Origin of the sequence: Blautia sp. BIOML-A1, from assembly GCF_009883055.1 — a bacterium.
Lineage (GTDB): Bacteria > Bacillota > Clostridia > Lachnospirales > Lachnospiraceae > Blautia_A.
This window is the reverse complement of sequence record NZ_WWVR01000015.1, coordinates 1-57,671: the sequence shown is the minus strand read 5'-3', so window position 1 is coordinate 57,671 and position 57,671 is coordinate 1. Positions and strand designations below refer to the sequence as shown.

Below are 57,671 nucleotides of genomic sequence, written 5' to 3'. Positions count from 1 at the left end.
GCATTGTGGAAATGTCTTCTCCGTCAACAAGGACTTTCAGAGCCATTTTACCGGTAGCAACACCAAGGTCATAGTAGTTGATGGAAAGAGTAGCAACACCACATCCTTCGCAGATACCTTCCTCACCGGCAATTACCGGAACCTTCTCCGGAAGGCAGATATTGTTGATGATCTCTGTGTTGGAAGCAACTGTGTTGTCTGTAGGTACATAGATTACATCACTCTCGGAGGCTGCTGTTGTAGCTACGGAAGAGAGATCGTTGGAATCAGAGAATGCATAGTAGGTGCAGGTGTATCCCAATTTCTCAAGAGCAGCCTTAACGGTATCTACCTGATACTGTGAGTTTGCCTCAGCAGAGCAGTAGATAAGTCCTACGTTCTTGGCATCCGGGAACAGCTCATTGAGCATTGCTGCCTGATCTTCCAGTGGAGCGAGGTCAGAGGTACCGGAAATATTTCCGCCTACAGTTCCGTCAAAATCATCAATATCCAGTGCAACACCGTATTCTGTAACAGCTGTACCGAGGATCGGGATGTCTGTTGTGCCGGCAGCTGCTGCCTGAAGAGCAGGAGTTGCATTTGCAAGAATCAGGTCTACATTGTCAGAAACAAAGGCTGTAACGATAGTAGAACAGGTGTTGGAATCGCCCTGAGCATTCTGCTCGTCAAAAGTTACTTTGTCGCCAAGTTCTTCTGTGATGGCATCCTTAAATCCCTGAGTTGCTGCATCCAATGCTTCGTGCTGTACAAGCTGACAGATACCGATATTGTAAGTTTTGTCGTCTGCTTTATCATCTGCAGCAAGCACGCTGACACTGCCCATGCCAGCTGTCATTGTAGCGGAAAGAACAACTGCTAAAATCTGCTTTTTCATTTTACTTCCTCCTGAAATACATGATATCGAATTACTTTTTTAAGAGTATAACGCTTCAACGCGTAAAAGTCAAGAAGTAAAAAAGAATTCTGCAGAACATCGGGGCGATATTTAATAAGGAAATCATACATTTTTTGCAAAAAAAATTAGTTTGTCGAAAAGAAAATTTGATTTAGCCCAAATTTATTGACAATTTGAAATATCTTATTGTATATTAAAGATACTTGCAAGGAGGCGTAACAATTATGTTGTGCCTCTTTTGTTCGGTAGTTGGAAACAGCATGAGAAGAAATGGAGGAAAGAAGAATGAAAAAAGCATTGGCAATTGGTCTTGCAGCAGCAATGACAGTTTCTATGTCTGCCTCTGTATACGCAGGCGAAGAAGGCGGAGCAGGAGTTGCAAAGGAAGATCTTAAGGTTGGCATTATTTACATCGGCGATGAAAATGAAGGCTATACAGCCGCTCATATGAAAGGTATCGATGAGATGCAGGAAGAGCTTGGTCTTGATGATTCTCAGATCATTGAGAAGACTCTGATCGGTGAAGACGAGGGATGTTACGATGCAGCAGCAGACCTGGCAGACCAGGGATGTCAGATTGTATTCGCAAACAGCTTTGGCCATGAAACTTATATTCTGGAAGCAGCAGGAGAGTATCCGGAGGTTCAGTTCTGCCACGCAACAGGAACTCAGGCAGCATCCAGCGGACTTTCCAATATGCATAACTATTTCACAAATATCTATGAAGCACGTTATGTATCCGGTGTTGTGGCTGGTCTGAAACTCAATGAGATGATCGAAGACGGAACAATCAAAGAAGACGCAGCTAAGATGGGATATGTTGGTGCGTTCCCATACGCAGAGGTTATTTCTGGATATACTTCCTTCTATCTTGGCGCTAAGAGCGTATGCCCGTCCGTGACAATGGAAGTAAAATATACCAACAGCTGGGCAAGCTTTGACCTCGAAAAAGAATGTGCAGATGCTCTGATCTCTGACGGATGTGTACTGATCAGCCAGCATGCAGATACAACAGGTGCTCCTACAGCATGTGAGACAGCAGGTGTTCCTTGTGTCGGATACAATATTGATATGACTTCTGTAGCACCGGATGCAGCACTTACTTCTGCATCAATGGACTGGGGCGTATATTACAAATATGCAGTACAGTGCATCCTTGACGGTACAGCAATCGATACAGACTGGTGCAAGGGATTTGCAGACGGCGCAGACAAGATCACACCACTCAATGACAAGGTTGTAGCAGAGGGAACTGAAGAAAAGGTTAAAGAAGTAGAAGATGCTCTCATTGATGGTTCTCTCCATGTGTTTGATACTTCTACATTTACAGTAGATGGCAAAGAGCTTACTACTTATAAGAAAGATGGCAGTGATACAGAATACATTTCTGACGGATACTTCCATGAATCAGAATACGGTTCTGCACCGGCATTTGACATTGCAATTGATGGAATCACATCTATTACACAGTAATTGTAAATAATCAGGCAGAGCTGCCTGTCAGCAGCTCTGCCTTTTCTTTCATTATGTGTGCAAAGGAAGTCTGCAGTGGCAGGTTTCTTTTGCTGTATTATGGAATGATCGCAGATTCCATAATCCACAAGCATAAAGAAATTCTTATGTTTAGATAAAAGGAGGGGGAGGAAAGTGGGAGAAAATTACGCACTTGAACTCAGAGATATATCCAAAAGCTTTGGCTCTGTCAAAGCGAATGATCAGGTAAATCTCACACTGAGAAAATCAGAGATTCTGGCGATTCTTGGAGAGAACGGAAGTGGCAAGACAACTCTGATGAATATGATATATGGAATTTATTATCCGGACGAAGGTCATATTTTTGTAGATGGTAAGGAAGTAAAGATACGTTCACCAAAGGATTCCTTTAATCTTGGAATCGGTATGGTGCATCAGCATTTTAAACTGGTTGATGTTCTGACAGCAGCAGAGAATATTGTTCTTGGACTTCCGGGTAAGGCAAAGCTGAATATGAAGCAGATCACAGCCGATATTCAGAAGCTTGTCAATAAATATGGCTTTGATCTTGATCTGAACCAGAAAATTTATGAGATGTCTGTTTCTCAGAAGCAGACAGTGGAGATCATCAAAATGCTGTACCGCGGCGCACGGATCCTGATTCTGGATGAGCCTACAGCAGTTCTGACACCACAGGAGGCAGACCGTTTATTTGACATTCTGAGAAATATGAGAGATGACGGATGTTCCATTATCATCATCACTCATAAATTACAGGAGGTTCTTTCTCTTTCTGACCGTGTAGCAATACTGCGTAAGGGCAGATATATTGATACTGTAGAAACTGCATCTGCCAATGTACAGAGTCTTTCTGAGATGATGGTAGGGGCCAAGGTAGATCTCAATATCGAACGTCCGAAGCCGGAAAATGTTAAGAAACGTCTGGTGATCCAGGGTGTAAACTGTGTCGACAAAGACGGAGTCAAGACACTTGACGATGTGGATCTGACTGTAAATACAGGGGAAATTCTTGGTATTGCAGGTATTTCCGGAAGCGGTCAGAAAGAACTCCTTGAAGCGATCGCCGGTCTTCAGGGCGTACAGAGTGGATCGATCAAACTTCTTCTGGATGAAGGAAAGGATATGGAACTGTCTGAAATGGATTCTATTGCAATCAATGAGGCAGGTATCAGCCTTGCATTTGTCCCGGAGGATCGTATCGGTATGGGGCTTGTAGGCGATATGGACATGACAGACAACATGATGATCCGGAGTTACCGCAGTGGAAAGGGACCTTTCCTGGAGCGCAAGAAGCCAAGAGAACTGGCACAGAAGATCAAAGAAAAGCTTGAAGTCATGACACCAAGCATTTCTGCTCCGGTACGTCAGATGTCCGGTGGTAATGTACAGAAAGTTCTGGTAGGAAGAGAAATCGCACAGAGTCCTAAGGTGCTTCTGGTAGCATTTCCGACACGAGGTGTCGATGTAAATACCTCACATGTTATCTACGGGCTTCTGAATGAACAGAAACAAAAAGGGGTGGCAGTTGTCTGTGTTATTGAGGATCTGGACGTTGTTCTGGAACTCTGTGACAGGATTGCAGTCCTCTGCGGCGGCAAAGTCAGCGGTGTGGTTGATGGAAGATCTGCCACCAAGGAAGGAATCGGACTTCTTATGACGAAACACGAAAAAGGAGGGGCTGTAAATGAGTAAAGAACCTTTCTTACAGATATCCAAGAGAAGAAACGGAATGAAATGGCAGGAAAGACTTGGTGTCCGCTTTATCGCACTGATATTGTCACTGATCGTATGCGGAGCGGTGATCGTTGCACTTGTCAAAATGAATCCTGTTGATGTATACAGAGCAATCTGGGATGGTGCAATGGGAACAGAACGCCGTATGTGGATGACGATCCGTGATACAATGGTGCTTCTGTGCATAGCAATTGGACTTGCTCCGGCATTTAAGATGAAATTCTGGAACATCGGTGCAGAAGGTCAGATTCTGATCGGAGGTGCATGTTCTGCTGCTGTCATGATCTATGCAGGGGACAAGATGTCACCGGTACTTCTTCTTATTGTAATGCTTATTGCAAGTATACTGGGTGGTATGATCTGGGGAATGATCCCGTCAGTATTCAAGGCATACTGGAACACAAATGAAACTCTGTTCACTCTGATGCTCAATTATGTGGCAATGCAGGTTGTTACATACTGTATCGTATTCTGGGAGAATCCGAAAGGATCCAATACCGTTGGTATTATCAATCAGGCAACCCAGACAGGATGGCTTCCGCAGCTGTTCGGGCAGAAATATGGATGGAATGTTGTGATCGTGCTGATCCTTACAGTAGGAATGTTTGTCTATCTTAAATACTGCAAACAGGGATTTGAGATCGCGGTTGTCGGTGAAAGTGAGAATACTGCACGATATGCGGGAATCCATGTCAAGAGAGTTATCATCCGTACCATGGCAATCTCCGGTGCAATCTGTGGTATTGCAGGATTTGTTATTGTAAGTGGTGCGAGCCATACAATTTCCACTGCAACAGCAGGAGGACGTGGATTTACAGCAATCATTGTTGCATGGCTTTCTAAATTCAATACATTTATTATGATCGCGGTATCCTTCGGTATTGTACTGATGCAGCAGGGAGCCGTTCAGATCGCAACACAGTATGGATTGAATGAAAATGCTTCTGATGTACTTCTTGGAATTATTCTGTTTTTCCTGATCGGAGCAGAATTCTTCATTAATTACAAAGTAAAGCGTACAAAGAGATAGGAGGAAGATGCGATGAGTGTACTGATTATTTTTATCCAGAAAGCAATTGTCCAGGGCATCTGTATTCTGTATGGTGCGCTTGGTGAGATTATGACAGAGAAGACAGGAAACCTGAATCTTGGTATTCCTGGAATCATGTATATGGGTGGTATTTCCGGACTGATGGGTGCTTTTCTCTATGAGAAAGACAATCCGGATCCGAATGTCTTTATAGGAGTGCTGATTTCATTTGTCTGTGCTTTTGCCTGTGCTATGCTTGGTGGTCTGATCTACAGTATCCTGACGATCACACTTCGAGTAAACCAGAATGTTACAGGTCTTGCACTGACAATCTTTGGTACTGGATTTGGTAACTTCTTTGGAGGTTCCATCTCCAAACTTGCAGGTGGTGTAGGCCAGATTTCCGTTAAGGTTACAGGAAGCGGCTATACGGCAAAAATTCCGGGACTTTCCCAAATTCCGGTGATCGGACCGATGCTCTTTAATTATGGATTTATGACTTATCTCTGCATTATTGTTGCCGTAGTTCTTTCTTTTTTCCTGTTTAAGACAAGAATGGGACTGAACCTTCGTGCGATCGGAGAGAATCCGGGAACAGCAGATGCAGCAGGTATCAATGTCATTAAATACAAATATCTCTCCACCTGCATCGGAGCAGGTCTTGCAGGACTGGGTGGTCTGTATTTCGTAATGGAATATTCAGGCGGAACCTGGACAGACAATGGATTTGGAGACCGTGGATGGCTTGCAGTGGCACTGGTTATTTTCGCACTGTGGAAACCACTGAATGCAATCTGGGGAGCATTTCTCTTCGGAGCACTTTATATCCTGTATCTGTATATTCCGGGACTTGGAAGAAGCATGCAGGAGGTATTTAAGGCTCTGCCGTATGTTGTAACGATCATTGTGCTTGTGTTCACCAGTTTCCGAAAGAAGAAGGAGCACCAGCCGCCGGCCGCGCTGGGAGTGCCGTACTTCAGAGAAGAAAGATAACGGCTCACAGGTAATAACCCGTGAGATACCCGGTTTTATGCCATATAATTTTTATATTGCGTTGAAGGTAAATTGGTTGTATAATAGTTTTCAGATAAAAGAAAATTCTTCGGGGCAGGGTGACTGGAACTTCATAAGAAGTCAGAATTCCCTACCGGCGGTATAGTCCGCGACCCGCGTAATGCGGCTGATCTGGTGACCGATACATCGGAATTCCAGAACCGACAGTAAAGTCTGGATGAGAGAAGAACACGATTAATTCATACGTGCTCATTACCCCCGGAAGGAATCTTTCGGGGGATTTTTACGCGGAATTTTCTTTTAAAATAAAAGAACATTCAAAAGGAGAGACAAGTATGAGTGAACAGGTTTTAAGAAATGGAAATGTAATGGAACGAAGCCGTACCAGGACGATCACACAGATTGCAATGCTGGGTGCGGTTGCAGGTGTATTGATGAACTTTGAATTTCCGCTCCCATTCCTGGCACCATCCTTCTATCAGCTGGACTTCTCTGAGATTCCGGTACTGGTAGGAGCTTTTGCGATGGGACCTGTGGCGGGTGCAGTGATCGAACTGGTCAAGATCCTGGTACATCTTGTAACAAAAGGAACCATGACCGCAGGTGTTGGTGATCTGGCAAACTTTATTTTCGGATGCACCTTCGTAATACCGGCAGGCATTATTTACAGACTTCATAATGTAAAGAGCCGTAAGCATGCAGTTATGGGTATGGCAGTTGGTACAGTTCTGACAACAATAGCAGCGTGCCTGATGAATGCGTTTGTTCTGCTTCCGGCATATGGCAAGGCTTTTGGTATGCCGATCGAAGCTTTTATTGAAATGGGTGCTGCAGTCAACCATTCTGTCAACAGTCTGCTGGGATTTGTGGCACTGATCATTGTACCGTTTAACTTATTCAAATACATTCTGGTATCTGTGATCGTATTCTTTATTTACAAACGAATCCGTGTAGTTCTCAAAGGTGACTGATTCTGACTTCTCAGATAACAGAAACCAATCCAGAGAGCACACAAATATATTGCACGGTGATCTCGTGCGGGAAAGAAGGTTCTCTCAATGGGAAAAATTCATGATGTACAAAAACTTACAGACAACCGTTTTGTTAATCTTTATCATGTAGATGCAACCAGTGTACACAACACCCCAGTATCCTACTATGTGGCTTCCAGGGCGAAGGACATCCCGTCCCTCAAGCTCAGGACAGGACGCAATGATCCGGATGGCGTGATCATCTACAGTATTTACGGAGAAAAGAAAGACAGGGTCGTGCTGATTCGTCAGTATCGTTATGCACTGGGTGGATATATCTATGAATTCCCGGCAGGTCTTGTAGAGCCAAATGAAGATTTCCATGAGGGAGCTGTCCGTGAGATGTATGAGGAGACTGGACTTAAGCTGGAACCTCTGAAGGTGGATACGGCATATGAGAAACCATATTTTACTACAATTGGCATGACCGATGAATCCTGTGCGACTGTCTACGGATATGCCAGCGGTGAGATCAGTAAGGATGCACAGGAAGATACGGAAGAAATCGAGGTTGTTCTTGCAGACCGTGATGAGGTCAGAAGAATTCTTAAAGAAGAAAATGTTGCCATCATGTGTGCTTACATGTTGATGCACTTTCTCAATGATGAGGAACCATTTGCGTTTCTGAATTAGTTGTACCATTAATTGTAACTGTTCACAGGTAATATCCCGCGAGGTGTTTTGCCATGAATATGGCAAAATCCCGAGACATACGGGGCAAAATGCTATCACCGAAGGTGATTTGGAATGCATTTTGACCAAGTTACTGTGAACGGAGTGAACAGTAACCATTAATTAAATAAAATATCGGGTTGACAAATTCTCTGTGACCGTGTTATATTTTGATTGGTTGTAGTGTGTAACTCGATTTAGGAGGCATTAACTATACATAACAAGGAGTGTTTATGTGTATTAGTGCCTTTTTTTTGTACAAAAATACTGCACATACACATACTTACTCCCTGAAAATACATTTAGGGATGTGCGAAACGCACAGGAAAAGGAGTATGTGAAATGAAGGACAAGATTTTCAGTGTTCTGCAGCGAGTGGGACGAAGCTTTATGCTCCCTATCGCAATCCTTCCGGTAGCCGGTCTTCTTCTCGGAATCGGAAGTTCCTTTACCAATGCAACTACAATTGAAACCTATCATTTAACCAGCATCCTCGGTGAGGGAACCGTTCTGAATGCCCTCCTGATGATCATGAACAAAGTCGGAAGTGCAGTCTTTGATAACCTGCCTCTGATCTTTGCGGTAGGTGTTGCGATTGGTATGGCAAAAAAAGAAAAAGAAGTTTCCGCGTTATCAGCAGTTATCGCGTATTTTGTAATGAATACTGCGATCAATGCGATGCTGACGATCACAGGACAGATTCTCGACAATGGAGAGATTGCAGAGTCTGTGCTGGAGGGAACCATCACTTCTGTATGTGGTATCCAGTCTTTGCAGATGGGTGTATTTGGCGGTATCATCGTAGGACTTGGTGTGGCAGCACTTCACAATAAGTTCTACAGGATCCAGCTTCCGAATGCACTGTCATTCTTCGGCGGTACAAGATTTGTGCCGATCATTTCCACGATTGTTTATATGTTTGTGGGAATTCTTCTTTATTTTGTATGGCCGGTTGTCCAGAATGGAATTTATGCGCTTGGCGGACTGGTAACAGGTTCCGGGTATGTGGGAACTCTGATCTTTGGTCTTATTAAGAGAGCACTGATCCCATTCGGTCTGCACCATGTATTCTATATGCCTTTCTGGCAGACAGCCGTAGGCGGTACGATGGAAGTTGCCGGACAGATGGTTCAGGGCGGACAGAATATTTTCTTTGCACAGCTTGCAGACTCTGCAAATATTGCACACTTCAGTGCTGATGCAACCAGATATTTTTCAGGTGAGTTTATTTTTATGATCTTTGGTCTTCCAGGAGCAGCACTTGCCATGTATCAGTGTGCAAAACCTGAGAAGAAAAAAGCTGCTGGTGGACTTCTTCTCTCCGCAGCACTTGCATGTATGGCAACAGGTATTACGGAACCGCTGGAATTCTCCTTCTTGTTTGTGGCTCCTGCACTGTTTGCGGTACAGGTAGTTCTTGCAGGTTCAGCTTATATGATCGCACATATGCTGAATATTGCAGTAGGACTTACATTTTCAGGCGGACTGCTTGACTTCTTCCTGTTTGGTATCCTTCAGGGAAATGCCAAAACAAGCTGGATGCGAGTGATCCCGGTTGGTATTATTTACTTCTTTTTATATTATTTTATTTTCAAATTTATGATCAGGAAGTTTAATTTCAAAACTCCGGGTCGTGAGGATGATGACACAGAAACAAAGCTTTATACAAAGGCGGATGTAAATGCCCGCAGAGAGGCAGCTCAGGCAGAGACAGTAACTTCTGATGATGCCACAAGCGAGGCAATTACAAGAGGTCTTGGCGGTAAGAAAAATATCAGTGATGTGGATTGCTGTGCAACCAGACTTCGTTGTACAGTCAAAGATGCTTCCAGAGTAAATGACGGAATTCTTAAGGCAACGGGAGCATCCGGTGTGGTACACAAGGGACAGGGTGTTCAGGTTATTTACGGACCGAATGTCACTGTGATCAAGTCTAACCTTGAAGATTATCTGGAAACAGCTTCGGATACCTATGCAGAGACAGAAGACACAGAGGCTGTTCAGGATACAGCAGTTCAGACACAGGAAGCAGAAGAACAGAAGGTTGTCGAGAGAATCGTAATTTCCAGTCCGATAACAGGAGTGGCAGCAGACCTCTCGACTGCACCGGATGAAGCTTTTGCGCAGAAGATGATGGGTGATGGTGCTGTTGTAACACCGGAGGATCCGTTTGTACGTGCTCCGGAGGATGGTGAAGTCGCATTTGTCTTTGATACAAAACATGCCATTGGATTTATAACAGATTCAGGAATCAGTCTGTTGATCCATGTGGGAATCGATACTGTAAAACTGAATGGCGGGGGATTTGAAGCACTGGTAGAGAGCGGACAGACAGTTAAGAAGGGGGATCCGATGCTGAAGCTGGATCTGGAATACCTGAAGGCAAATGCACCTTCTGTCACTTCCCCGGTTCTTTGTACAGAACTGGAGGACAATCAGCGAATCCATCTGCTGCATGAGGGTCAGATCAAAGCCGGAGAGCCTTTGTTTGAGATAGAGGTCCTTCAGTAAAAAAGACCCTGGATGGGGATGAAACGGATGATATACAGGATAGCAAAATTATTAAATCATAATTCTTTTATTGGAATCGAATCAGGCGCAAAGCAGGAATGCCTGATCATGGGAAAGGGAATTGCTTTTGGCAAAAAAATAGGGCAGACGATAGAGGTTCCGCAGGATGCCAGGATTTATTCACTCAAAGAACTGACAGACCGTGGAGATGCCAGAGAAATTATCAACTCAGTTTCACCGGTATGTCTGGAACTTGCCAATGAAATCCTCAGGGAGGCTGAGGCAGAATTTGGCGATATCGATCGTTCGATTCTTTTTCCAATAGCGGATCATCTTGATTTTGCTATCCGCCGTCTTCAGAGGGGAGAGCAGATCAGCAATCCACTGACGGAGGACATCCGTATCCTGTTTTATAAAGAATACAAAGTGGCCGGCTGCATAGCACCTATGCTGAAAGAAAAATTTCAGATAGAGCTTGATGAACATGAAACAGGATATATCGCCCTCCACGTTCATTCGGCCATTGTAGATGAGAAGGTTTCACAGGCCATGGAGATCGCCCGAACCGTCAGAGAATGCATTTCTCTTGTAGAGAAAGAAACAGGAAATTCCATCGATGTGATGTCACTGGCATATAACCGTCTGATGAACCATGTACGTTACATGGTGGCAAGAGCGATTCATGGAGAGAAACTCAAGATGAATCTGAATGACTATATGTCTGTGAAATTTCCTGAGGCTTTTCATGCATCTGAGAGAATCTGCCACGAGATGGAGAAGCGTCTGGGACTTCCGATGCCGGATATTGAGATCGGTTATCTGGCAATGCATCTGGAGCGAATGCTGGACAGTGAGACAGAATAAAAATATATACCATAAAACAAAGATATAAAAAGAAGAGGAGAAATTAAAATGAAAACATTCGAGTACACAATCAAAGACGAACTGGGAATCCACGCAAGACCGGCAGGACTTCTTGTAAAAGAAGCAAAGAAATATGAGTCAGAGTGCACGATCACAAAAGATGGCAAGACAAAGAAACTTACACAGCTTATGATGCTTATGTCCCTTGGAGTAAAACAGGGCGAAACTGTAACTGTAACAGCTGAAGGTGCTGATGAAGATACTGCAATTGAAGGACTGAAAGCGTTCTTTGAAGCAAATCTGTAATCAGATATATAGAAAAACCTATGGTGTAACAGAACAGCAGTCAGGAGGAAGTAAGTATGCAGTGTTTTCAGGGGAAATCTGTTTATAAAGGAATTGCAATGGGACCGATCGTGGTTCTTAAGAAAAATGATTACCAGGTCAAAAGAACCAGGATTGAAGATCCAGAGGCAGAAGTAAAGCGTGTGGATACTGCCCTGGAGAAATCAAAGGAGCAGCTTCAGAAATTATATGACAAGGCAGTAAGAGAAGTTGGTGAAGCCAGTGCAGCCATTTTTGAAGTACATCAGATGATGCTTGAGGATGATGATTATCTGGAAGCAATCCAGAATACGATCCGCACAGAACAGGTCAACGCAGAATACGCTGTGGCAACCACAGGCGATAACTTTGCAGCGATGTTCGCATCTATGGATGATGATTACATGAAAGCACGTTCTGCAGATATCAAAGATATTTCCGAACGTCTTGTACGCAACCTGAGCGGACAGGAGGATGCGGATCTGAGTTCTATTGAACCGTCTGTCATTGTTGCAGATGACTTAAGTCCGAGCGAAACCGTACAGATGGACAAGGATAAGATCCTTGCATTTGTGACTGTCCATGGTTCAACCAACTCCCATACCGCGATCCTTGCCCGTATGATGAACATTCCGGCTCTGATCGGCGTACCGATGGAGCTTGAAGAACTTAAAACTGGTATGACAGCAGTTGTAGATGGATTTGCAGGAACAGTTACCTTTGATCCGGACGAAGACACAAAAACAGAAACTGAGCAGAAAATGAAAGAAGAGGCAGAGAAGCTCAGACTTCTTCAGGAACTGAAAGGCAAAGAAAACGTGACCTTAGATGGCCATAAGATCAACATTTATGCAAATATCGGAAGCGTTGGAGATATTGGTTATGTTCTCGAAAATGATGCCGGTGGAATCGGCCTTTTCAGAAGTGAATTTCTTTATCTTGGAAGGAATGATTTCCCGACAGAGGAAGAACAGTTCCAGGCTTACAAGCAGGCCGTACAGATGATGGCAGGAAAGAAGGTTATCATCCGTACTCTGGATATCGGTGCTGATAAACAGGTGGATTACTTCAACCTAGGCAATGAGGACAACCCGGCACTGGGATATCGTGCGATCCGTATCTGCCTGACACAGAAAGATATTTTCAAAACACAGCTTCGCGCACTTCTCCGTGCAGCTGTTTACGGAAATCTCTCCATCATGTATCCGATGATCACCTCTACAGAGGAAGTTAAGAAAATCTATGAGATCGTAGCTGAGGTAGAGGCAGAACTCAAAGAGCAGGAAATCCAGTACAAGATTCCGGAGCAGGGAATCATGATTGAGACTCCGGCGGCAGCGATCATCAGTGACAGACTTGCTGAAATGGTTGACTTCTTCAGTATCGGTACAAACGATCTGACCCAGTACACGCTTGCCATCGACCGTCAGAATGAAAAACTGGATGAATTCTATAATCCTCATCATGAGGCAATTCTCCGCATGATCCAGATGGTTGTGGACAATGCACATAAATGCGGTAAATGGGCAGGAATCTGCGGCGAACTTGGTGCAGATCCGACACTCACGGAGCAGTTTGTACGCATGGGCGTAGATGAACTTTCAGTAGCTCCATCTATGGTACTTAAACTTCGTAAGATCGTGAGAGAGATGAATAAAGCAGAAAAATAATAAAAAAATATATAATAAACGAAAATGAAAACCGTTTTCATATTGACACATCATCAGATTGTGCTATAATATGAAAACGGTTTTCATTTTGGGTAAAAATATTGAATATAGGTAACTATTCAGAAGGTAGTATCCCGCGAGGCGTTTTGGCATGTTTTTTGCCAAAATCCCGAGACATATAAGGCAAAATGCCATCACCGAAGGTGATTTGGAATGCATTTTGACTCGTAACTGTGAGGGTACTGAACAGTTACGAATATAGATTTATATGCCGGGTATTCCGGCGGAAGGAAGATACTATGGGAAGTAAAGCACCTTATCAGACAAAACAGATGGCACAGTTACTGACTTATCTAAAAACAGTAGAAGGTACGCATGTGACGGTTGCAGATGTCTGTTCTTATTTTAAAGAACAGGGAATTACAATCGGAACGACAACCGTTTACCGTAATCTGGAGAAGATGGTAGAGCAGGGTCTGGTTGCCAAGTATAATGTAGACGGGACAAGCAGTGCCTGCTTTGAATACCTTGGGGCAGAGGAACACTGTCATAAGACCGTCTGTTTTCACTGTAAATGCGAGAAATGTGGAAAACTGATCCATCTCCACTGCGAGGATGTGGTTAAACTGAGACAGCATCTGATGGAGGATCATGGATTCCAGATGGACTCATGCAGGACTGTTTTTTATGGAATCTGTGCGGACTGCAGAGATAAGAAATAGGATGATGATACCTGAAAATAAGAACATAATTATAGAAGGAAGTGAGAAGACAGAATGAAAAAATGGATCGCAGGTATGCTGGCAGTTTTTATGGGGGTGGTAAGCCTCAGTATTCCTTTTGCGGGACTGCACACAGCAGAGGCCGGTGTAAGGGACACGTCGGATAAAAAATTAAAGATTGTAACAACAATCTTTCCGGAATATGACTGGACACGGGCAGTTCTTGGAGAACGGGAAGCAGATGTAGAGCTTACGATGCTTCTGGATAATGGGACAGATCTTCACAGCTTTCAGCCGGCGGTAAAGGATATCATGAAGGTGTCCGGCTGTGATCTTCTGATCTATGTGGGCGGTGAGTCAGATGAATGGATCGAAGATGCACTGAAGTCTGCACAGAATAAAAATATGAAGACGATCAACCTGATGGAAGTCCTCGCGGATTCCATAAAGGAAGAGGAAACTGTTGAGGGTATGCAGGAGAACGAGCACGGACATGAGCATGAAGATGAGAAGGAATATGATGAACATGTCTGGACTTCTCTTCGCAACGCATCCACAGTCTGTGATGCGATTGCGGAAACTCTTACAGAAATGGATCCGGAAAATAAAGATATCTATCAGTCTAACGCAGAGGCTTATCAGAAAAAACTTGCCAATCTGGATGCAGAATATCAAAATACGGTGGAAAATGCGAAACAAAACACACTTCTGTTTGCGGACCGTTTTCCATTTCGTTATCTGACAGACGATTATGGACTTAATTACTATGCCGCTTTTTCCGGCTGTTCGGCAGAATCAGAGGCAAGCTTTAAGACGATTACCTTTCTAGCCAGGAAGATCGATGAACTTGGATTGAACAGTGTATTTACAATTGAAAAATCTGATGACAGGATCGCACAGACAGTAATAGAAAACACGAAGACAAAAGATCAGAATATTCTGGTGCTGAATTCCATGCAGTCGATCACGGCACAGGAGATTGCTGATGGTACGACATATCTTTCTGTGATGAAGGAGAATCTGAAAGTATTAAAGGAAGCACTGAACTGATAAATTTACAACTGTCCATGACAGGAGGGACAATAATGGCACAGATCACATGCAGAAACCTTACCCTGGGATATGATAACCGGGCGATTCAGGAAGATCTTAATTTTTCCATCAGTGCAGGAGATTATCTCTGCATTGTGGGAGAAAACGGATCTGGTAAATCAACATTAATGAAGACACTGCTTCATCTACAGTCGCCAATCAGCGGTACGATTGAGCTGGGAGATGGGCTAAAGAAAAATGAAATTGGATATCTTCCCCAGCAGACGCTGGTACAGAGAGATTTCCCGGCATCAGTGAAAGAGATTGTTCTGTCCGGATGCCAGAGCCGATGCGGGTTTCGACCATTCTACAACAAAGAAGAAAAACGTATTGCAAGGAAGGCAATGGAAAAAATGATGATCCAGGATCTTGCTGATCACTGTTACCGGGAACTTTCTGGTGGACAGCAGCAGAGAGTACTTCTTGCAAGAGCACTTTGTGCGGCACAGAAAATTCTTCTTCTCGATGAGCCGGTATCCGGTCTGGATCCAAGAGTAACTGCAGAGATGTATCAGCTTATCAGAGATTTGAACAAAAAAGACGGAATCACGATTATCATGATTTCACATGATATTGCAGCAGCGATAAAATATGCGACACATATCCTGCATATCGGAGAAAACTGCTTCTTCGGAACCAGGAAGCAATATCTTGAAAGCAGTCTGGGTAAAGCTTTTACCGGACAGGAAGAGGAGGAAGAGTAAAATGTTTGAGACACTTCAGATGTACTTTCAGTATCCATTTGTGCGATATGCACTGATTGTTGGTGTGCTGATAGCACTGTGCTCCTCTCTTTTGGGCGTGACACTGGTATTGAAGAGATTTTCGTTTATCGGGGACGGTCTTTCCCATGTGGCTTTCGGAGCCATGGCGATCGCATCCGTACTGAATGTCACCAACAATATGTTATTCATTCTTCCGGTAACGGTAATCTGTGCGATCTTCCTTCTTCGGGCAGGGCAGAATACGAGAATCAAGGGAGATGCGGCAATTGCCATGATCTCTGTCGGTGCACTGGCAATCGGTTATCTTCTGATGAATTTGTTTTCCACCAGTCCGAATATCTCGGGGGACGTGTGTAGCACTCTGTTTGGTTCTACATCCATTCTGACATTGACCGAGGGCGAGGTCTGGCTGTGTGCGATTCTTTCTGTCGTGGTTGTAGCGGTCTTTATTCTGTTTTATAATAAGATTTTTGCCGTGACCTTTGATGAAAACTTTGCAAAAGCGGCCGGAACCAGGGCAAATGCCTATAATCTTCTGATCGCAGTTGTGATTGCGGTGATCATTGTTCTGGCAATGAACCTGGTAGGGTCGCTTCTGATATCCGCATTGGTGATCTTCCCGGCACTTTCTGCTATGAGATTGTTTAAATCCTTCCGTTCGGTAACGATCAGTGCAGCAGTGATGTCTGTGTTCAGTGCAGCAGGTGGAATCCTGATTTCCATCCTGGCAGGAACTCCGGTCGGATCAACGATCGTGGCTGTTGATATTGCAGTATTTCTGGCGTCCTATGGGATCGGAAGAATTCTCGGGAGATGATCAGATCTCGACGATGATTCCTCTTTCTTTATCGTAGCGGCAGTATTTACCGTTGCCGGAGATAAACGGCTGATAGGTATCGGTACGGGTGTCCTTGATATAGACAATACCGGTAGCTATCATCTGTACGAGGGAAAATCTCTTGCTGATGCTGGAAATCCAGGCGTAAGTCTTATTGTCATCGGAATCTGCCATAAGAAGACTGTAGCCGTCCTCACATGGGGTAAGAGTGTAGTAGATCTTTTCCGGATTGCTTATCTCTTTAAATACCTGACTGGTTATATAGGAAGAGAAATTTGCTTTGACAAATTTCTGGAAGGAGTGAATCGTATAAACTTCTCCGCTGACTTCGTCAGAAATTCTGTCTCCGCGTTCCAGGCGGTTCTTGATCAGGGTAAGGACCTCGATCGTCCAGTTAATAAAGGAAATACTGCTGTAGGTCATGCTTTCCTGAAGCTGATCGATCAGCTTTTTGGATAAAACATTTGATCTGGCGGCTTCATTAAAAAGTTCTTCATTCATAAAATTCACCCTCCTGATAAAGATTTATAAGCTGTTTTATAGCTTTTATTATAAAATGACATTGTGCAAAAAGCAACGAAAACCTATTAGAACAGAATGAAATTTATATAAAATTCACATATTTGGAATTGTGTAAAATCTAACATCGCATGGAATCCGAGGAAACTCAGATTCCATTTTTGTTGCCAAAAGATAAGGAATCAGCTACAATGGATGTAGCGATTAAAAGACTGAAATTTTTTATAAACAACAGGACGGGCATCTGATGAAGAGCACAGAAAAAAAACAGACATACTTTTTACGGGCGGCTATGATGGTTCTTACAACGATACTGATCGTATTATTTTTTATCATTATCTCCCTGGTCAGTAAGATCCAGGGAACAGCCCGTGTTATCAATTATGCAGGACTGGTGCGAGGCGGCACGCAGCTCATGGTCAAGCTGGAAATTTCTCAGGAACCGCAGGATGAGAAATACAGAGAAATCTCAGACTACATCGAGGGCCTGAGGTATGGCAGTGAGGAACTGAATCTTATATGTCTGGAAGATAAGAACTTCCAGAATAAAATGGATGAGCTTGCATGTTATTTTGAGGAAGTGAGAAGTGAACTTCTTCTGGTAAGGGAGAAGGGATACGAAAATACAGAGATTATTCAGAAGAGCGATCAGTTTTTCCAGATCTGTGATGAGGCAGTAGGGGATGCAGAGGTTTATTCACAAAAGAAGGCAACTGCCCTGGACTATCTGGAAAAAGTAGTTTTCGTGGATATTCTGGGTCTTATTCTGATCATTGGCACAGAACTGATCAGAGCATTCCGCTTTGCGGCACAGAACAAAATCCTTCAGAAAAAGGTATATCTGGACGAGGCAACAGGACTTCCGAATAAGAATAAGTGTGAAGAGATCCTTAATGTTCCGGGAATGATCGGAGAGGAAGAACTGGTTGCACTCTGTGTGTTTGACCTGAATAATCTGAGAATCATCAACAATGATATGGGACACGACAGGGGCGATGAATATATTCGCCTGTTTGCGGAACTGCTTCGGGAAGCAGTTCCAAAGGAGTTTTTTACAGGGCGTGACGGAGGAGATGAATTCCTTGTTGTACTTAAAGGAATGGATCATAGCGGAGTCCGGGAATGCCTCCAAAGGATAAGAGATCATGTAGCGGATTACTCTCGAAAGAATCCGCAGCTGCCGATCAGCTATGCGGCAGGTTATGCGTTGTCGAGTGATTTTGACGGCTGCACGATGAAAGATCTATTTCGTTTTGCAGACAAAAATATGTATATCGATAAGAACCAGGCGCGGATGGAAGAAGCGGCCCAGAAGCAGAGAATGGATCGTCGTATTCTCGCAAAGATTACGGAAGAAGGGTATGAATTCTCAAGCTGTATGTATTGTGATGCATTTCTGGACAAATATTATGTGCTGAGAACCGGTTCAAAATTCTTTCTGGCAGACGATGGAAGCTATTCCGGTGCTGTGGAGCAGGTGATTCAGAAGCTTTCTGATGCAGAAACCAGAAAAAATCTCAGAAAGCTGCTTCAGATTGAATATCTGCAAAAGCATCTTACAGAAACAGCAGGAAAACTTGAAATTCCATATCACTATGAGGATAATGAAGGGGTTCACCGCGGCAGAATAACGGTGCTGTATCTTGACGGAACAGAGGATGGAAGGTTGCATCACTTTGTGCTTGGGTTTGAAGCTTTTCAGAATTCGGATGAGAATACAGCTAATGAACAGCAGAGTCTGACGCGTTATTATGAACAACTCCGTCAGTCTATTGTGGAAAACGGCAATTATGCGGAAGCACTTCTGCAGACTGCCCATGCAGTTTATACGGTGGATCTGACAAACGACCGGCTGGAGAAAGTTTTCTTTGACGCAACCGCAGAGGAGATCAAAATCGAAGTTCATACACCTTGTTCTTACACGGAGTATTGTCGTGAGAGGTGTAGTTATGTGACAGACGATACAATAGAAAACTACAGGATTGTGGACTCTTCACAGAAACTGCTCAGACGATTTGAAACCGGCTCCAGGCAGGTGACGGTTGAATATCGTGAAAGTGGTAAGGATGAACCGTCGATCTGGCTTCAGAAAACAGTTCTGATGTCCAGAGATATCGTGTATGATCCAAAGACAGATAAAGAAAGTACTGTTGTTCATGGAATCATTCTGTTTAAGAATACGTCGGAGTTTCATGAGAAAGAAGAGAAAGAAAATGAACGTCTCAAAATAGCAATTGAGGAGGCAGACTCCGAGAACAGAGCCAAGACGGAATTTATGAACCGTATGAGTCATGACATCCGCACACCGATCAACGGTATTATGGGGATGCTTGATATCATTTACAAAAACCGTCAGGATGAGGAAAAAGTAAATGACAGTCTCCATAAGATACAGCTTTCGACAAGCCATCTTCTGGAACTTGTAAATGATGTGCTGGATATGAGCAAGCTGGAAGCAGGAAAGCTTGACACAAAGGAGGAAGCTTTTGACCTTGAGAAACTGATGGATGAAGTAGATGCACTGATGGCGGCACAGCTTACTCAGACCGGAATTGCATATAGGAGACACGAAGAAACGATAAGGCACACAAAGCTCTATGGTACATCTCTGCAGCTTCGAAGGATTATGCTCAACCTTCTGAGCAATGCAGTGAAGTATAATAAAGAAAACGGAACGATCGACACTTATGTACAGGAACTTTCGGATGATGGAGAGATTGCTCTTTTGGAATTTAAAATTGTGGATTCTGGAACAGGAATGAGCAGAGAGTTCATAGAGAATGAACTGTTCAAACCGTTCACGCAGGAAACAAATGATGCCAGAACGAAGTACCGGGGAACCGGACTTGGCATGTCTATTGTAAAGGCACTTATTGACCTGATGGGAGGTACGATCGAGGTAGAAAGTGAGCTGGGAAAGGGAACCGCCTTTATCTTCCGTATACCGTTTAAGATTGATCAGAATATTCATCAGCAGGATGAAATGGAACCACAGGAGCATCCGCAGGAAAGAATGCTCAGAGGAATGAAGATTCTGCTGGCAGAGGACAATGAGATCAATATGGAGATTGCGGAGTTTTATCTGACTGAGCTTGGGACAGAGGTGGATAAGGCATGGAATGGTAAGGAAGCGGTGGAGAAATTTGCCGGATCAGAGCCGGGCAGATATGATGCGATTCTTATGGATGTTATGATGCCGGTCATGGATGGAATAACAGCAGCAAAACATATCCGTAAACTGAAACGTGAGGATGCCGGAAGCGTTCTGATTCTTGCGATAACAGCCCAGGTTTCCGAAGAAAATGCCCGTAAATGTCTGGATGCGGGCATGGACGGATATATTCCGAAACCAATAGATGCCCGGAAACTTGGAATGATGCTTCGGAAGACTTCATGAAAAGATGAGAAAAAATATGAATACAACTATGGATACAAAAGTTATAAAAATTCGCACTTTCCTGGTTTTCTGTACTGCCTTTTTTATTGCAATGGGCTGCATTTTTCTTGTAAATAAAGATCAGGAAAAAAGGGAAAAACTCAAGGCAGCCTATGCCGCGGAGACGACAGTCAGCAAGGTGGAAGCACAGCTGAATAAGTATCTGACGGAGTCGGAGCTTATGGAAAAACTGATCGAGGAACGAACAGAGATCACGGATACGGAATTTTCGGAATTATCGCGGCTGATGCAGGATGAGAATCAAGTGATATCCGCACATGAACTTGCGAAGGACGGATGTATTTCACAGGTATATCCTTTTGAGGAAAATAAAGAAGCAATCGGACTTGATATGCTTAAAGATCCTGAACGAAAGGCGGCTGCGAACCTGGCAAAGGACAGTGGAGAATATACGCTTGCCGGTCCCTATGAACTGGTACAGGGAGGAGTAGGCGCACTTCTGTTTGATCCAATCTATATAGAAGACAGTTCTGGAGAAGAACAGTTCTGGGGATTTTCTATTCTGGTAATTGACTGGGATAAATTTATCGCCCAGACAGAACTGAGTAAACTGGAGGATGCAGGCTACAGTTATCAGATCTGGAAAAAAGTACTGGATACAGATAAGAAAGTAGTACTCGCACAGTGCGAAAAACCGAAAGAGAAAGATACACTGGAGGTTGCCTGTAAAGTACCGAATGATACCTGGTATTTTGAAATTGATCCGGTGAATGGATGGATCACCTGGCTTCAGAAAGGATTTATGATACTGGTTTCTCTGGCAATTGCGGCATTGCTGGCGGAAGGTTATCTGCAGATTGTACTGCGGCGTAACAAGGAGCGTGTCCATGAAGAGAAACTGGAGAGAGCTGTTGAAGAAGCACGAAAGGCAAGCGAAGCAAAATCCAGATTTCTCTTTAATATGAGTCATGACATTCGTACTCCAATGAATGCGATCATAGGTTTTTCGGAACTTCTGGAGAAACATATAGATGACAGAGAGAAGGCTCTCAAATACACAGACAGAATCAAGGATTCCAGTTCTTTTCTGCTTTCACTGATCAATTATGTCCTGGAAATGGCACGGATTGAAAGTGGAGAGGCAGAACTTAAGATGGAAGTGGAATCTTTTGAAGAACTGGCAGAATCGCTGCAGACAGTTTTTGAACCGGAGATTCAGAAAAAACATCTTCAATATATATGCACACTGAAAGCAGAGCATCCATATGTGTTCTGTGACAGGACAAAGGTCAGGGAAATCCTGCTTAATATTGTGAATAACTCCATCAAATATACACCAGAGGGAGGTAATATCACAGTAGATATATCAGAAGTTCATCATTCCGAGGAGGGACACACATTTTTCAAAATAGTGATCGCTGATACCGGCATTGGAATGAGTGAGGAATACCTTCCACACATCTTTGAAGAATTCACCAGGGAAAGAACAAGCACAGAGAGTAAGGTAGTTGGAACAGGCCTTGGACTCTCCATTGTAAAGTCGCTGGTGGATCTGATGGGAGGTACGATCAAGGTTGAAAGTGAGAGTGGCAGGGGAACCAAAACAACGATCACTCTGTCCTTTCAGGCAGTACCAAAGGAACAGATTCCGGAAGAACCAAAGGATAAAAAGCAGCAGATACTTCACAAACTGAAAGGAAGGAGAGTGCTGCTGGCAGAGGATAATGAACTGAATGCAGAAATTGCCATGGAACTTCTTCGTGAAAATGGCGTGGAAGCAGAACGTGTGGAAGACGGGGTGGAATGTGTTAAACTTCTTCAGAGGAAGCCGGAGGGCTATTACGATCTTATCCTTATGGATATTCAAATGCCGAATATGGATGGATACAACGCAACCCAGGTGATCCGTAAACTTGACGGTCCAAGGGGGCAGATCCCTGTTATTGCCATGACGGCGAATGCCTTTGAGGAGGATCGTCAGAAGGCTTTTGAGGCAGGAATGAATGCACATATTGCCAAGCCGGTTGATATGAGGATTCTGTTTTCAACGATGGCGGAGATAATAGATGAGCATACAGAACTGATACAGCAAACATTATATGAGAATAAAGGAGGAGCAAAATGTTAAATATTCCAACACCACATAATAATGCAAAAGCAGGAGACTTTGCAAAAACGGTATTAATGCCGGGAGATCCACTCCGTGCAAAATATATTGCGGAGACCTATCTGGAAGATCCAAGACAGGTGAATGCCGTCAGAAATATGTTTGGTTATACAGGAACCTACAAAGGAAAAGAGGTTTCTGTTATGGGCGCCGGCATGGGCATGCCGTCTATTGGAATCTATTCCTATGAGCTGTTTAATTTTTATGATGTAGATCAGATTATCCGAATTGGTTCAGCAGGAGGTTTTCAGGATAATATTAAACTGATGGATGTGGTGATCGCTATGGGCGCCTGCACGGATTCAAATTTTGCTTACCAATACGGACTGCCGGGAACTTTCGCACCGATCGCAGATTACGGATTGCTGAGCAGAGCTGTTGAGACTGCAAAACGTCAGGGAACGAATGTAATCGTAGGGAATGTTCTGTCTACGGATGTATTTTATAATACAATGAGTAATGCAAATGATCTATGGAAAAATATGGGCGTACTGGCAGTAGAAATGGAAGCAGCAGGGCTGTATATGAATGCTGCAAAAGCAGGAAAGAAAGCATTATGCATGCTGACAATTTCAGATCATGTGTACACAGGAGAAGCTTTAGATGCCGAAGAACGTCAGCTTGGTTTTGGCAAGATGATGGAGATTGCACTGGAACTGGCATAATACAGGCAGAGTTAATGTTGATTAAAGGTAACTATTCAGAAAGCAGTATCCCGCGAGGTGTTTTGGTATGTTTTTTGCCAAAATCCCGAGACATACAAGGCAAAATGCCATCACCGAAGGTGATTTGGAATGCATTTTGACTCGTAACAGTGAGGGTACTGAACAGTTACGATTAAGGAATCAGAAAACAGATATGCATATAAAAGAGAGTTGAGTAAGGTAATGAAGAAACTGGAACAGGGACAGATTCAGGAACTGATCAGAGAAGCAATCCGGATGATGGATCATTCGTATGCTCCGTATTCTCACTTTCATGTAGGAGCAGCATTGCTGGCAAAGAATGGCATGGTATATGGTGGCTGTAATATCGAGAATGCGGGATATACACCGAGCAACTGTGCAGAGAGAACCGCATTTTTCAAAGCAGTCAGTGAAGGGGTGTTGGAATTCGATGCAATCTGTATAGTCGGAGGTATGAACAAGAAGCTGGAAGAGTATGCGGCACCATGTGGTGTCTGTCGGCAGGTTATGATGGAATTCTGTGATCCTGAAGAATTCCAGATTATTCTGGCAACGAGTGAAGAACAGTATGAGATATTCACACTGAAAGAACTGCTTCCTCTTGGATTTGGACCAAAGAATCTAAAGAAATAAAAAAGCCGGGTTGAGACTATGTTTGAAAAAATGGTTGCACAGCAAACAGCAAAAAAAGCAAAGCTTCTCGATAAGTTCCTGGAAAAACATGAGGCTCAGTATCCATTTCCGGAGGATATAGAACTGATTCAGGAAGTTGATTATATGGGAGATGGAAAGCCCTGTCATTTTATGGATATTTATCGTCCAAAAAGTTATAAAGGAAAACTTCCAGTCATGTTCAATCTGCATGGAGGAGGTTTCCTTCTTGGCAAAAAAGAAGAGGGACATCTGTTTTGTGCAGAGATGAGCCGAAAAGGCTTCCTGGTATTTTCTCTGGAGTATCCGCTTGCACCAGAGACGCTGTTTCCGCAGATACTTAAGGATCTGATGACAGGAATGGGGAATACATGGTCGTCTATTGAAAGCTATGATGGTGACAGAACACGTATCTATATGACGGGGACGAGTGCAGGGGCAAGTCTGTGCATATATCTGGCTGCGATGCTTGAGAGTCTGGAACTGGCAGAAGCGTTTCATGTGATTCCGGCAGAACTTAAGATTCGTGCCATGGGGCTGGTAAGTGGAATGTATTACACAACAAAACCAGACAGCATAGGACTTTTTCTTCCATCTTATGTTTATGGAAAGCAGTGGAAAAAGAGTTCATTTTATCCATATATCAATCCCGAAAATGAAGCGATCCTCCGGCATCTGCCGCCCGCCTTTCTGGTTACAGCGTATGGTGATATGCTGCGAAATTACAGCAGACAATATGCAGAAGCAATGAAACGGTGCGGTGTGATATGTCATCTTGAGGACTTTGATACAGGCAAAAAACTTCCACATGCGTTCAGTACCACTTTTCCGGAAATGCCGGAAAGCAAAAGGGCAAATGAACGGATGGTAAAATTTCTGCTGGAACACTGATTGACGAAAATGTTTTAGCGTGGTATACACATAGAGTGGCAGCTGTAAGTAAAATTCAGATGTCACTCTGTTTTTTTGTAACGTTTTTGATACATACATCGTCATATATGTGAAGGAGGAAAACACCAATGCTGAATATTCAGGAAGTATACGAACAGTATTTTACCATCGTATACCGCTATCTGCTTTCACTTTCGCATAATACACATATTGCGGAGGAACTCACGCAGGAAACATTCTTTAAAGCTCTGAAAAAAGTCGACGATTTCAGAGGCGACTGTGACCTGCGAGTATGGCTTTGTCAGATATCCAGGAACACATATTATGACTATCTGAAGAAGAATAAAAAGTATGCACCGGAACTTCAGGAAGAAACAGAGGATACTTTTTCGAAGGATCTGCTTCAGAACTTTTCGGATAAAGATACTGCATTTCAGGTTCACAAAGTACTGCACAGACTTTCAGAACCATATAAAGAAGTTTTTTCTCTCCGTGTGTTCGGAGAACTGTCATTTGCCACCATATCCTCGCTGTTTGGTAAGAGTGAAAGCTGGGCAAGGGTTACGTATCACAGAGCTTGTAAAAAGATCAGGGAGGAATTAAACCATGAAGATTACTTGTAATATTATTGAAGATCTGCTTCCACTTTATGTCGATGACATGGTGAGCGAAGACAGCAGGAAGCTTGTAGAAGAACATCTGAAAGAGTGTCCGGCCTGCCGGAAAATGCAGGAAGAAATGATGAGAGAAAATTGTCTGAGTGCAGGCAGAAAAGACGGTAATTCCGCACAGATAAATAAAACAGAGGCAGAGCCACTCAAAAAAATCCGACGCAGGATTCGCAAAAAAAGAATACTCTCTGTTATTCTGGCAGTTGCTCTCGTGGCGGCAGCAGGAGGAATCGGACATTACTGGTACTATGACAAGGAGAATTATATCTCCTGGGATGAAGCAAATATATCAGTCAAAGACGGCAAAGTATATTCTACAGTCAGTCCGTTGGGAAGGCTGAAATCGATTCTGTCTGTGGATCAGAAAAATATGTTCTATATGATGTCTGAAACAATGTGGACACGCAGACAGTATCCGTCAGATTCTGATACAGAAAACGAACTCTGGTCGCTTCAGGCTTTTCAGGAAGCACATGACCGAAGTGATGATGCAGTTACAGATGAAACTTCGTTTCCGTCAGGAATTGAAAATGTCTACTATGTGGATCCGGAAAATATAAAAGAAGCATGTAAACTCTGGGATTATCAGGATGATCCGCAGGAAGCCCGGAAGAAAGCGGAGGAACTGGCAGCAAAGAGTCATCTGATCTGGAGTGCGGGAAAATAAAAAATGATAGAATAGATTCCGGTACGGCTTTGTGGTAAGATAAAATAAGTGAGACGAAAGCTGAAACACCAAAGAAAGGTGTACAGCTTATCAACTGAACAATTACATTTGATAATAAACAGGAGAACACAGTGAACAATATAATCGAAATCAACGACATTACCGCACCGGAATTAGATATATATGCACGGACATCGGAGGTGCAGCTTCTCAGATATTACGAACCAGATCCAGGTATTTTTATTGCAGAAAGTCCGAAGGTGATCGAACGTGCATTAAATGCAGACTATGAACCGATTTCCTTCCTTGTTGAGCATAAAGACCTGGAGGGTGAGGCAAAGTATATCCTGGAACGTTATCCGGAAATCCCGGTATATACAGCAGAATATGAAGTACTTGTAGGAATGACAGGTTATGCACTGGCAAGAGGCATGCTCTGTGCAATGAAACGCCGTCAGCTTCCATCTGTAGAAGAGATATGCAGAAACACCAGCCGCATTGCAATTCTGGAAAATGTCGTGAATCCGACAAATATCGGGGCAATTTTCCGAAGCGCAGCGGCTCTCCATATGGATGCTGTTCTTCTGACAAACGGATGCAGCGATCCACTTTATCGAAGAGCAGCCCGGGTGAGCATGGGAACCGTATTTCAGATCCCATGGACATATTTTGACAAAAAAACATCCTGGCCACAGGAGAGCATGAAGGTCATTCAGGATATGGGATTTAAAACTGTGGCAATGGCACTGCGTGAGGATTCCTGTAGTATTGATGATCCAAAGCTGCTGGCGGAAGAGAAACTTGCAGTAATTCTCGGTACAGAAGGTGACGGACTGGCATCCACAACCATAGCAGACTGTGACTATACGGTGATGATTCCGATGTCGCATGGAGTAGATTCACTGAATGTGGCAGCGGCGAGTGCCGTGGCATTCTGGGAGCTTGGCAGGAAACGGTAGATATATGAAACAATTATAGAAAGTTCTTCAAAGGGCTATTGTCTTTTGAGGAACTTTATGACTATTCAGAAGGTAGTATCCCGCGAGGCGTTTTGGCACATTTTTTGCCAAAATCCCGAGACATATAAGGCAAAATGCCATCACCGAAGGTGATTTGGAATGCATTTTGACTCGTAACTGTGAGGGTACTGAACAGTTACGGAACTTTTTACTATAATGCAGAAGATAATCTGTGAAATGAGGAGAAGATAATGTTAAAAAGATTTTCAAAATATGTATTGCAGAGTGTTGCAGGAATGATTGGACTTTCAGTTTATATTCTTGCGGACACTTTTTTTATAGCATATGCTTCGGGAGCAGATGGACTGGCAGCTCTCAATCTGATTCTTCCGGTATTCGGTCTGATCTATGCGATCGGAGCAATGATCGGGATTGGATCGGCAACGAGATATGGAATCAGCAAAGCCAAAGGAGAGGCGGCAGACCACTACTTTACACAGTCAATTGCCTGGAGTGTGCTGTTCAGCATTCCGTTTGTGCTGGCAGGAATCTTTGCTCCGGATAAATGTCTGGCACTTCTTGGGGCAGATGCCAGACTGGTTGAACTGGGTAAGACGTACCTGCGTATCATCCTTATTGTGGCACCGCTTTTCATGTCAAATTATACCGTCACAGCATTTGCAAGAAATGACAATGCAACTTCCAAGGTAATGGCTGGTTCTCTTGCCGGAAGTGTCTTCAATGTAGTATTTGACTATATTTTTATTTTTCCGATGGGGCTTGGATTTTCCGGTGCTGCACTTGCAACGGCATTCTGCCCGGTTGTCACCATGCTGATATGTTCCACGCATTATATGAGCAAAAAATGTAGCGTTGGTTTCCGATGGAAAAAGCTGTCTGTGCGTCATCTGATCTCATGCTGTCAGCTTGGTGTGTCGGCTTTTGTAGGAGAAATTTCTTCGGCTGTGATCACCTTTATATTTAATATGCTGATTCTTGGGCTTACCGGAAGTACCGGAGTTGCAGCCTATGGTGTTGTTGCAAATATGTCACTTGTAGGAATGGCTATCACGAACGGAATGGCACAGGGAACACAGCCATTGATCAGTGAAAGCTTTGGAAAAGGTGAGCACGGTCAGGTAAAAAAACTTCTTCGCTGGGCATTGACCAGTGTGATCGTAGTAGAAGTGGCGATGGTTATTCTGGTATGGATATTTACAGATCCATTTGTTGCGGCTTTTAACAGTGAAAATAATCTGCTTCTTCTGAAATATGCACATACAGGACTGCGCTTATACTTCCTTGGATTTCTGTTTGCCGGAGTAAATATCATGCTGGTGGCATATTTTTCAGCAACTGCAAATGCACGTCCGGCGATCATCGGATCACTGCTTCGAGGTGCTGTTGCAATCGCAGTCTGTGCGATTGTGCTCGCAAAGCTTCTGGGAATGAATGGTGTCTGGCTGTCATTCCTGGCATCTGAGATGCTCACCTTTGTGGTCATCCTGATTTTATCAAAACACAAAGAAAACAGGTAAACAAGAAAAGATTCCCGCATTCGGTGCTGGAAGGGATATTGACCAGGTTACTGTGAACGGAGTGAACAGTAACATAAACGATTTATCTTCTCAATAGAGAGGAGTAAAAAATCTTGCATGACTGAATGAATTAGTTTATACTAACTACAGAGTTAGATAAAGAAAACTCTTGCGTGAATAAATCAGACGGACTCCGGCCGGGATACCGGAGATTCCCTCTGATGAGTAGTAGAAAGGGGAATCAGTCATGTACCTTGAGATTGAAAAAGTAGTAGGAAGAGAAATTCTGGACTCCAGAGGAAATCCGACAGTAGAAGCAGAAGTGTATCTGCTGGATGGAACGGTAGGAAGAGGAACTGCACCGAGTGGAGCATCCACAGGTGAGTTCGAAGCACTGGAACTCAGAGATGGAGATAAAGCACGTTACCTCGGAAAAGGTGTGCAGAAAGCTGTTGAAAACATTAATACAACGATCAATGATGCAATTGAAGGTCTGGATGCAAGTGATATCTATGCAGTAGACGCGGCTATGATTGCAGCAGACGGAACAAAAGATAAATCAAAGCTTGGTGCAAATGCAATTCTTGCCGTATCCATTGCCTGCTGCAGAGCAGCAGCTATAGCACTTGAGATTCCGCTGTATCGTTTTCTGGGTGGTGTATCCGGAAACCGTCTTCCGGTACCGATGATGAACATTGTAAATGGCGGATGCCATGCACTGTCTTCTGGACTGGATGTGCAGGAATTCATGATCATGCCGGTTGGAGCACCTTCTTTTAAAGAATGCTTAAGATGGTGTGCGGAAGTATTTCATGCACTTGCTTCTATTTTAAAAGAGCGTGGACTTGCAACATCCGTAGGTGATGAAGGTGGTTTTGCACCGGCCCTCAAGTCTGATGAAGAAGCAATCGAAACAATTCTGGAAGCTGTCAAAAAAGCAGGATATGAGCCAGGAAAAGACTTCAGAATTGCTATGGACGCAGCGTCTTCTGAGTGGAAGAGTGAAAAAGGCAAAGGTTACTATAAACTTCCAAAAGCAGGTACAGAATATACAGCAGAAGAACTCATCGAGCACTGGGCAAAGCTCTGCGAAAAATATCCGATTATTTCTATTGAGGATGGTCTGGATGAAGAAGACTGGGAAGGATGGCAGAAACTTACTGCAAGACTTGGTGACAAGGTACAGCTTGTTGGTGATGACCTGTTCGTAACAAATACAGAAAGACTTGCCAAAGGTATTGAACTTGGTGCAGGAAATGCGATTCTGATCAAACTGAATCAGATCGGTTCCGTATCGGAAACTCTGGAAGCGATCAAGATGGCTCACAAAGCAGGATATACAGCGATTTCCTCACATCGTTCCGGCGAAACAGCAGATACAACAATTGCAGATCTTGCAGTTGCTCTGAATACCTGCCAGATTAAGACCGGTGCACCGAGCCGTTCTGAGCGTGTTGCAAAATACAATCAGCTTCTCCGCATTGAAGAAGAACTTGGCGCAAGTGCAGTATATCCGGGAATGAAAGCATTCAACGTAAAACAGGACTGATTCTTTTTTATACTTATTCATAGATAACACTTACGAAAAACTCTCCGACTTGACCGACTGCCCTAGGGCAACCGTCAGAGTCGGAGAGTTTTTGTCTGGAAGTTATCGTGAACAGGCGAAAAGAATCAGATTACATTGGCAAGCCCTTTCCCAAGTGCGATGATCTTATCGCAAACCGCATCAGCCAGTGCGGCATGTCCTTTTTCATCCATATGTTCACGGTCGGTTATACTTGGAGAAGCGAAATCAGCAGCATTCAGGAAAGCGGCATGATTCTGAAGTGCAGCTTTGCGGTATTCATCTGCGAGATTTCTGGAAACTGCTTCAGATTTTTCATCAAATTCCGGATCAAAATCCGGTTCTCCCACACCATGACCAAGATGGATCGGAGAGATAATAAGCAAGTCAAAATGCTGAGATGCATTGAGCCGTGCTTTACGGATCACCTGATCAAGGCCCTTTGCGATTACACTGGCAGAAGCACCATAGCGGGTTTTGCAGTCATTGGTTCCGAGCATGATGATCACAAGATCAAGAGGATCATGCATCTCTACAGTAACACCGATCATATCCAATCCGCGGCGGCCTTCACGGAGTTCATCATGAAAGACGGTAGTTCTTCCGCAAAGTCCCTCTTCTATAATATGATATTCTGGACCAAGCTTTTTTTGAAGAAGAGCAGTCCATCTTGTATTTTCGTCAAATCGGCCGGTTTTATCCGGCTTATATCCCCAGGTATTAGAATCACCAAAGCATAAGATGTTCATGAGATCACACTCCTTAATCAAAAACCATATAAACATACCAAACAAATATGTTATAATAATAAATGCTTTTTCCTGAAATGTCAATAATAATCGTAAAAAAATACAGTCCTGTTCATACGATGTTATGAATCTGGACTGTATGTGATGGAACTATCAGAAAACAAGAATACCGAGATGTTCAAGAAGAATCTTAAGACCAAGAAGGACCAGGATCAGACCACCGATAAACTCAGCTTTACTTTTGTATCTGCTTCCGAAAAAGTTTCCGACAACAACTCCGATAATGGAGATAATCATAGTCGTGATTCCAATGATGGTGATTGCTTCTATGATCGGAGTATCAAGGAAGGCGAAGGTGATACCGACGGCAAGTGCGTCAATGCTGGTAGCAACAGCGAGAACGAGCATATTTTTGTGATCGAGAGGTGCATCTATGACATCGACGGTTTCTTCTTCATTCCATTCCCGGATGGCCTCGATCATCATTTTGCCGCCGATAAAGCCGAGCAGGATAAATGCGATCCAGTGATCAATGCTGGTGATATATTTCTGGAACTGACTGCCGAGGAGCCAGCCGATCAGCGGCATCAATGCCTGAAATCCACCGAAATAAAGACCGATGATGAGGGTCTGCTTCTTGTTGAGCCTGCGCATTCCAAGTCCCTTACAGACGGAAACTGCAAAAGCATCCATGGCAAGACCGATACCCAGTAGAAACAATTCAATAAACATTAACATAGTTAAGCTCTCCTTTTTCTTTTTTTCGTAAGAAAGTATCTGAGCACACAAAAAGACCCACGTATGCAGCAAAACAGTACAGACGCAAAAGTCCTGTATGTACTGCCTTACTGCATACATGAGTCTCATTCATTAAGATTTGCCAGGTACAAAACAGTTACTGTTCGTTTTGTTCACAGCAACCCAAAATACCAGTATGTTGACAAATCACACATTCTTTCGTGCAAATTACTCCCTCACGTGATTTCCCTAAAATCAGATTGCACCTACTATAACAAATGCATGGGAGGCTGTCAATAATTTTTTTCATTAACAGACAGAAAAAAAGAACTGCTATAATGGCAGTTCTTAATTATGTTCTGGCTGGAGAAAGGAAACCGCGTGAGTGGATTTTTTTACAGTACCGCGGTAGATATAGAAGATACCGCCAAAAAATCCAAAGATCAGTCCTGCATATCCACCGGAACAGAGAATAACAGTTGCTCTGACAAGTGTGGTGGCATTCTGGAGAAACGGACAGATCAGTGCACCTGTAAGGAGGCCGGCAACTGTCCATCCGATTACCAGAAGAGGAAGAAAAACGGATGCGGTAGTATGTTTCTTTGTATGTTTTTTAATATGATTCCATAAAGTTTTATACATTGTAATCCCTCATTTCTTAATCAAAAGTGATTGTTTTTTTGATTTATCTTTATTATAGAGAGGGAGTGTAAAATGCGAATGCAGAGTAATGAAAAATCTATGTAAAATTTTACTTTACTCAATAATTATGGGTAAGAGAAAATGCATATACTGAAATAAATGCAGAAACAGAAATGAGACAGCAATGCCAGATCAGAAAGTCGATAATCTGTTAAATTTGTCTATGGATGCTACACCGAAGGAAAGGGAAAAATCAGAAAATTTGAACGTGGGATATGATCCGAAGACCAGACGGTGGGATGTGATCGTAAAATACAGCGGTCCGGAGAGTGGACTTGCCGGAGTGGGGATCGAGGTAGTGTCGCTGCTCGGAGGTTATGCGATAGTGACTTTGCCAGAATCAGAGATTGATGCATATTCAAACAGAGAACAGATTGAGTTTATTGAAAAACCGAAAAGACTTTACTTTGAGACTTTAGAGGAGAGAGCAGCGAGCTGCATACTGCCTGTGCAGGCAGGAAATGATGGATTGACAGGTGAGGAGATTCTGGTTGGGGTTGTGGATTCTGGTGTGGATTATTTTCACCCGGATTTTAGAAATGAGGATGGCAGCAGTCGGATCTTAAAACTGTGGGATCAGAGTATACCCGGAAATCCGCCGGAAGGCTACATAAGAGGAACTGAATATACGAAAGATAAAATTGATGAGGCGCTTGCACTTGGGGAAACCGAAGGCAGGCGTCTTGTTCCGTCCAGGGATTTCAGCGGACATGGGACGGCAGTGCTTGGAATCGCGGCGGGAAATGGGAGAGCATCGGATGGGGTGAACCGTGGCCTTGCGTACAAAAGCGATTTTCTGGTCGTGAAGATGGGAAATGCACGGCAAAATTCATTTCCACGCACAACGGAACTGATGGAAGGGATTGATTATCTGGTACGACAGGCAGTGAAGATGGGAAGACCGATTGCTGTCAATATCAGTTTTGGAAATAATTATGGATCACATGAACCTTATAATTAAGGGAAAACATAAGAAAACACTGATATTTCCTGTGTTTTCAGGCAATTCAGTGTTTTACTCGGATTCATGTTTGGTTGTTGTTTGAGTCTTATAATACTCGGTCAGGATCATGTTAATCTGCTGGGAACGTGTACGATAGTTCGCTTTTGCATCCTTATCAATCTCAGCAACCAGTTCTTTGGACAAAGTAGTATAGACCTGAATATTGTTGGAACTGATAGCCATGTGGCACCTCCGATTCAATTTAATAGAATTATTCTATCATACTTCTTCGGGAGGGGCAATGTGAACTGAAAATTGAAGAATTATTGTTACTGTAAAATTGGAACGGTCGTAAAGAAAATCTATGAATAGAGAACGATAAGAAAGGTAGAACAGACAATGAAGAAAACAATTTTTGAAGAGATGGGCGGTACTTATATCAGACATGGGGATTATCTTATCCCTGCTCTTACCTTACCGAAGGAAGAAGAACAAAGGGTTGTCGGTGTATGGGGACAAAGACATTTGCGGTATTTGAAGGAATACCGCAGATTGCTATATCTGAATATGCTTACAAGCGGCAGGCTGAATGGTTATTTGGCTGATATAGAAGAACAGGCACAGGAACGCTTTGAAAGACTTGTAGAACAGATGAAACAGGCACAAGGCATTACAGAACAGCTAAAGGTGGAAAATGTCTTGGAATGGATAGGAAGAATGAACAATATACAAGTATGTGCGAGGGAGATTGTGGATAAAGAGATAATTTATCAAGAATGAAATGTAAGATAAATAGTGTATAAAATGTAGCAGGGCATCATAAGATAAAATTGTAATTGCATTTTCCACATAGTTCGTGTAAAATGTAATTAGAAAAGCTGTGCATCAGCGGTGGGTTGACACCTAAAATCTGATACGTTTTCCGAACGAAGGTGTCGGAGGTTGGCAGGCAACGGAAAAACCTGATATTTTCCAGACGAAGGTGCTGGAGGTTGGCAGACAACGGAAAAATCAACCATGAGAAGGGAATGTTTAGTGCTGCGGCGTGAACATTCCCTTCTCTAAATTTTATGGGATAAGGATTAAGTTATGGACAAAAGACGTGCAATTCAGATTATGACAAAAGCGGCACAACTATATAAAGAACATCTTGAGGATCAGAAGGTTTTGTTCCTATATGGCTTACCGAAAGAGGTGAATAAGCAATTACAGGAAAGTAATAAGATTTTGTCATCTGTACAGGGATATGAAGTTGTTTTCCATAGATACAATTTTTTACATTTGACAGGAGTTCGATTGAATAAAAAAGAGACAGCTTCTGCAATTCATTTTTACCAGAAATGCCTGGATAAGCGATTAACAGAAAATGATTTTGTTTTTGCAAAAGATGGCTCTACGGGGCAAAAATTGGATATATTGGAACGTATGATGCTTATTAAGAAAAACGTAACAATGATAGGAGAATTTACAGATCGAGGACCGAAATTATATACAGAAAAAGCTGCCGGGAATATATGTGGTTGTATTGGCTTCGTAAAAGATAAAAATACGAAATTAAATGTACCGAACACATTGCTGAAAAAGGACATCAGAGATGTAACAGCACAGCCTACATATAAAGTATTTGCTGTAATATCAAAACACTATACAGATGAGAAATATACAAATCTTGTGAAGATGGACAAAAGTATTGATTTGAAAGAGTGTTGTTTCTCAGAAACAATAGAAAATATGATAGATAGAGAAAATCTATAATGAAATATAAAGAAACCATGCTACTGCTTTTTGTAACAGTATCATGGTTTTATTGTTTGTCGTCTATATTTTAAGTTGATTATTACTTTACAAAATTGGCAATGTTATAATTATCATTGATTTTAGAAGAAGGGAGTATCGAGGGAAATTAGTGGAACTGGTTTTGCAAGCATAGCGTTTGGATATCCAAACGCACTTTGGGAGCCCCCCAAACCCCATTTGTTGGCTTTACAAAGTAGGAATTTTTTGCTCAAGATAAAAAGAGAGTGCGTAAGCGGAAAGAAATCAAATTATGCTTACGCACTTTGTGCCTCACTTTTGCTCGGTGGTTAGCAGTTTGTGAATTATTGGGATGAAGCAATATAACTGTTTTGAGAAAACGGGATATTTTTTATATTAGTAGTTTAAACATTATAGTTCTGTGTTGTGCGATTTTTGCCTGGATTGAACAGGATGTTTTTTTTGCAATTCCTGTTTCCTCTGATATTCAAGTTCCCAGGTACGATGAGAGAAGCTATAGGGATCTTCCATATTGAGATCATCCACTTCATGGGTTGCGATATCACGATAGTGATAGTCATAATATTCACCAAAAGTACCTTTGAGCTGCTCAATCAGTTTCTCTCGGAAAGTAGGTCGTATCTGGATTCTGGCATCCAGTAATTCTGTATATTGCTCTGGTTTAGGCCGGAGTTTTTCCTCTTGGAAAGCGACAGCATCTTTTTCAAGCTGCTCTTTGAGAGCCATATCCTGAGAATCGAGAATATCCAGATTCTTATCCATCTGGTCGTATTTTCTGGAAAGGCTCGCCATATCTTTCTCTGTGGAGCATTCAGCCTGAAACAGCAGCTGTTCTTTGGCAGATTTCAGTTCCTCGATTTCTTCTGTTACGGTTGTAAGCTGCTGGTTTAACTTTATATGCTGGAAAGGATTTAGAATACTGGTTTTACTTTTTTGCACATTTAGTTCTTTCTTTTCAGTAACTTTCGCTTTGAGCTTTTTCTTAATGGTATCATATTTATTTAGGATAGGACGAAAATGCTGCATCCAGTCATGGATCACTTCTTTTTGCATTTCATTATGAAGTAAATGATATTGTGTAAAAATCATATGATTGCGGATTGCTTCTAATGTTTCTGCAATTACCGGAATAGATTTTTCGACAGCTTGAACCAATTTTTTTATCTGTGTTTTTAATTCCCGTAGTATTCTGTTATCCGCACGAACCCGACGGTTGATTTCACACCGGTCTGCTATCATGCCTTTCTTTTCCATATTCTGGGCAATGTAGCCTTCGTGGATGGTTGGCTGTTCAGTGATTCCCTGAGCTGCAAAACTGCGGTGATCAATGGCGGCATTTATCTGATTAAGGGCAAGCATTTTATTTACGGCATCTGCCCAGTTTGCTCTCCAGAGGCAGAGCTGTTCCTCACTGTTCCATTGTTCGGAAATCGGGTTTTGTCTGCCATACCGGGTGCTTTTTGGATGTTTGTCGATACGTTCATAACCTTTCTCCTGTGCTGCCGAGGGAGTCAGATATACTTTCTTTTTCCCAGCTTTATAACGATACTGTTTTTCCCAGCCCTCTTTCTGAGCATCCTTAAATTCAGAAGCAGTAAATCCCTTTTCCTCTCCATCTTTGATGCATAGATATTCTTTTTCGGTTTTATACTGCCATGTTCCGTTTTCGTTTAATGGACGGACAGTAAGTAGAATGTGTGCATGGGGATTGTGACCATCTGTATCGTGAATGGCGAAATCGGCACACATTCCCATATCTACAAAATTCTTTTGAATAAAATTCTGAAGAAGAGAAATATTGCTGTCTTTATCCAACTCAATAGGGAGTGCGACAACAAATTCTCTTGCCAGTCGGCTGTCTTTTGTTTTTTCAGCAGCTTCTACAGCATTCCAGAGTTGCTCCCGGTTTTTCCATTTAGGCGGAGCCATAGGGGGAAGCATTACTTCCTGATAGATCAGTCCATGTTTTCGGGTGTAGTCATGCTGGATGCCATCGTAATCATTGTATATGCGGCTACAGCTCATATAAGCAGATGCAGCGACAGCAGACCGCCCGGAACCACGGCTGACGACCTTGGCTTGCATATGATAAATTGCCATATCTGGCACCTCCTTTCGATGTTGCCTGCAACAGCGGATAGCCCTCGGCAGAGCGCACGAGCCCCGTAGGGGATACCACCGCCCGATTTATCGGGTGGTGAGTAAGTGCGCCCTTCGGGAGTAGAACTTGTGTATTTACATTCCTCTTAGCCGGAGCATCAGCTCCCGCTTTAGGGTATCTAAATCCATTTCTTTAATATGTGGAGCAATGCTTTCCAGAATCGCTCCTTCTTGAATCAATCTGCGTGTTCTGGCATTACGTTCCTTTTTACGGTTTCTTGCTTCGATTTCTTCCAGTCTGTGTTTTGCCTGTAAAAGCACTTTTTCTTCTGGTGTCATAATTCTTTTATTTGCCATATCTGGCACCTCCTTTTTATGCCCGTATCCGGGCGATTTAGTTTTAAAATCTTGTGGTTTAGTACTATAGTTTTAGATAACTGACAGTGGCATGTCTCTGGTGATAAATAAGAAAAGAAAGTAGTACTACTGTCAGTGAAAAATAGTTATTGTGCGATGCTGCTTTGTTTCAACTCTGGTTTGAAGTGTGATTATCTAACAGAATTTTTTTCGTTTTTTTTAAATTAGCTGTTGCATTGTCCTGACGGATATTCCGGTTATTGATACGGATGGGAACACATCTCTCCAGAATCCGGTCATAAATTCGCTTGTGTGCGATATCAGCGGCGTTATTCAGCTCTGATAAAGTGAGATTGGTTGTTATGATCAGGGGCTTTTTACTGCGGTAACGGCTGTCAATCACATTGAATACCTGTTCCAGTGCAAAGTCAGAGTTCCGTTCAATTCCGAGGTCATCAATGATCAGAAGGCTGTAGCGGTTTAAGCTGTGGATGAACTGATTCCTGTCTTCAAAATGCATTCCGGTAAGGGTATTCAGAATCCGGGAAAAGTTGGTCATCAGTACCGGGACGCCTTTTTCCAGAAGGGCATTGGCAATGCAGCCTGCAAAGAAAGATTTTCCAGTACCGACATCGCCCCAGATGAGAAGTCCGGAAGCGTTTGCTTTCATCTCTTCCCAGTTACTTACATAATTGTGTGCAAGTTTCATTTCCGGATTGCTGCCGTTATCTTTGGCAAAGGTGTAGTCATAAAGTGATTTGTCCTGTAAGCCGCTGGTTTTGAGATGCTCTATTTCCATTTGCTTTTCATGAAGTTTTCTCTGGGCTTCCTCCTGTTCAAAGATCTCCTGCTGGCACTTACAGCGGATGGAAGGAATAAGAACCTTTCCCTGTAATTCATGCCTGCACTGTCTTGGCGTATTGCATTTGGAACAGTAGATCAGGTGATTTGTTTCGTTAAAATATTCATCAGACTGAAGCTCTCTGTTTGGTGTGATAGCTGTTGGTTTTTCTGTAAATGTTGTCATAATGTTTCGTATTCCTCACTTTCATAATTTCGTTGCCGGGAAACAGGATGATCCTGTCTTGCCCAACGGATGATGGTAGCTGCATGGTTTTGGTATTGCTTTCCGGTAGAAGCCATATAACCGGATAAGCGTTCCATATAGTCCTGCCAGTCAGGGATTGTCTGCCGGATATTTTCCAGCTCCGTCTCTGACAGAAAAACATTTTGAAATGTTCCATAGGGTGAGCGTGGCTCTTTACTCCCTCTTATTGTTAAATGGTTCTTTTTTATCTCTTTCTTATTACTGGACAGTTTTCTGTCTGTATCAGGGAAAGAATCCTGTCTGTCAATAGGACAGTTTTCTGTCTGTCTTGAGGAAAGAATTCTGTCTGTATTGCTGAGGGTTTCTTTCGGGATTTTTACATAGATCCGATTAGGGTGTCCGGGTCCCTGCCGTTTTCGGAAGATAAGCTCTTGTTTTTCCAGTACTGCCAGAGCAGTTTTCACCGTCATCTGGCTTTTGTGGAGAACTTCTGCCAGTGCTTCAATCGTAAAGTAGAGGAACACATGACCATTTGTATCTGACCAGCCCTCATTTTTCTGGGAAAGCCTTGCACGGTCGAGCAGGATCATATAAAGCATTTTGGCAGTTTCGTTTATTTCCATGTCCAGAAGAAAACGGGGAAACATCATATAAGATGGCAGGCTTGTGTCTGCTGTCAGAAAGTCCGTCATGTGTTCACCTCCAATCACAATGGTTTATTCTCCAAGAAAATCCCAGTCTATATCACGATCCGGCTGTTCTTTTTCAGGAGCTGGAAAGGGCATCCTGATGGGGGATTCCCTTTCCAACATGCCTGCAGTCAGCCCGGACAGAAAAATCGGCAATGACTGTTTCAGGCTGTGTTCTACTGCTTCTACAATCTGTTTCACAAAAAGTTCTTCCCGTTCCCTTGTTTCCAGATAGGGATCAGCCTGAGTGCGGTAGTAGCGGTCAAAATAATCGACCAGTGCAAGGGAGATTACCTGGCTGTAAGATTTAAAATTCTGTCTGTCCATCGTCTGTAAATATTCCCAGGCTCTCCGCTGCTGGTCTTTGTCCAGATTAAATCGCAGGTTTGTGTTGCGGATATGGTTCTGCATGGCTTATCCCCTCCTTTTCAGGCTCATATAAGCCAGAGATTCATAACCTTTGGCAGTGGCACAGATATCATCAAGGATGGTAACTCGTGATTTGTCATACGCTCCAAAGTTACGGATCAGGCATCCACCGCCTCCGACCACATACAGGCGCATCAGGCCAGGATTGTATTCATATTTGCGGAGCGTGGCAAAAATATCTGTGACATACTGTCTGGCAACAGCAGTAATACAATCCAGATAAGACGCTGAAATGTCAGCGGTTCCAAACCGCAGAATCTGCTCTACGGTAGATTCTTCAATCTTTACTCCGAAGTTGTCCAGAACAGCGTTTTTAGCGGCAATCATGCATTGGTTTACGCCAAACTTTTCTGTCCAGCACCGGCTTTCCTGTGCTTTCTTATTATTGATATACAGAATGTTCATGGTTCCGTTGCCGATATCTGCAAGAAGATTTGTCCCCTTGAAATCTCCAAGTCGGTTTACGATAGCCGGATATCCCTGCGGGTAAAGGCTGCATCCCACAAAACGGAGATGATACTCTTTGCTGTTAAATCGGTAATGGACTTCTGGATTCTGGAGCAGATAGGAACGGAAATCTTCTCTCTGGTTTCTGATCCATGTCAGAGGAAGCCCGGCAGCCAGATGAACGTCTGCTTCACGGATGGAAAAGACATTCAGTTCCCTTGCAATCGCCATGAGAGTTAGAAGATAATATTCTTCGTCCATAGCTTTATCTGGGATAAATTCTTTGTGTCCTTCGCCAATCCGGTAGTAAATGCCGTTATATTCCAGAATATTCCCGGTGAAGATGGGTTCTGTTTCATAGGCTTTGATTCCGGTTGGTGTGACGGTATTTGCTGTTTTCATGTTGCCGTAGCCGTGATCTACAGCAATGATTTTTGTGTTTCTGAGTTCTCGCATAAAAAACACCTCCATTTTCGTATTGATTAATTCAGCAGGCTGTACCGGTGTGGTACTGCTTTGCTGTGAGATAAGCATACGAAAGTTGGAGGAAAAAGACATTGAGGGAAAATTGAGTTGGAATTGAAAAATAGGATATAATTTTGTAAAATAGAGCAATTTCTTTAGTTTTTTATAGCCCTGCATTTTTTTGTTATAAACGTTCATTAAATGTTGACATGTTATTATATAAATAGTAAAATTGTACAATAAAATGCGGAAAGTTGGATGGAATTTATTGAATTATAATAAAACTAATCGTACTTAACTGGCGGCTTATGTATTTGTAGAACTTAGAATAATAGAAAATTTAAAATATTATCAATTTTTACAGCTGTTGCAATGCTTTCAGTAGGAACAACAGTTTTTGCAAGTCCTTAACTGTTGTTTGATAAGGAGTGTAGTTTTATACAAATAGTGATATTATTGCAAAAAACTAGGATTTTATAAAAATAAAAAAATCAAGTCTATAGCTGTTTGAAGTGAGGAGAAAAGCGTATGAGAAATGTGTTGGCAACGGACATAAAAAACAATATTCGAAGCATTCGCTTTATTTTGGGGATTTTTCTAATCGTTTCGGCTACCCTGATGTCTGAGCATGAGATGTTGCAGAAGATCATAAATGCAGGCGGATCTGCAGAAGGACCAGGCTGGTTCGTAGCATACACCTATTGTATGAACAGCGTTAATATGCTTCTGTTTGTTCCCATTGCCGTTGCTTTTGCGGGTGGAGAGAATACGGAGGCTGAGCTGCACAGTCGTTTTTTTCTGTTCAGTTATATCCGTTCAGGGAGAAAACAGTATCTCGTAGGAAAAGCAGCAGGATTGTTGGTCTCCGGAGGTTTGACAGCTTTTTTAGCCATGGTGTTCCTTCTTGTAATCTGTATACTGAGGTTCGGTCAGTATCCTTCTCTGATTGACGGAAATTATGAGATGGCAGTGCTTGTGGGCAGAACGGCGGTAAGCTTTCTGAGATTGTTTTTAAATGGCGCTTTTTGGGCGCTAATTGGCGGTACGTCGGCTGTCATAACAAAAAATCGCTATATGTCCTATGCCGTTCCTTTTATTCTTTATTATGTCCTGACCGTATTTCAGGAGCGTTACTATCAAAAAGCATTCTTTCTGAGTCCCCGCTATTGGGCGGCGTCTATTTACTACAATGATATCTTCTGCATTGCTATATTAGCGGTTGGAAGTTTTTTAACGGCACTGATCTTTATGTGCGCAATAGAAAGAAGGTTGCGGTATGCGTGATATTAAACAGGCTTTTTGGATTGCAGGCCAGAATTTCTATGGATGGAAAAAAAGTCCGAGGATCTGGATGACCTTTATTTTGGCAGCTATATTATGTCTGATGCTGTCGGATCAGATTATTTCCCATGCGATAAAATATGAGACAATCCTTCAGGTATTCGAGCCGTTTATTTGGACATATGGGGATGCATCCTCTGTTATGCTGTCCTCCCTGCTTTTAATCCTGCTCTTTGCGGACATGCCATTTATCAGTCAGGCAACTCCGTATTGGCTTGTACGCACAAAACGGAAGATATGGCTTGCGGGTCAGATTATCTATGTGATCCTGGCGACTGTGATCTATAATATTTTTTTGGCTGTGATGCTTGGAATTATGGGAGCTCCCTTTTCCTTTACGGGAAATGTGTGGAGCGAAACAGCGGCAATGTTGGGCTATGGCGGTGGGGAGAGCATAACCGTTCCTGTTTCCATAAAAACAATGGAAAGCTCAACTCCTTATATGTGCGCAGCAATAGTGTTTGGACTTGTACTTTTATATACTCTTTTTATCGCAGTTCTCATGTTGTTTTTAAATCTGGCTGCGGGAAATATGGCAGGGGTGATCGGTGCTTTTGCAGTCAGTCTGTATGGGCTCCTGCTGAACCCAGATGTTTTCCGGAAACTGTTTCATTTTACAGAAAGTCAGGAATATAGGGCGAACGTGTTCTGCGGCTGGCTGTCTCCGTTGAACCAAGCTACCTTTCCCATGCACAGCTTTGGTTATGATTACCTGCCAGGGATCGGGATGAGCATGTTCATATTTGCAATATTAATCATAGCGCTGATCGGCTTGTCAGCCGTCCGAATTAAGGGCTATAATTTCTCTTTTACGCAGACAAACGAATAAATGGAGGGCAAAATGGAATATGCAATCAGGTTGAAGGGACTGACAAAATCCTTTCAAAAAGAAAAAGTATTAAAGAACATTACCCATGATTTTGAAAAAGGGAAGATTCATGGGATTATGGGGTTTAACGGTTCAGGGAAAACCGTAATGTTTAAATGCATCTGTGGATTTTTACAACCTGAGAGCGGCACAGTGCTCGTAGGGGGAAAACAGATCGGGAAGGAGCTGGACTTTCCAGATTCCGTAGGCATTATCATTGAAAACCCTGGCTTCTTTCTGGATCTCAGCGGTTTTGCGAATTTAAAGAGACTGGCGTCTCTGAAACACCGTATTTCCGATGACGATGTGAGGGCGACGATGCGTGCCCTAGGGCTTGATCCTCTGTCTAAAAAGAAGGTAGGACAGTATTCTCTTGGAATGCGTGAACGTCTTGGTATCGCACAGGCAATCATGGAAGATCCGGAGCTTTTGATATTGGACGAGCCTTTTAATGGTCTGGACAAGCAGGGGGCAGGAGAGGTCTGCGAGCTTTTGCGGGGATTAAAGGAACGAGGGAAGACTATTCTTATCGCAGCACATAACATGCTGGAGATCGAATGGCTCTGCGATACGATCTGTGAGATGGATGCAGGTGTCCTGACGCAGATAAAATAAAAATACGGGGGAAAGAATATGGGAAAGGTATTAATTAAATGCATTCAAACACCAATGCAGAAATATTTTTATGATCGTTCTTTGGATTCTGTAGTTATGGTGAATGATGAAGAATATCAGATATTAAAAACTGTGGAAAAGACAAAATTGGTTCCTGATGGAGTGTTAAGACGGTTTGTGAAAAGTGGATTATTGCGTGAGACTGCGATAGAAGAAATTGAGCATCCTGAGACAGAAAACTTACATTTGTTGGCAGAACATTATATGGGCAATCTGATTTTGCAGGTAACTCAGCAGTGTAATTTGAGATGCAAATATTGTGCATATTCTGGAAACTACTATAATCGTTCCCATACGTCAAATAGGATGGATTTCGAGACAGCCAAAAAAGCAATAGACTTTTATTTGAAAAGAAGCGAAAAAGCGGATCAACTTGCATTATCATTTTATGGGGGTGAGCCTCTTCTGGAATTTGAATTGATTAAGAAATGTGTTTCCTATATTTTACAACGTAAAGGGGATAAAAAAATTCTTTTTACTATGACGACTAATGGGACTTTAATGACAGAAGATGTCATAGAATTTTTGGTAAAATATGAGTTTAATCTTATGATTAGCCTTGATGGTGATAAGAAAAGTCACGATATAAATCGAAGATTTAAAACAGGAAAAGGTTCATTTGACATTATTTTAGAAAATTTGAGTAGACTGAAAGCTTACAATGAAGAGTACTATTCAAAAGTTTTGTTTAATTGTGTTATTAGTTCTTCATCAGATCTTGAAAATATATATCGATTTTATTCGGAAGAAGAGCTGTTTGAAGCAGGGACAGTGAATTTCAATTATGTAAATCCAGTTGGTTTAAAAGATGAGACATTGTCGCGCATAACACAAAAAAATTTCAGAGTACATCGACTAGCATATATAAAGATGATTTTATCTGTATTAGAGAAGCGAAAATGGGATGCACAAAGTCGATTGTTGCGAAGAGAACTGCAAGATATTGAGTTATTATATGAACAGCTACATAGTCATGTTGCTGAAGGCAAAAAAACACATCATGGTGGTCCATGCATTCCTGCAGTTAGAAGACTATTTGTGGATACAAAAGGTGAATTTTTTCCATGTGAAAGAGTTTCGGAAGAAGATTCAGAAATGTGCATCGGAAGTTTGGATTCGGGATTTGATTTTGATAAAATGAGTTTCCTACTTAACCATGGTAAGATGATTAAAGAAAAATGTTTAGGATGTTGGAATTTGAGAATGTGTGCATATTGTTTGGCGCAAATTCCAAAAGATAATCAGATATTAACAGAAAATATGTTGCTACAGCAATGTGAAAACTCAAAAGAAAGTACACTTTTATTGCTATATAAATTGTGTATACTTGTTGAGTTTGGATATAAAGGAAATGAAAATTTGCAAGTATTAAAATAAAGGAGTGCATATGGAAAAATTAGTTGTGTTTCCATTAAATAATGACACAGAAATACTTATCAAGGGATTGAAAGAAAACAAATTATATCAGGTGGTTGCGGTATCCAGCTATATAGAAGATAGGAGTAGGCTTGAACTATTACAAAAGAAGAGTTCGATATATTGTAGTACAGAATTTGAAGAATGTCTTACTCGAGCTGATGCTATTGTTTTTTCAGAAAATACAATGGGATATAGTTATGACGGATACCAAAAAAGAGTGCAAATGGCATTAGACTCAGGGAAAAAGATTTATGCTGGTTTAGCACTGCTAGATAAGATTCAAATTGACAGAGATAAAGTATGTATATTACAGGAAAGTGAATTGTCAGATGAAGTTGTTTCGCCAAATAAAAAAGAAATAGATATTCCGGTAATATCAGTCATGGGATTGGGCGAAAATTGCGATAAATTCCAATTGCAAGTGAAGATTAAAAAGGTGATTGAAAAACAGGGGTATCGTGTACTGGCACTTTGCTCTAACGTTCTCGGTGGATTTTTAGGAATGGAAAATCTTCCTGGCTTTCTATATTCAAAATTCATGTCTTATCCAGAAAAGATTATTGCTTTAAATCATTGGATACATACAAAAGTAAAACAACAGGAGTACGATGTGATTCTTGTGGGTTGCCCTGGTGGTGTTTCGGAATTTGAAAAATATGAAACAAATTATTTTGGCGAGTTACCTCTGATTATTTCAAACGCATTGGATGTAGATATAGGCTTTTTGGCTTTGTATAGGTATACTGATTTGAATTATACTGTATTAAAAAATATAAGCGATTTTGTTCTAAGAAAATATAATACACCAGTGAAAGAATATATTCTTTCACGACAATTTTATAAGGCGGATCATGAATGGAAAAAGATACGGTATTATACCATGGAGGATATGAATGAAAAACCAGCGATACCTGAAAATTCTGAATATCAAGTCCTTGATATATTTGATGATACTAAAATTGAAAAAGAAATTTTGAAAATTTTGGAAGAACTTGCAAATAATATTTTTGTAATATAAGTGAGGAGATAGGATGGAAGAGCTAATTAAAAATGTGATATTGAAATACACAATGATAAAAGTAGAAAATTCAGAACAGAATCTATTGGATTTGCCTGTAGTAGAAGAGTGCTGGATATATGTGATAATGGAATTAGAGAATACATATAATTTGCCGATTATAAAATTGCTGGATGATATAAAAGTGGATGAGTTTAATTTGCAAACAATATGCGATAAATTAAATCACATACGAAAAGTAGCATTTTGAATTAGTTTATTCTATATCCGGAAATTATAATATGAAATATCATATATCTGTTTCTCTTGGCACCAATGAAGCGGAAATATTGATATTATTTTAACAGAAAGGAGGAGAACCGTATGAAGAAACTCAACAAAAATATGAAGAAAAACAGGAACACGATTGAGTCTTTTGGGTGCGTTTGTGGATGTGGTTGCCCATGTTCATATTGTGCTGCGACTTGGTTATCTCAGCATAATGCGGATGCTTCAAGAGTGGTTATTAGTAATGACAATAGCGTAATGTACTAACAAGTTATAGTTACTAGTACATAGAACAGACTGCCTTATACATTAAAATAAATAAGGTAGTCTGTTTCTAAAAAATATACGAAAACGTTAATAGTGTCAGGAAGGTATTTATAAGTTAAAGAGTTTATAATTGAAGTTTCGTGAAAAAGCGACAATTCTATAAGATATATGGAGGAAAAATGAAAAAAAGTGTTCTAGCAATTATGGTAGGTGCGTTGTGTATTATTCTTTCCAGCTGTCAGGAAACACCAGAGGAGAGTTCGGTAGTCAGCAAAGTGGATGGGATTAGCGAGGCGGCTGTCTGTGAACCTCTTAAAAAAGGAGAAAAGAGAGAGACAAATGTTCCAACGCATTGGAAATTTGAAGAAAAGAAAAGCAACGACCGTGTGGTTATCCAGGCAGATATTAAGTTGGGCGAACAAAGCATTGGCAATCTTCCAGTCATAGAGATGCAAAATCACGAGTTAACGCAGGAAGAACTGAATGGATTGATTGATTATTTTACGGACGGTGAGGAACTATATATGCCACAGATGGTGACAAAGGATGCGTATCAGGAAGTGTTAGACAGGATTTCCAGCAAGGAAGGAAGTTACTTGCAATCAGCATATTCTACATCGATTGCAGGGATTCAAAACGCAACCCGAGAGGGGATGGAGCTTGCACCGGATGAAGCGTCTGCACCGGAAAAGATGGAGATAAAATTTCAAAAAAAAACAGAGGATCACGGTGTGGAAGCGGCACGGAGTTGGATGAGTACTGAATTGGAAAACACAGATACAGAGGATTATTTTACTGCAGATGTGGGCGAGGACAGGAAGGCATATATAGAAGCAGAGCGGTATAATCAGGAAATTGACAATGACAGTAGTTTTCTCTGGATGGAGGGTTCTAATTTTATAGAAGAAGAAACAATAGAAACTGAGGAAATGCAGAGTGAGTATTACAGTAGCTTTGGCATGGATACCAACGGCTATACAGAGAAATTTCATGAACTGGCAGATGCGTATCGAAAGTGCATGGACAAGATCACCTTTACAGAGGAAGATGGAAAGGAACAGGCAGAACAAGTTTTAGAGGATTTAGGTATCGATGGAATGGGCCTTGTAGATTCTGATCGTACCGTGTGGTTCCCGAATGGCGCATGTTCAGAGCGCAATGGTCTGGGACTTGGTAGTGATGCTTTGTGGCAGGGAGATCTGGATAGAGGATTACCGGGATATCTGTATTGTTTTTCGAAAAGTGTAGAGGGTATTACTTCAGTTCCTGATGGCGTGGTTGCGGAAGAAACAGTGGATAGTTATGTGCCTCCGTTCCAGGTAGAAACAATCTCTATTCTGATAACAGAGGAAGGAATTAAATATTTTAAATGGGATGGGATATCGGAAGAAGTCTGTACGGTGACGGAAAATACAAAGCTTCTGCCTTTTGAAAAAATACAGGCAAAGCTGACAGATCAGATTTTTTATTGGTATTCCGGAAAAGGCCAGTCTGCCAACGACACTACCGCACTGGAGTATGATGTGGTAAACGCAAAATTGCAGTATACTTATACCACAGCCTATCAGGAGCCGAAACACGCATGGTTGGTTCCAGCATGGATTTTTACTGTCAGGGAAAGTATTGGTGGAAATTCTCTACAGGAGCTTTCTTATGTGATCAATGCTTATGATGGCAGTGTGATTGGAGAAGCATATTAGGGTTCAGCGACACTTGAATTTTTATTGACCATAGAATTACAAGGTTTATCATGAGAATAATAAATATGCGATATTTGGCTTGGATATATAACAGGTAAGAATAGGAATAGTGCAAATGATTAAGCTCGCATTGATTGATAACGGTATACCTTATCATATGAGAAATAACAGGAATCAAAGGATTGTTCATAAATCTTTTTTGGCTTCTAAATGCGATCCAAGTGAGTATAAAGACGATAAATCATTCCATGGCGCTGTATGCGTCGGAATTATCACAAGCATATGTAGTGATATAGAATTATGGGACTTGAATGTGACTGACTCTGCAGGAACAACACAGATCACAGTTTTGCTGGAAGCTTTGGAATGGTGTATTCAAAATAAAATAAAGTTAATTCACATGAGTCTTGGAACAATCAATTATTTTGATATTAAACCCTTATGGATTCAAATAAAAAGATTACTTGATGCTGATGCGATTATAGTAGCAGCATATCATAACAGAAATATAAAGACTTATCCAGCTGCATATCCAGGTGTTTTTGGTGTCAGGCAGGATCGTTATGGTCTTTTGGGAAATGGTCAAATTCTGTTTCAAGAACAAAAAGGTTATAATATTGAGAATTCTATTATAGCAAATTTTTCGTGGAATGGGATCGTAAATCAAGCCAATAGTTATGCGGCTCCTGTTGTCACTGGACATATTGCTACATATTTAAACAGAAAGCCCACAGCAGGATTTGATGATGTTATGGACTTTTTGATGACTATAGCAACGCATAAATCTGATTATCCGGATATACTAGAAAATGTAATAAGGGATAAAACCAATATAGAGATACCGGTAATTGCCGGTATTGATTTAGATTACGAGGAAATGATACAGCTAAAAGTGATGTTTAGTCAGAACGGTTATTACGCAATAAATCTGCAGAAAAATCCTTTAGATGAAAATGTAATTCCTTTAGAATATTATGACGATTCCAATGAGTCATTGAACGATATCCTTTATACAGTATATATAGCTTATGAACCTGATATTATTCTTTTGAATCAAGAGGAAGAAATATTTGAAAGTAGTAAGGCATCAGATATAGATATGTATATTGTGCGTAAAAATAATATGTATGAATTGTATGCAGAAGATCGAATAGGAATAACTTACAATATAGAGGATATATATGAGCTTGTTTGTCAATATTTTGCTTAACGAATAGTGAGGATGGCAATTGGATATGAGAGAAAATGGGAAAACATGGTATCGAATTTGTAAAATGTTGTGTGAATATAAAAAGTATTTTCCAGGGATTATCTGTTGCCTTTTGGGTTCATCATTCATAACGTTTATACACCCACTGCTTATAAGACAAATAACAGATTGTGGTATATTGCAGAAAAACATGAAATACATTCTTTTATTTTCTGTTATATTAATAATAATTTCTTTAACCCAGCAAGAGTTAAATATAATCCAAACAAAATTATTTTCAAATGTACATAATCAGTTTACACATTCTCTCTATAAAAAGACTTACTGGAAAATCAATAGGATGAAAATACAGTATTTTGCTGAAAGAGGAAGTGCAGAGATTATAAATACAATTGGTATGGATATTGATAATGTGTCATCTGTTGTGGATCAGATTACTCAGTTTTCTATATCATCAATTCTCCAAATAATAGGAGGAGTAGTTGGGCTGTCCTTATTAGACTGGAAATTAGCAATATTGATAGAAGCAATTATTCCACTGAAATTTATAATAGTGTCCTATTGTGCAAACAAGAAACGGGAAGTGTTTGAACAGTGGATTGAGGATAAACGAAAGTTTATGAGTTGGTTTGCCGAGTGTATAAATGGAATTCATGAAATGAAGCTCTGGAATCTGTTTCAGGTAAAAAAATCTCAATTTGAAGGTCTGCAAAAAGATTTGATGGATTCATATAAAAAGAACGCAATGCTAGATGAATATAGTACTGTCAGTGTTGTAGTAATAGACACGGTTGTAAATGCGTTATTATATATATTAAGTGGGCTTTTTATAATAAAAGGAGAATTCACTATAGGCGGAGCATTTGCTTTTATTACATATAGTGCATATGTTGTAAATCCAATTTCAGCATTGATAAACATTAAATATTATTTTGCGCAAATTGAGCCATCGGCAAAACGTCTTTTTGAGTTATGGGGACAACCGGAAGAATTGGAAATGAAATTATGTGAAATGAAACCTGAGAAAATTTATCAAGATAGGGATATGGTTTTTGAAGTAAAAAATCTTGTCTTTGGTTATGAACCAGGACACCCTATTTTAAATGGTATTTCACTATGTGTAAAAAAAGGGGAACGAATTGCGATCGTAGGAGAAAATGGAAGTGGCAAATCAACACTTTTGAACCTTTTGGCGGGATTCTACCGGCCACAAAAAGGAATAATAAAATTGTATGGAGCTCCTGTGGAATTGATGGATATACAAGATATGAGAAATAGAATTGCGGTTATAAGCCAAAGACCATATCTATTCCAAGGGACTATAGAGGAGAATGTTAATATCGATGGAAAGGCGTCAAGAGATGCAGTTGTTGAAGCATGTAGAAAAAGTGGTGCTTTAGGTTTTATTGAAAAATTGGATCATGGATTTGGACAAAAAATTGGACAAGATGGTGCAAAACTTTCTGGAGGAGAAAGACAAAAGATAGCTGTAGCTAGGGCTCTGCTGAAAAATGCAGACATTTTACTTATGGATGAGGCTACAGAAGGATTTGATGTTGAATCAAATGAAGCTTTACGTGAGTTATTACATAGTGAATTAAAAAATAAGACTATCGTTTTTATTACGCATAAGTATAAAGAACTGGAAAGTGTTGATAAAGTATATCGCCTTTCAAAAGGAATTTTAGAATTGGTGCGGAGTTAGAGATATAAATTTCTAATAGAACTGAGCCACTATGCATTTGACATATTGTATCAAACAGTAGGTTGATGACGAGATGATTGTAATGTATCGCAGATTGAACAAGCAGAGGAGCATATTTACAAGTTCTCAGGCATTGATGAAGGCAATATACCTAGACTATAAAAAATTTGAGATAGGAGGAGCGAAAAGTGTCAAAAAAAGAAAAGTGATCCTTATGTAAACGCTCCATGTCTAAGAAAAAATGGAAATGGACAAGCGCCTAGTCTTGGAGTGTATCTCAAAACTAGGCGTTTACATTATTGAGGCAATATATTTTACAAGTGTTTGTAGGAACCGTTAGTGCTTGGTGAGAAGAATACTTTTTGCCAGAGCAATTCCAGCTTGTGGATACAATTCTTGAATTGCTTGATATTTTTCTTCAATCAATTCGGGTTCGTCTGCCCATATATCCTCATAAATTTTCAAGGCTTTTTTAAAATGGGTTTTCGCTTGCGAAATATTTGCAGTGATCAGGCAGATACTTCCAAGGGATTCCTGTACCTGGGCATAATCCAAACAGTGGTTTGAATTATATTCTTTGATAATCTGTGCTAATTTCTGAAGAGCAGACAGGGCAAGGTCAGGTTCTTGTATTTCAATTAAGAGGACAGCATAATTATTAATCTGAGGAATACTGTCATTAGTATAAAGAAGCTGGTATTGTTGTAAAAGAGAGATACCCATTTTCATGTGCCTTTTAGCGAGATCAAGTTGTCCGTTGATTCGGTAAAGCCCTCCAAGATTGGAATGGAGGTTGGAAACCAGGTGGGCATTTTCTTTTGTGGTTTCTTTTATTTGAGCAAGTGCTTCTTTTTCTAATTTTATCGCTTTTTCTGTTTTGGGTTCCAGAGTTGCCTGATAATCCAATAGTAAGGCACGGTCAGATGCAGTCCCGTAAGTATTTGCTTTTATAAAATGCTGTAGTTCCTGGATGATTTTTTTCATACCCTTTTGATAGTGGTACTTCTCCATATATGGAAAAACATCTTCTAAAAATAACAGGTATTGGGGAATATCGTCCTTTTCAATGAAAAGCATGATGTTTTCTACTGTTTGAAATAATTTTTTATAATAGCTAACTTCAATGCCATGCATCAAACATATTTTTTGCAGAGAATCCAATAACGTGTGGCAGCTTGTAACAGAAGGTGCGGTCTCGGAAACTGCAATTTCCTGAATCATTGGATGCAGAGAAATAGTATGCCGGAGACTTGACTGTACAAAACCTGTCTCGATCAGATCATTCACGTCATTTAAAGTAGGCAGCTCCAGCCATTTGGAAAATATACGGGCAGAAATACCAGATGAAGGCATAAAACACATATTGCACATAATATCCTGCTGTTTCCGTGATAAGGAGTATAACGAAAACAGGGTATGGATATGGTTGTAATAGGTGGCTTTTTTGCTCTGACCATCTTTCATTACTTTAATCTTATCTTCATTATGAAGAGAAGCCTTTTCCTCTTGAAGTTTTATCAATAATTGCTCTGGAGTTAAAATTCCATTTTCCAGAAGTTTGGCTGCCAGTTCGACAGCAAAAGTATGGTAGTGTACAGTTTCTATGATTTTTTCTACGATTGCCCGGTTTTCCTCTGCTTCTGAATAAAATACAGATGTCAGTTGAAAAAGAGTGGGTATATCTTTCAGTTCTTTTAATTGAAAACTACAGTATTCAGACAGTTGGCTTCTGGTTGTAAATAAAACCCGGCAACGGTATTTTAATACGACTGACAGGCAACTGTCCTGTGTGGATGTGACATTAAAATTGTCTATGATCAGCAGTGTATCAGATTTCAAAGAGCGTAAGAAACGGTTATGTCTTTGAAAACGTTCCTGCTCACTGATTTCTGGTGGATCATCAATAAAATCCATGTCTACAATATCTTGATATAGATTACCGGTGTATTCCATATAGAGAATATTGGTGTACTGTTTTCTGTATTGCTTTGCATAGGCTTTAGCAAGCTCGCTTTTTCCAATTCCGGCAATTCCATAAAGAAATATATGTCGGTTCTCTTCAAACAAAGTATGGAGTTCATCCAGTTCTTCTTCTCTTCCTAGAAAATGACGGCATGGTTTTGGGACTTCGCTGTCCATAATGTAATCCAGAACAATCGGAGATAGAACACCTCCTGCAATCAGTTTTTGATTTCTTGTATCACGTTTAATAAATTGCCGTTCCATACCAAAAGAAAGTACTTTTGCTAAAAACAACAGCCTTGAATCAGAAGGTTTATATAGAGATACAAGTTCCTGCTTTTTTGTATCCGAAATCGTATCGTCCTGTATGAATAACGTGTAAATGTCCTGTATAACCATGTTGCAGTCTGCCATTAAGGGAAGTAAGTTCCGCTGAATGGTTGTTGCCAGTTTTTTCTGATTGCTGGGTTTTGCATAATATGAGGTTATTTTGGGACTGATTTTTGCTTGTCCGGTTATCCAGCGGCAAATTAGACCATTATCCATAGAAAAATCTTCATTTATCGGATCATTCATAAAATCTTCAAATAATTCGTATAAAAAATCAGGTTGGTTCATCTGATTGCTTTCACTGATTTGATTTTTTAGGCATGTGCTAATAGAAGAAAAATCACATCGTTCCAACAGAAATCCCTCCTTTGGTTTTCGTGTTTTATATTCTTAAAGTCTTTTTATTATAACACGAACAAATGTTCTGGACAATAGGAATTGATACTGTATAGGAAGAAAATGAATCTTAAAAACTCAATCTGCGGTCAATTTCAATTCAATGTGATTGGTGCAGAATAATTTTAGAATGTAATCAGGCTTTCGAAAGCCGAATTCAATTCATACAGAACTTTTGTACAATCCTGCCGGCATCCGGTCTACACTGGGGCGGTTGTGATTCGGAAACATGAAAGACCGTCTTATAAGCTGAAATACAAAAAGGCAATTCCCCTGGAAGAAATGGAGCTGGTGCCGGATGCACATGAGGCAATCATTTCTAAAGAAGAGTTTGATAGGGTTCAGCAAATAAGAAAGGGGCGCAGAGTTTCCTATTTTGATAAAAACAATGAACCACATAAATATGTGGGACTGCTCTTTTGTGGGAAATGTAAAACAGCCATGCGAAAACGTTATCTGGCATCTCATAAAGACTATGACGGATATATGTGTGGTTTTCATCAGAAGCAGGGGCAGAATTACTGTGAGCTGAATCATATTACATTTGAAAAGCTGGATGAACTGGTTGTATTTGCAATCAACCAGCAATTGAAACAGATGAAGATGGATATGAAGAATCTGGAAACTCAGATCAGACAGAAACAGCCGGAACTGGATGGTAAAATTGCAAAATTGCAGGCAAAAATAGAAAGAAATCTGGAATACCGGAAACGAGCATATGAACAGTTTATGGATGAAGTACTTTCCAAAGAGGAATATCTGGAATTAAAACAGATGTATGAAACAGAGAATCAGAAATATCAAAAAGAATTATCAGAACTGAACCATGAAGAGCAAAGGCAGCGGGCGGCGGTCAATGAAACAAAGATATGGTTGGAGCACTTTAATCGCAGAAGAATAACGGTAAAGCAGCTTACCAGAGAAGCGCTTGTGGAGTTAGTTGATAAAATTTATGTATATCCAGAGCAGAAAATAGATATATATTTTAAGTTTGCTTCAGTAGAGAGTTCACCAGATAGAATACTTGAGAAAGATGGGGTGATATGATGTATCAGATGGGTGTATATTGTCGTCTGTCGAAGGATGATGGAGAGAATAAAGTTAGTGAGAGTATTGAAAATCAGATGAAACTGATTCGTGAGTATGTGACTAAATCAGAGGATCTGGAAATCGCAGATATTTATATTGATGACGGTTATTCGGGGCTTTATTTTGCGAATAGACCGGAATTTCAGCGGATGATGGAGGATATCTACAAAGGGAAAATTCAAGGCGTTATTACGAAAGATATTTCCCGGCTTGGGCGTGAACATATTGAAACCAGTAACTATATTGAGCGTGTTTTTCCATCTTTGGGTGTGCGTTATATTGCAATTTTGGATGGCGTGGATTCTGTTCATCACAGTAATGAAGAATTGGCACAGTTTAAGACGTTGTTTAATGATATGTATAGTCGTGATATATCTAAGAAAATCAGAGGTGCATTGACCGCCCAGAAGAAACGGGGACAGTTTATGTCTGGGTTTGCCCCATATGGATATGTAAAAGATCCGGCAGATAAGCATCATTTTCTTGTAGATGAAGAAGCAGCTAAAGTGGTACGGAGAATCTTTTATATGAGTTTGGAAGGATATTCCAGGGATGGTATTGCAAAGAAACTGAATCAGGAAGGAATTCTGACACCGTCAGAGTATAAGAGAAAGGTGCAGGGATTGAAATATGCCAATGCATTAGAAAAAGCGGGTGCAAAGGGCTGGGCATATCCTACGATCAATGTAATTTTGCGAAACAGAGTTTATACAGGGGCTATGGTACAGCATAAATCAGAAAAGATATCCTATAAAGTGGAAAAGTATCAATATATTCCAGAGGAACAGCAGTATATTGTGGAAGGAATGCACGAAGCAATTATTAGCAAAGATACTTTTGAGCAGGTACAGGAACTTATGAAGAAAAGAACACGGACACCGGGATTTAATAGCGAAGTGAGAAAGGTAAATCCATACGCAGGAATTATTGTTTGTGGAGATTGCGGATATAATTTCCAGAGGGTTACTTGTCGGGACGGTTATGAGTGCGGTACCTATCACAAAAAAGGAAACACAGTTTGTTATTCTCATTTCATTAAAAAAGAAGTATTGGATTCTATTGTAAAAAATGAAATCCAAAGACAAGCGGAACTGGCACTGAAAGAAAGTGATAAGGATGAAATATTAAAAGTAGCAGATAGGAAGAAGGAGGTGCAGAGACGATGTGCAGAAGCAGACCAGCAGATTGAACGGTTACAAAAAGAACTTGCGGCTGTCCAAAAGTATAAAAAGAAAACTTACGAAAATTATGTAGATGGTGTTCTGGATAAAGAAGAATATCTCTCCTATAAGGCAGAATATGAAAAGCAGGATAAAGATATCAGGGCGAAGATTCAGTTGGCAGAACAAGAGAAAGACAGCTTTGGAGAGGCAGAAGAATCTTATGAAAACTGGATAGAGAAATTTATCAAGTATGGAACATTATCCGAAGTGACAAGAGAAATTGTGACAGAATTGATTGAAAAAATTGTTGTGAATGGAGATAAGAGCATTGATATTGTATTTAAGTATCAGTCGCCTTATCCGGTAGAAAAACAGGCAGTGTAAAGACTGCAAATTTTTTTACAGTAATTTTCCCCTAGTTATAATGAACACATCGGGGAGATTCTCTACTGGAAACATATATCAGCAATGTGGCGAATGTAGGGCGTTCTGTCATCTGTGTCGGAACCGGAAATAACGGAAATGACAGGATCCATACAGCCGGAAAACTCCGGCAGGGACAGACAGAAATGCTAGAGATGAGTATTGGACCTTATGAGACAACATTAAATTTACAGTTATGGAAAGCCTATGCAGATGAAATTGAGATTTCTATAGAAACGCCATCCGGTGAAAAATTACCGGGACTTTCTGAGAAGATCGGCACGCAGAGATATCGTGCAGGGGAGACAGATTTATTGATCTACTACGGGAAGCCGGGGCCTTTTCAGGTGACACAGGAGATTTATTTCGAGTTTATTCCGGCAGGAACTTATCTTACAAGTGGAATCTGGAAAATGTATCTGCGTGGCAGACGCATCAAAGAAGGTAATTATAATCTGTGGCTTCCTGGCGGAAATATCCTGAACCCGTTGACCGGATTTTATCGCCCGACAGCGGAAGAAACACTGACAATCCCTTCAACAGCGGCCAGGGTGATTACAGTAGGAGCATACGATTCCAGGCTGAATGCATTTGCAGATTTTTCAGGCCGGGGCGGAAAACAGCTGGTGTATTTTAAGCCGGATCTTGTTGCTCCGGGCGTGGATATCACAGCTCCGGTACCAGGAGGCGGTTATTCAGGCATGACCGGAACTTCTTTTGCAGTGCCCTTCGTCACCGGAGCGGCGGCACTTATGATGGAATGGGGAATTGTCAGGAAAAATGATCCGTTTCTCTGGGGTGAGAAGGTAAAAGCATATTTAAGGCGTGGTGCCCAGCCCCTGCCCGGGTTTGAACAATATCCAAATGCGAGTACAGGGTGGGGACGACTCTGCGTTTCAGGGAGTATTCCTGAAATATGAGAAATATAAAATTTTTATCACCATTATGTTCCTGTTGATAAGGTCCTTTCCATGGATCCAGTCACATTTTTTAACATAATATATAGCAAGAATTCTCCTTCCTCTACAGGTGGGAGATGAATTGCAAAAAATAAAAAAGAACACTT

The 57,671-nt window shown here is 41.3% G+C and carries 52 protein-coding genes and 1 riboswitch (1 of these 53 running past the window's edge); of the genes, 39 read left to right on the top strand and 13 right to left on the bottom strand.

Translation table 11 applies throughout. The features are described from left to right. Positions 1-874, bottom strand: the 5' portion of a protein-coding gene (locus GT674_RS08845) for an ABC transporter substrate-binding protein (protein WP_161285343.1). It extends 206 nt beyond the left edge of the window; 874 of the gene's 1,080 nt are visible here — the first part of the coding sequence; its start codon is at positions 872-874; its stop codon lies off the left edge, out of view. A 342-nt stretch (positions 875-1,216) separates the two neighbouring features. Here GT674_RS08845 and GT674_RS08840 point away from each other — a divergent pair, with 342 nt between their 5' ends. The 14 genes from GT674_RS08840 to GT674_RS08775 all read left to right on the top strand — a co-directional run bounded on the left by GT674_RS08840 (position 1,217) and on the right by GT674_RS08775 (position 16,595). Further along, positions 1,217-2,368 (top strand): BMP family ABC transporter substrate-binding protein, encoded by a 1,152-nt coding sequence (locus GT674_RS08840; protein ID WP_373090333.1) that lies wholly within the window; start codon positions 1,217-1,219, stop codon positions 2,366-2,368. Positions 2,369-2,542: 174 nt separating this feature from the next. Then, positions 2,543-4,081 (top strand): ABC transporter ATP-binding protein, encoded by a 1,539-nt coding sequence (locus tag GT674_RS08835; protein ID WP_161285341.1) that lies wholly within the window; start codon positions 2,543-2,545, stop codon positions 4,079-4,081. Beyond that, entirely contained in the window at positions 4,074-5,153 is a 1,080-nt protein-coding gene (locus GT674_RS08830) for an ABC transporter permease (protein ID WP_161285340.1), read from the top strand. The genes GT674_RS08835 and GT674_RS08830 overlap by 8 nt, the downstream gene beginning before the upstream one ends. A gap of 12 nt (positions 5,154-5,165) precedes the next feature. Then, entirely contained in the window at positions 5,166-6,146 is a 981-nt protein-coding gene (locus tag GT674_RS08825; protein WP_161285339.1) for an ABC transporter permease, read from the top strand. Positions 6,147-6,247: 101 nt separating this feature from the next. Then, positions 6,248-6,400: riboswitch (FMN riboswitch) on the top strand. 102 nt (positions 6,401-6,502) lie between these two features. Further along, positions 6,503-7,138, top strand: coding sequence for an ECF transporter S component (locus GT674_RS08820; protein WP_161285338.1), 636 nt, complete (start codon positions 6,503-6,505; stop codon positions 7,136-7,138). Between the two features lie 87 nt (positions 7,139-7,225). Beyond that, the gene (locus GT674_RS08815) at positions 7,226-7,831 is read left to right on the top strand and encodes an NUDIX hydrolase (protein WP_161285337.1); all 606 of its coding nucleotides are present in this window, start codon (positions 7,226-7,228) and stop codon (positions 7,829-7,831) included. Positions 7,832-8,212: 381 nt separating this feature from the next. After that, positions 8,213-10,381 carry a PTS transporter subunit IIABC gene (locus tag GT674_RS08810; RefSeq protein ID WP_161285336.1) on the top strand — a complete coding sequence of 723 codons (2,169 nt, stop codon included), beginning with the start codon at positions 8,213-8,215 and terminating at the stop codon, positions 10,379-10,381. A gap of 27 nt (positions 10,382-10,408) precedes the next feature. Then, positions 10,409-11,245 carry a PRD domain-containing protein gene (locus tag GT674_RS08805; protein WP_161285335.1) on the top strand — a complete coding sequence of 279 codons (837 nt, stop codon included), beginning with the start codon at positions 10,409-10,411 and terminating at the stop codon, positions 11,243-11,245. A 48-nt stretch (positions 11,246-11,293) separates the two neighbouring features. After that, entirely contained in the window at positions 11,294-11,551 is a 258-nt protein-coding gene (locus GT674_RS08800; RefSeq protein WP_161285334.1) for an HPr family phosphocarrier protein, read from the top strand. Positions 11,552-11,607: 56 nt separating this feature from the next. Next, positions 11,608-13,239: a phosphoenolpyruvate--protein phosphotransferase gene (gene ptsP, locus GT674_RS08795; protein ID WP_161285333.1), complete on the top strand. Its 1,632-nt coding sequence runs from the start codon at positions 11,608-11,610 to the stop codon at positions 13,237-13,239. A 299-nt stretch (positions 13,240-13,538) separates the two neighbouring features. Continuing rightward, entirely contained in the window at positions 13,539-13,961 is a 423-nt protein-coding gene (locus GT674_RS08790) for a Fur family transcriptional regulator (protein ID WP_161285332.1), read from the top strand. Between the two features lie 54 nt (positions 13,962-14,015). Further along, entirely contained in the window at positions 14,016-15,011 is a 996-nt protein-coding gene (locus tag GT674_RS08785; RefSeq protein WP_161285331.1) for a metal ABC transporter substrate-binding protein, read from the top strand. A 35-nt stretch (positions 15,012-15,046) separates the two neighbouring features. Beyond that, complete coding sequence (locus GT674_RS08780; RefSeq protein WP_161285330.1) at positions 15,047-15,757, top strand: metal ABC transporter ATP-binding protein; 711 nt, start codon at positions 15,047-15,049, stop codon at positions 15,755-15,757. A 1-nt stretch (position 15,758) separates the two neighbouring features. Further along, positions 15,759-16,595 carry a metal ABC transporter permease gene (locus tag GT674_RS08775; RefSeq protein WP_161285329.1) on the top strand — a complete coding sequence of 279 codons (837 nt, stop codon included), beginning with the start codon at positions 15,759-15,761 and terminating at the stop codon, positions 16,593-16,595. Here the strand turns inward: GT674_RS08775 and GT674_RS08770 are convergent, their stop codons facing one another. Next, on the bottom strand, positions 16,596-17,117 hold the full coding sequence (locus tag GT674_RS08770; protein ID WP_161285328.1) for a hypothetical protein: 522 nt from the start codon (positions 17,115-17,117) through the stop codon (positions 16,596-16,598). Positions 17,118-17,382: 265 nt separating this feature from the next. Here GT674_RS08770 and GT674_RS08765 point away from each other — a divergent pair, with 265 nt between their 5' ends. The 10 genes from GT674_RS08765 (at position 17,383) to eno (ending at position 30,311) form a co-directional block, all read left to right on the top strand. Beyond that, positions 17,383-20,532: an ATP-binding protein gene (locus GT674_RS08765; RefSeq protein ID WP_161285327.1), complete on the top strand. Its 3,150-nt coding sequence runs from the start codon at positions 17,383-17,385 to the stop codon at positions 20,530-20,532. Positions 20,533-20,548: 16 nt separating this feature from the next. Then, on the top strand, positions 20,549-22,660 hold the full coding sequence (locus GT674_RS08760; protein ID WP_161285326.1) for an ATP-binding protein: 2,112 nt from the start codon (positions 20,549-20,551) through the stop codon (positions 22,658-22,660). Continuing rightward, entirely contained in the window at positions 22,654-23,364 is a 711-nt protein-coding gene (gene deoD / locus GT674_RS08755; RefSeq protein ID WP_161285325.1) for a purine-nucleoside phosphorylase, read from the top strand. Before GT674_RS08760 ends, deoD begins: the two co-directional genes overlap by 7 nt. A 171-nt stretch (positions 23,365-23,535) precedes the next feature. Beyond that, the gene (locus tag GT674_RS08750) at positions 23,536-24,018 is read left to right on the top strand and encodes a cytidine deaminase (protein WP_302025247.1); all 483 of its coding nucleotides are present in this window, start codon (positions 23,536-23,538) and stop codon (positions 24,016-24,018) included. 18 nt (positions 24,019-24,036) lie between these two features. Further along, positions 24,037-24,927: an alpha/beta hydrolase gene (locus GT674_RS08745; protein WP_161285323.1), complete on the top strand. Its 891-nt coding sequence runs from the start codon at positions 24,037-24,039 to the stop codon at positions 24,925-24,927. 128 nt (positions 24,928-25,055) lie between these two features. Further along, the gene (locus GT674_RS08740; RefSeq protein ID WP_161285322.1) at positions 25,056-25,550 is read left to right on the top strand and encodes an RNA polymerase sigma factor; all 495 of its coding nucleotides are present in this window, start codon (positions 25,056-25,058) and stop codon (positions 25,548-25,550) included. Continuing rightward, on the top strand, positions 25,534-26,265 hold the full coding sequence (locus GT674_RS08735; protein ID WP_161285321.1) for a zf-HC2 domain-containing protein: 732 nt from the start codon (positions 25,534-25,536) through the stop codon (positions 26,263-26,265). Before GT674_RS08740 ends, GT674_RS08735 begins: the two co-directional genes overlap by 17 nt. A gap of 131 nt (positions 26,266-26,396) precedes the next feature. Then, the gene (locus GT674_RS08730; protein ID WP_161285320.1) at positions 26,397-27,224 is read left to right on the top strand and encodes a TrmH family RNA methyltransferase; all 828 of its coding nucleotides are present in this window, start codon (positions 26,397-26,399) and stop codon (positions 27,222-27,224) included. A 251-nt stretch (positions 27,225-27,475) separates the two neighbouring features. Beyond that, the gene (locus tag GT674_RS08725; RefSeq protein WP_161285319.1) at positions 27,476-28,762 is read left to right on the top strand and encodes an MATE family efflux transporter; all 1,287 of its coding nucleotides are present in this window, start codon (positions 27,476-27,478) and stop codon (positions 28,760-28,762) included. Between the two features lie 247 nt (positions 28,763-29,009). Further along, complete coding sequence (eno, locus tag GT674_RS08720; protein ID WP_161285318.1) at positions 29,010-30,311, top strand: phosphopyruvate hydratase; 1,302 nt, start codon at positions 29,010-29,012, stop codon at positions 30,309-30,311. Positions 30,312-30,436: 125 nt separating this feature from the next. Here the strand turns inward: eno and GT674_RS08715 are convergent, their stop codons facing one another. The 3 genes from GT674_RS08715 to GT674_RS08705 form a co-directional block, all read right to left on the bottom strand. Continuing rightward, a complete protein-coding gene (locus GT674_RS08715) occupies positions 30,437-31,078 on the bottom strand; it encodes a GDSL-type esterase/lipase family protein (protein ID WP_161285317.1) in 642 nt (213 codons plus the stop codon). Positions 31,079-31,231: 153 nt separating this feature from the next. Continuing rightward, positions 31,232-31,816: a manganese efflux pump MntP gene (locus GT674_RS08710; protein ID WP_161285316.1), complete on the bottom strand. Its 585-nt coding sequence runs from the start codon at positions 31,814-31,816 to the stop codon at positions 31,232-31,234. A 348-nt stretch (positions 31,817-32,164) separates the two neighbouring features. Further along, positions 32,165-32,458: a hypothetical protein gene (locus tag GT674_RS08705; RefSeq protein ID WP_161285315.1), complete on the bottom strand. Its 294-nt coding sequence runs from the start codon at positions 32,456-32,458 to the stop codon at positions 32,165-32,167. A gap of 184 nt (positions 32,459-32,642) precedes the next feature. On the opposite strand from GT674_RS08705, the gene GT674_RS08700 reads away from it, so the two are divergent. After that, positions 32,643-33,479: a S8 family serine peptidase gene (locus GT674_RS08700; protein WP_161285314.1), complete on the top strand. Its 837-nt coding sequence runs from the start codon at positions 32,643-32,645 to the stop codon at positions 33,477-33,479. 54 nt (positions 33,480-33,533) lie between these two features. On the opposite strand, the gene GT674_RS17115 is transcribed toward GT674_RS08700, so the two are convergent. Beyond that, positions 33,534-33,704 carry a hypothetical protein gene (locus tag GT674_RS17115; protein ID WP_005428285.1) on the bottom strand — a complete coding sequence of 57 codons (171 nt, stop codon included), beginning with the start codon at positions 33,702-33,704 and terminating at the stop codon, positions 33,534-33,536. 156 nt (positions 33,705-33,860) lie between these two features. Here GT674_RS17115 and GT674_RS08695 point away from each other — a divergent pair, with 156 nt between their 5' ends. Both GT674_RS08695 and GT674_RS08690 read left to right on the top strand, forming a co-directional pair. Continuing rightward, positions 33,861-34,241, top strand: coding sequence for a TnpV protein (locus tag GT674_RS08695; RefSeq protein WP_005428283.1), 381 nt, complete (start codon positions 33,861-33,863; stop codon positions 34,239-34,241). Between the two features lie 309 nt (positions 34,242-34,550). Beyond that, positions 34,551-35,216, top strand: a complete 666-nt coding sequence (locus GT674_RS08690) for a PBECR4 domain-containing protein (protein WP_005428282.1) — start codon at positions 34,551-34,553, stop codon at positions 35,214-35,216. Positions 35,217-35,627: 411 nt separating this feature from the next. Here the strand turns inward: GT674_RS08690 and mobQ are convergent, their stop codons facing one another. The 6 genes from mobQ to GT674_RS08660 all read right to left on the bottom strand — a co-directional run bounded on the left by mobQ (position 35,628) and on the right by GT674_RS08660 (position 40,763). Beyond that, complete coding sequence (gene mobQ, locus GT674_RS08685; protein ID WP_023924145.1) at positions 35,628-37,337, bottom strand: MobQ family relaxase; 1,710 nt, start codon at positions 37,335-37,337, stop codon at positions 35,628-35,630. Positions 37,338-37,472: 135 nt separating this feature from the next. Next, the gene (locus GT674_RS08680; protein WP_005428277.1) at positions 37,473-37,694 is read right to left on the bottom strand and encodes a hypothetical protein; all 222 of its coding nucleotides are present in this window, start codon (positions 37,692-37,694) and stop codon (positions 37,473-37,475) included. Between the two features lie 169 nt (positions 37,695-37,863). Then, positions 37,864-38,721 carry an ATP-binding protein gene (locus tag GT674_RS08675; RefSeq protein ID WP_005428275.1) on the bottom strand — a complete coding sequence of 286 codons (858 nt, stop codon included), beginning with the start codon at positions 38,719-38,721 and terminating at the stop codon, positions 37,864-37,866. Then, positions 38,718-39,434, bottom strand: a complete 717-nt coding sequence (locus GT674_RS08670; RefSeq protein ID WP_005428274.1) for a replication initiator protein A — start codon at positions 39,432-39,434, stop codon at positions 38,718-38,720. Before GT674_RS08670 ends, GT674_RS08675 begins: the two co-directional genes overlap by 4 nt. Positions 39,435-39,458: 24 nt before the next feature. After that, positions 39,459-39,842 (bottom strand): hypothetical protein, encoded by a 384-nt coding sequence (locus GT674_RS08665; RefSeq protein WP_005428271.1) that lies wholly within the window; start codon positions 39,840-39,842, stop codon positions 39,459-39,461. 3 nt (positions 39,843-39,845) lie between these two features. Beyond that, positions 39,846-40,763 carry a ParM/StbA family protein gene (locus GT674_RS08660; RefSeq protein WP_009245410.1) on the bottom strand — a complete coding sequence of 306 codons (918 nt, stop codon included), beginning with the start codon at positions 40,761-40,763 and terminating at the stop codon, positions 39,846-39,848. 537 nt (positions 40,764-41,300) lie between these two features. Here GT674_RS08660 and GT674_RS08655 point away from each other — a divergent pair. From GT674_RS08655 to GT674_RS08615, 9 genes are all read left to right on the top strand, one after another. Next, a complete protein-coding gene (locus GT674_RS08655; protein ID WP_005428267.1) occupies positions 41,301-42,056 on the top strand; it encodes a hypothetical protein in 756 nt (251 codons plus the stop codon). After that, a complete protein-coding gene (locus GT674_RS08650) occupies positions 42,049-42,942 on the top strand; it encodes a hypothetical protein (protein ID WP_005428264.1) in 894 nt (297 codons plus the stop codon). The genes GT674_RS08655 and GT674_RS08650 overlap by 8 nt, the downstream gene beginning before the upstream one ends. Positions 42,943-42,954: 12 nt before the next feature. Further along, the gene (locus tag GT674_RS08645) at positions 42,955-43,596 is read left to right on the top strand and encodes an ABC transporter ATP-binding protein (RefSeq protein WP_009245407.1); all 642 of its coding nucleotides are present in this window, start codon (positions 42,955-42,957) and stop codon (positions 43,594-43,596) included. A gap of 18 nt (positions 43,597-43,614) precedes the next feature. Next, positions 43,615-45,033 carry a Cys-rich peptide radical SAM maturase CcpM gene (gene ccpM, locus GT674_RS08640; protein ID WP_009245406.1) on the top strand — a complete coding sequence of 473 codons (1,419 nt, stop codon included), beginning with the start codon at positions 43,615-43,617 and terminating at the stop codon, positions 45,031-45,033. A 10-nt stretch (positions 45,034-45,043) separates the two neighbouring features. After that, a complete protein-coding gene (locus GT674_RS08635) occupies positions 45,044-46,093 on the top strand; it encodes a TIGR04066 family peptide maturation system protein (protein ID WP_005428260.1) in 1,050 nt (349 codons plus the stop codon). A gap of 13 nt (positions 46,094-46,106) precedes the next feature. Then, positions 46,107-46,343: a hypothetical protein gene (locus tag GT674_RS08630; protein ID WP_005428259.1), complete on the top strand. Its 237-nt coding sequence runs from the start codon at positions 46,107-46,109 to the stop codon at positions 46,341-46,343. Between the two features lie 463 nt (positions 46,344-46,806). Continuing rightward, entirely contained in the window at positions 46,807-48,327 is a 1,521-nt protein-coding gene (locus tag GT674_RS08625; RefSeq protein ID WP_005428257.1) for a DUF6034 family protein, read from the top strand. A gap of 115 nt (positions 48,328-48,442) precedes the next feature. Further along, entirely contained in the window at positions 48,443-49,537 is a 1,095-nt protein-coding gene (locus GT674_RS08620; RefSeq protein ID WP_009245400.1) for a S8 family serine peptidase, read from the top strand. Positions 49,538-49,562: 25 nt separating this feature from the next. Further along, positions 49,563-51,242, top strand: coding sequence for an ABC transporter ATP-binding protein (locus tag GT674_RS08615; RefSeq protein WP_005428253.1), 1,680 nt, complete (start codon positions 49,563-49,565; stop codon positions 51,240-51,242). 336 nt (positions 51,243-51,578) lie between these two features. Here the strand turns inward: GT674_RS08615 and GT674_RS08610 are convergent, their stop codons facing one another. Continuing rightward, positions 51,579-53,822, bottom strand: a complete 2,244-nt coding sequence (locus GT674_RS08610) for a tetratricopeptide repeat protein (protein WP_005428247.1) — start codon at positions 53,820-53,822, stop codon at positions 51,579-51,581. Between the two features lie 243 nt (positions 53,823-54,065). Between GT674_RS08610 and GT674_RS08605 the strand changes: the two genes are divergently transcribed. The 3 genes from GT674_RS08605 (at position 54,066) to GT674_RS17780 (ending at position 57,525) form a co-directional block, all read left to right on the top strand. Continuing rightward, positions 54,066-54,977: a recombinase family protein gene (locus tag GT674_RS08605; RefSeq protein WP_330585514.1), complete on the top strand. Its 912-nt coding sequence runs from the start codon at positions 54,066-54,068 to the stop codon at positions 54,975-54,977. Next, positions 54,974-56,566, top strand: coding sequence for a recombinase family protein (locus tag GT674_RS08600; RefSeq protein WP_005428244.1), 1,593 nt, complete (start codon positions 54,974-54,976; stop codon positions 56,564-56,566). Before GT674_RS08605 ends, GT674_RS08600 begins: the two co-directional genes overlap by 4 nt. Before the next feature lie 86 nt (positions 56,567-56,652). Then, the gene (locus GT674_RS17780) at positions 56,653-57,525 is read left to right on the top strand and encodes a S8 family serine peptidase (protein ID WP_330585507.1); all 873 of its coding nucleotides are present in this window, start codon (positions 56,653-56,655) and stop codon (positions 57,523-57,525) included. The last annotated feature ends 146 nt before the right edge of the window (positions 57,526-57,671 follow it).

Coding starts and splice junctions, on each gene's coding strand:
- GT674_RS08690 (WP_005428282.1), top strand. CDS start 34,551: ATGGACAAAAGACGTGCAATTCAGATTATGACAAAAGCGGCACAACTA.
- GT674_RS08770 (WP_161285328.1), bottom strand. CDS start 17,117: ATGAATGAAGAACTTTTTAATGAAGCCGCCAGATCAAATGTTTTATCC.
- ccpM (WP_009245406.1), top strand. CDS start 43,615: ATGGGAAAGGTATTAATTAAATGCATTCAAACACCAATGCAGAAATAT.
- GT674_RS08710 (WP_161285316.1), bottom strand. CDS start 31,816: ATGTTAATGTTTATTGAATTGTTTCTACTGGGTATCGGTCTTGCCATG.
- GT674_RS08805 (WP_161285335.1), top strand. CDS start 10,409: ATGATATACAGGATAGCAAAATTATTAAATCATAATTCTTTTATTGGA.
- GT674_RS08780 (WP_161285330.1), top strand. CDS start 15,047: ATGGCACAGATCACATGCAGAAACCTTACCCTGGGATATGATAACCGG.
- GT674_RS08760 (WP_161285326.1), top strand. CDS start 20,549: ATGAATACAACTATGGATACAAAAGTTATAAAAATTCGCACTTTCCTG.
- GT674_RS08840 (WP_373090333.1), top strand. CDS start 1,217: ATGACAGTTTCTATGTCTGCCTCTGTATACGCAGGCGAAGAAGGCGGA.
- GT674_RS08680 (WP_005428277.1), bottom strand. CDS start 37,694: ATGGCAAATAAAAGAATTATGACACCAGAAGAAAAAGTGCTTTTACAG.
- GT674_RS08630 (WP_005428259.1), top strand. CDS start 46,107: ATGGAAGAGCTAATTAAAAATGTGATATTGAAATACACAATGATAAAA.
- eno (WP_161285318.1), top strand. CDS start 29,010: ATGTACCTTGAGATTGAAAAAGTAGTAGGAAGAGAAATTCTGGACTCC.
- GT674_RS08745 (WP_161285323.1), top strand. CDS start 24,037: ATGTTTGAAAAAATGGTTGCACAGCAAACAGCAAAAAAAGCAAAGCTT.
- GT674_RS08775 (WP_161285329.1), top strand. CDS start 15,759: ATGTTTGAGACACTTCAGATGTACTTTCAGTATCCATTTGTGCGATAT.
- GT674_RS08790 (WP_161285332.1), top strand. CDS start 13,539: ATGGGAAGTAAAGCACCTTATCAGACAAAACAGATGGCACAGTTACTG.
- GT674_RS08715 (WP_161285317.1), bottom strand. CDS start 31,078: ATGAACATCTTATGCTTTGGTGATTCTAATACCTGGGGATATAAGCCG.
- GT674_RS08635 (WP_005428260.1), top strand. CDS start 45,044: ATGGAAAAATTAGTTGTGTTTCCATTAAATAATGACACAGAAATACTT.
- GT674_RS08670 (WP_005428274.1), bottom strand. CDS start 39,434: ATGACGGACTTTCTGACAGCAGACACAAGCCTGCCATCTTATATGATG.
- GT674_RS08650 (WP_005428264.1), top strand. CDS start 42,049: ATGCGTGATATTAAACAGGCTTTTTGGATTGCAGGCCAGAATTTCTAT.
- GT674_RS08600 (WP_005428244.1), top strand. CDS start 54,974: ATGATGTATCAGATGGGTGTATATTGTCGTCTGTCGAAGGATGATGGA.
- GT674_RS08765 (WP_161285327.1), top strand. CDS start 17,383: ATGAAGAGCACAGAAAAAAAACAGACATACTTTTTACGGGCGGCTATG.
- GT674_RS17115 (WP_005428285.1), bottom strand. CDS start 33,704: ATGGCTATCAGTTCCAACAATATTCAGGTCTATACTACTTTGTCCAAA.
- ptsP (WP_161285333.1), top strand. CDS start 11,608: ATGCAGTGTTTTCAGGGGAAATCTGTTTATAAAGGAATTGCAATGGGA.
- GT674_RS08700 (WP_161285314.1), top strand. CDS start 32,643: ATGCCAGATCAGAAAGTCGATAATCTGTTAAATTTGTCTATGGATGCT.
- GT674_RS08725 (WP_161285319.1), top strand. CDS start 27,476: ATGTTAAAAAGATTTTCAAAATATGTATTGCAGAGTGTTGCAGGAATG.
- GT674_RS08620 (WP_009245400.1), top strand. CDS start 48,443: ATGATTAAGCTCGCATTGATTGATAACGGTATACCTTATCATATGAGA.
- GT674_RS08660 (WP_009245410.1), bottom strand. CDS start 40,763: ATGCGAGAACTCAGAAACACAAAAATCATTGCTGTAGATCACGGCTAC.
- GT674_RS08665 (WP_005428271.1), bottom strand. CDS start 39,842: ATGCAGAACCATATCCGCAACACAAACCTGCGATTTAATCTGGACAAA.
- mobQ (WP_023924145.1), bottom strand. CDS start 37,337: ATGGCAATTTATCATATGCAAGCCAAGGTCGTCAGCCGTGGTTCCGGG.
- GT674_RS08820 (WP_161285338.1), top strand. CDS start 6,503: ATGAGTGAACAGGTTTTAAGAAATGGAAATGTAATGGAACGAAGCCGT.
- GT674_RS08800 (WP_161285334.1), top strand. CDS start 11,294: ATGAAAACATTCGAGTACACAATCAAAGACGAACTGGGAATCCACGCA.
- GT674_RS08625 (WP_005428257.1), top strand. CDS start 46,807: ATGAAAAAAAGTGTTCTAGCAATTATGGTAGGTGCGTTGTGTATTATT.
- GT674_RS08705 (WP_161285315.1), bottom strand. CDS start 32,458: ATGTATAAAACTTTATGGAATCATATTAAAAAACATACAAAGAAACAT.
- GT674_RS08735 (WP_161285321.1), top strand. CDS start 25,534: ATGAAGATTACTTGTAATATTATTGAAGATCTGCTTCCACTTTATGTC.
- deoD (WP_161285325.1), top strand. CDS start 22,654: ATGTTAAATATTCCAACACCACATAATAATGCAAAAGCAGGAGACTTT.
- GT674_RS08645 (WP_009245407.1), top strand. CDS start 42,955: ATGGAATATGCAATCAGGTTGAAGGGACTGACAAAATCCTTTCAAAAA.
- GT674_RS08675 (WP_005428275.1), bottom strand. CDS start 38,721: ATGACAACATTTACAGAAAAACCAACAGCTATCACACCAAACAGAGAG.
- GT674_RS08815 (WP_161285337.1), top strand. CDS start 7,226: ATGGGAAAAATTCATGATGTACAAAAACTTACAGACAACCGTTTTGTT.
- GT674_RS08830 (WP_161285340.1), top strand. CDS start 4,074: ATGAGTAAAGAACCTTTCTTACAGATATCCAAGAGAAGAAACGGAATG.
- GT674_RS08785 (WP_161285331.1), top strand. CDS start 14,016: ATGAAAAAATGGATCGCAGGTATGCTGGCAGTTTTTATGGGGGTGGTA.
- GT674_RS08615 (WP_005428253.1), top strand. CDS start 49,563: ATGAGAGAAAATGGGAAAACATGGTATCGAATTTGTAAAATGTTGTGT.
- GT674_RS08740 (WP_161285322.1), top strand. CDS start 25,056: ATGCTGAATATTCAGGAAGTATACGAACAGTATTTTACCATCGTATAC.
- GT674_RS08825 (WP_161285339.1), top strand. CDS start 5,166: ATGAGTGTACTGATTATTTTTATCCAGAAAGCAATTGTCCAGGGCATC.
- GT674_RS08810 (WP_161285336.1), top strand. CDS start 8,213: ATGAAGGACAAGATTTTCAGTGTTCTGCAGCGAGTGGGACGAAGCTTT.
- GT674_RS08655 (WP_005428267.1), top strand. CDS start 41,301: ATGAGAAATGTGTTGGCAACGGACATAAAAAACAATATTCGAAGCATT.
- GT674_RS08695 (WP_005428283.1), top strand. CDS start 33,861: ATGAAGAAAACAATTTTTGAAGAGATGGGCGGTACTTATATCAGACAT.
- GT674_RS08610 (WP_005428247.1), bottom strand. CDS start 53,822: ATGAACCAACCTGATTTTTTATACGAATTATTTGAAGATTTTATGAAT.